The organism is Saccharothrix espanaensis DSM 44229 (assembly GCF_000328705.1).
GTDB classification, from domain to species: domain Bacteria; phylum Actinomycetota; class Actinomycetes; order Mycobacteriales; family Pseudonocardiaceae; genus Actinosynnema; species Actinosynnema espanaense.
The window spans coordinates 5,330,852-5,388,522 of sequence record NC_019673.1; the positions used below are offsets into that span (position 1 = coordinate 5,330,852).

The following is a 57,671-nucleotide window of genomic DNA, read 5'->3' on the forward strand; positions in this document are numbered from 1 at the left end:
CCCGTCGGCGAACCGCACCGGCCGGCGGGTGTGGGTGACCCAGTACTCCGGGTCCACGGCCTGCTCGTCGGTGATCCACGTGCCGGTCACGTTCGACGCGAACGGCAGCCGGGGCTTGGCCAGGACCGCCGCGCGCAGCGCCCGGCCCAGCTCGGGCAGCGCGGGGTCGACCATGGCGGTGTGGAAGGCGTGCGAGGTCGGCACGTCCTTGACGATCAACCCCTTGGCTTCCAACAGCTCCCGGGCGTCGGCGACGGCGTTCTCGGGGCCCGCGACCACGCACCCGCCGGGCGCGTTGACCGCGGCGACGGTGACCGGTCCGGCCAGGCCCGCGAGCGCGGCGGTCGCGGCGGCCTCGTCCAGCGGGACGGCCAGCATCCGGCCGGGCGGCAGGTCCTGCATCAGCGCCGCCCTGGTCGCCACCACGCGCAGCGCGTCGGGCAGCTCGAACACCCCGGCCAGGCAGGCGGCGACCAGCTCACCGAGGCTGTGCCCGATCATCGCGCCCGGCCGCACGCCCCACGACTCCAGCAGCTTGGCCACCGCGTAGTCGACGCTGAACACGGTGGGCTGGGTGCGCAGCGTGGACCGCAGGTCGGCACCGCGGAACGCCACCTCGCGCACGTCCCAGCCCAGGTGCGGGCGCAGCAGCTCGGCGCACTCGTCCAAGGCGTCGCGGAACACCGGCTCGGCGCGGTAGAGCTGCTCGCCCATGCCGGTGTACTGGCTGCCCTGGCCGGGCAGCAGGAACACCACGGACGGCTCGCCGGCCTCCGTCCGGTGTGGACTCCCCAGCGCCTCGACGGCGCTCTCCGCGCTGTCGGCCACCACGGCGCGGCGGTGCGCGAACGCCGCCCGCCCCACTTGCAGGGTGTACGCGGCGTCGGCCAGGTCCACCGCCGGCAGGTGCCCGGCCAGCCGCCGCGACGCCTCGTCCAACGCCGTCGCGGTGCGCGCGGACAGCGGCAGCACGTGCAGGCCCCGACGGGTCGGCTCGGTGCGCCTGGCCGGCGCGGCCTGCACGACCACGTGGGCGTTCGTGCCGCCGATGCCGAACGAGCTGACGCCGGCCCGCCTCGGGTGCGCGGCCTCGGGCCACGGCACCGGTTCGGCGGTGACCCGGAACGGCAGCGCGTCCAGCTCCGGGTTGGGCCGGCGGAAGTGCGCGGTGGGCGGGATGACCCCGTTCTCCAGCGCCAGCGCGACCTTGATCAGGCCGGTGACGCCGGCGGCGGCGTCCAGGTGGCCGACGTTGCCCTTCACCGACCCGAGCACCCCGGGTTCGGCCCGCGTCCCGAACACCTCGGCCAGCGCACGGGCCTCGATCGGGTCGCCCAGCGGGGTCGCGGTGCCGTGCGCCTCGACGTACTGCACGGTGTCGCGGTCCACGCCCGCCACGGCCAGCGCCTCGTCCAGGACGGCGACCTGCCCGGTCGTGGACGGCGCGGTGAAGCCGATCTTGTCCGAGCCGTCGTTGTTGACCGCCGAGCCCAGGATGACCGCGTGCACGTGGTCGCCGTCGCGCACCGCGTCGGCCAGCCGCTTGAGCACCACGACCGCCACGCCGTCGCCGGAGGCGGTGCCGGTGGCGTCGGCGTCGAACGGCCGGCAGTGGCCGTCGGTGGAGTGGATGCCGCCCTCCTCGTGGAGGTGGCCGCGCGGCCCGAGCAGCCGGACCGCCGCGCCGCCCGCGACCGCGAGGTCGCACTCCAGGGTGAGCAGGCTCTGGCACGCCAGGTGCACCGCGACCAGCGACGACGAGCACGCCGTCTGCACGGTCAGGCTCGGCCCGGACAGGTTGAGCTTGTAGGACACCCGCAGCGCGGCCATGCCCGGGTCGTTGCCGATCCGGACCTGCATCGGGTGGGCGAACCCGTTGTCCGCCAGGCGTTCGGTGAGGTACGTGCTCTGCGATACGCCCGCGAACACGCCGGTCCGCCCGGTCGGCACGGGGTGCCCGGCGCGTTCCAGGGCCTCCCAGGAGCACTCCAGCAGCAGCCGCTGCTGGGGGTCGGTGACCTCCGCCTCGCTCCGGGTCAGGCCGAAGAACTCGGCGTCGAACAGCCCGAAGTCCGCGAGGGTGTGCGCGCTGCGCGTGTAGGACGGGTCGTCCACGAGTTCGCGCGGGACGCCCGCGGCGAGCAGTTCGTCGGCGGTGTAGTGGCTCAGGCCCTCCTCACCGGCCACCAGCATCGACCAGAACCGGTCGAGGTCCGGCGCGCCGGGGAAGCGCCCGCTCATCCCGACGATGGCGACGCCGTCGAGTTCGTCGTTCATGACCTGCGCTCCAAAGCCTTGGCGCACGAGCGGATCGTGGTCTCGTCCATCAGCAGCCGCAGCGACGCGGCCACCCCGAGCCGCTCGCGCATGGTCGCGGCGACCTGGGTGGCCAGCAGCGACTGCCCGCCCAGGTCGAAGAAGTCGTCGTCCAGCCCGATGTCGTCCACCCACAGGGCTTCCGCCCAGATCTCGGCGATCGCCTTCTCCAGCGGGGTGCTCGGCGCGGCGAACGGCTCGGCCAGGTCGGGGCGCACCCCGTCGGGTTCGGGCAGGGCGGCGCGGTCGACCTTCCCGTTGGCGGTCAGCGGGAAGGCGTCGAGTTCCACGAACACCGCCGGCACCATGTACTCGGGCAGCGTCCGCCGCAGGTGCTCGCGCAGGTCGGGCGCGGGCTCGCCGAGCAGGTAGGCCACCAGCCGCCGGTCGCCGGACTGGTCGGGCAGCGCGGTGACCACGGCGTCCTTGACCCCGTCGTGCGCGCGCAGCGCGGCCTCGACCTCGCCCAGCTCGATCCGGTGGCCGCGGATCTTCACCTGGTGGTCCAGCCGCCCGGTGTACTGGAGGTCATCCCCCACCGCGCGGGCGGTGTCGCCGGAGCGGTAGACGCGCCGGCCGGGCCGGTCCGGGTCGGGCAGGTAGCGCTGCGCGGTGAGCCCGGGACGACCCAGGTAGCCGCGCGTCACGCCGGTGCCGCCGACGTGGATCTCGTGCTCGACCAGCGTGATCGACTGGGTGGGCAGCGCACCGCCGATCATGCTGCCGGGCGCGGTGCCCAGGTCCTGCGCGGTGACCACCCGGAAGGTGGAGTGCACGGTCGTCTCGGTGATGCCGTACATGTTGACCAGCAACGGTTTGCGGTCGCCGTGCCGGTCGAACCACGGCCGCAGCGACGCGAACTTCAGCTCCTCGCCCGCGAACACCACGACCCGCACGGCCAGGCCCGAGGTGTCGAGGTCGACCAGCCGGTGGAACGCCGCCGGGGTCTGGTTGAGGACGGTGACGCGCTCGGCGCGCAGCAGGTCGCGGAACTCCTCGGGCGAGCGCTTCACCTCGTCCGGGACGATCACCAGCGTGCAGCCGTGCAGCAGCGCGCCCCACATCTCCCACACCGAGACGTCGAACGCGGCGGAGGCGAACAGCGTCCACACGTCCCGGGGGACGAAGCCGAACAGGTCGCGGGTCGCGGCGAGCAGGCCCAGGACGTTGCGGTGCTCCACCATCACGCCCTTGGGGCGGCCGGTGGACCCGCTGGTGTACATGACGTAGGCGAGGTTGTCGCCGGCCAGGCCCGCGACCTCGGGCGGCGTGCCCGGCCCGTCGGCCACGTCGGGCGCCACCACGTGCTCGACGTCGAGGTCCGCGGACCCGTCGCCGACCAGCACCCGCACGCCGGCGTCGGCGGCCATCGCGGCCAGCCGCTCGGCCGGGTGCGCCGGGTCCAGCGGCAGGTAGCAGCCGCCCGCCTTGAGGGTCGCGAGCAGGGCCACCACCAGCCAGGTCGAGCGGCGCACGCACACCGCGACCGGCACTTCCGGCCCCACGCCCAGCGCCCGCAGGCGGTGGGCCAGCCGGTTGGCCCGCAGCTCCAGCTCCCGGTAGGTCAACCGGTCCGCGCCGGAGACCACCGCGACGGCGTCGCCACGCGGTCCCACCTGCCGTTCGAACAATCGGTGGATGCAGTCGCTGTCGACGGACAAGGTGCATCCTTTCTGCGCTGTCGCGCCAGGAGAACACGGCCGGAATCCGGCGCGGACGAATTGGTCCACACCTTGCCGGGTACCGCGGGAATGTCACTGGTTGCGCGTTGAACAACAATCACGAACGCACGCGGAATTGTCCGACGCGGCGCGCGGCGGACCGGTCCTGATGAGTTCCGCGGTGCTACCCGGCGAGCCGGGCACGCACTCCGGCCGGGCGCAGGTCGACCCAGACGCGGTCGATGCGGGCCAGGCAGTCGTCTTGCGAGCCGGTCATCCCGGCGTCGGCCCAACCAGGCGGGAGATCCGCGCCGGCGGGCCAGATCGAGTACTGCTCCGCGTCGTTGACCACGACGCGATACGTGGACGCCCCCATTTTTGCCCCCTTCGCGGCCGTCACCCGGATGTCACCGTCAAGCCCCCGCTTGACGCAGCCGAGTGATTTGCCCCGCACATCGGACTGTGCCCCACGCACACGGCGCAAGTCAACCCACCGACAGGACGCGGTCGACTGCGTACGGGAATACGAATACACAGGTGGATGAATCTCGTTCACACATTCCGCATCCCATGTCCTGATGATCGGACGCGCACCCGGCAGCACCCGGAGCAGGCCATTCGCCGAGGCACCCGGGCACCGGTCGAGACGGGGCCGGCCCCGTTCGACGCAGTCCGGACCAGCCGGATGGAGGTCGCGCGGGTTCCCAGGACGTGGGAGCCCCGGCGGCACGGCACAGCGGTGGCCCGGGGATCGTACGGGTCCGGTCGGGCGCGGCTCAGTGCCGGCCGAGCAGGAGGTCCGGGAGGCGGGTGAGGGCGCGCCGGAACGGGCCGCTGTCGCCGAACAGGCGGCCGTGCACCAGGCCGCCCTCCATCAAGGCGAACGCGTCCTCGGCGGCGGTCCGCGCGTCCTCGCCGGAGCGGCCGCCCCGGCGCGCCGCGTCGGCCATCGCGCCGATCCACAGCTCGGCGACCCCGGCCGCCCGCCGCCGCACGGCCTCCGGGACGCCGCCGAGCGTCATGCTGTCCATCACGCAGGACAGCAGGCCGCCGCCGTACAGCCCGCCGATCAGCCGTGCCGACCGGGTGATCCCGGCGCGCGGGTCCGGGTCGTCCCGCAGGGGTGCCAGGGCCTCGACGAACAGCCGTTCCACCCGTTCCAGCACCGCCTCGGCCATCTGCGCCTTGCCGTCCGGGAAGCGGTGGTAGAGGCTCGCCCGCCGCAGGCCCGCGGCCTCGGACAGGGCGCCCAGGGACGCGCCCTCGTAGCCGGCCGTGCGGAACACCTCGGCCAGCCGGTCGCTCAGGTCGTCGTCGCGCACGGACGGGGGACGCGCCATCCCCCATGGATACCGAACGTACGGTCAACGCGCAAGAGAACGTCCCGTCCGGGTGCTGTCTGCCGTCTCACGTTGCTTTACCGATCGTTCGGTAATAGCTTGGCGGTTGTCGCCACCCGACGACCACCGGAGAGGACACCGAGATGCCGTACATCACCGTGGGACGCGAGAACAGCGCCGACATCGCCCTGCACTACACCGACCGGGGCACCGGCCGGCCTGTCGTGCTCATCCACGGCTACCCGCTGTCCGGCGCCTCGTGGGAGAAGCAGGAGCAGGCCCTGCTGGACGCCGGCCACCGGGTGATCACCTACGACCGCCGGGGCTTCGGCAAGTCCGACCAGCCGAGCACCGGCTACGACTACGACACCTTCGCCGACGACCTGGCCGCCGTGCTCACCGCGCTGGACCTGACCGACGTCACGCTGGTCGGCTTCTCCATGGGCACCGGCGAGGTCGGCCGCTACCTCGCCCGCCACGGCGCGGGCCGGGTCGCCAAGGCGGCGTTCCTGGCGTCGCTGGAGCCCTTCCTGCTCAAGACCGACGACAACCCCACCGGCGTCGACGGCAGCGTCTTCGACGGCATCCGGGCCGCTGCCAAGGCCGACCGCTACGCCTGGTTCGACCAGTTCTACCGAGACTTCTACAACCTCGACGAGAACCTGGGCAGCCGGATCAGCGAAGCCGCCGTGCGCACCAGCTACGCCGTGGCCGCCGGTGCCGGGGCCAAGGCGTCCTGGGCCGTGGTGTCGACGTGGCTGACCGACTTCCGCGACGACGTCGCCAAGGTCGCCGAGACCGGCGTGCCCGTGCTGATCGCGCACGGCACGGCCGACCGCATCCTCCCGATCGACGCGAGCGGGCGCGAGTTCGCCAAGCGCCTGCCGGCGGCCCGGTACGTCGAGATCGAGGGCGCGCCGCACGGGTTCCTGTGGACCCACGGCGACGAGATCTCCGACCTGCTGGTGAGCTTCCTCGCCGACTGACCCGCCGCCGGCTGGACGCCCTCGGTCCCCTGGCGACCCAGGGGACCGAGGGCGTCCAACGCCGTCCGCGCTAGCGGGGCGGGGTGGCGAAGACCAGGCCCTGGCCGGGGCTCGACGCGAAGCCGCGGTCGTCACGGGTCACGATCTTCACCCGGTGCTGGCTGTCGGGGGCCAGGCCGGTGAGGGTCGTCTGCTTCTCCGGTACGAACGCGACCTTGACCCCGTCGAGGTACACGTCGTGGCCCCTGGTCTCGAACCACCACGGGACCGACTGCCAGGCCAGGGTGACCGTGGTCGGCGTCGACGCCGTCACGTGCAGCCCGGTCGGCCGCACCGGTCGTTCGATGATGATGCCCTCCACCCACAGGGTGCCCAGCACGTCGCCCTGGCCCGGCGCGAGCGTGCACGTCGTGGTGATCGTGCCCAGCGGCCTGCCGTCGGCCAGTTCCGGGCGCAGGCTCAGCTCCAGGTCGCCCAGGCGGATCACGTGGTCGCCCGCTCGCCGGAAGAACATCAGCGCCGGGAAACCGCCGGCGGCGCGCAGCGAGAAGCCGCTCCCGCCGACCCTGGTCGGGGCGAAGGTCAGGCCCGCCTCGGCGGTGTGCGTCCCGCTCGGCCCGTCGAAGGTCGCGCCGAGCGTCGCGGTGCTGTCGCCGTCGATCCGCAGCCCGCCGCCCAACCCGTTGCCCGGCCCGCCGCTCAACCCGTTGCCCAGCACCGCCGGGTCGCCGCCGAGCGACACATCGACGTCGATGTAGGTGTAGTCGCCGTACGCGGTGCTGTTGGGCTTCCAGGTGTCGTCGGGCAGCCCGCCCTTCACCTGGGCCCGGACGGGCAGGCTGTGCCCGTTGGGCAAGGCGCACCGGTAGTCGAAGCCCGCCTCGACCGGTCCGGCCGCCGCCGGGCCCGCCACCGCGACGACCGCGCCGGAGCAGAACAGCCCCAGCACCAGCGACCTGATCGCGAAACGCCGTGCTCTGCTGGTAGATCGCACGAGATTCCCCTCTTCCCGCCGAAGTACAAGCCCGATGGTCCGTGCGCCCGCTGCCCAGGATGCCACCGGCGCGCCGCCGGCCGGGGGGCGTTCGCGCGATCCGGTGCGAGCCCGCGAATCCCCGACGACAGGGCGCGGCGTGAACCCGAAGTCTCGCGTGGCGGCCCCGCCACGAGGGGTCTGCCGTCTGCTAACGGCGTCATCGCCGCACCACGCGCTCCCGCCGCCGCCGGCGCACCGCCCGGCCCGCTTCGGGGTGCCGCCATTCGCGCTAACACCTGCGAGGGAACGTTGTCACCTCGATCTTGACCAGGCCCGACGGGCGTGGTGAGGATCTGCCCGTGCCGCCGCACGCCGAGGAACGGATTTGCCGATGTCACGCAGACACCTGGGTGCCGTGCTCGCCGCGGTGCTCGCCGCCGGGTTGGTCACCGCCGGTGCCCACGCCTCCCCGACGCAGCCGGCGGTGGGCGAGCCGCGCACCGAGGACGGGTGCGCCCGGATCGAGAAGTCGTTGCCGGTGCTGTCCGACTGGCCGGCGGTGGACAGCCGCGTCGGGTCCGGCGCGGGCGACGAGCGGAGGATCCGCAAGCTCCTCGGGTCGATGACCCTGGCCGAGAAGGTCGGCCAGATGGCACAGGCCGAGATCGGGACCATCACGCCGGACGAGGTGCGCGAGTACGGCATCGGCTCGGTCCTCAACAGCGCGGGCTCGTGGCCGGGGCTGGACAAGCACGCCGCTCCCGGCGCGTGGCTCGCCCTCGCCGATTCGTACTGGAACGCCTCGACCACCTCGCGCACCCGCGTGCCGGTGATCTGGGGTACCAGCGCGGTGCACGGCCACAACAACGTCTACGGTGCGACGGTCTTCCCGCACAACATCGGTCTGGGCGCGGCGCACGACCCGTGCCTGGTCCGCGAGATCGGCGAGGCGACGGCGGAGCAGCTGCGCGCCACGGGCCAGGACTGGGCGTACGCGCCGGGGCTGGCCGTGCCGCAGGACGACCGCTGGGGCCGCACCTACGAGGGGTACTCCGAGGACCCGAGGATCACCCGCGCGTACGGCTACGAGGCCGTGAAGGGCCTTCAGGGTGCGGACCGGCGGCGGGTCGGCGTGCTGGCCACGGCCAAGAACTTCGTCGGCGACGGCGGCACGCTGCGCGGCCGAGACCAGGGCGTGACCCCGTCCTCCGCCGCCGAGATGATCAACCTGCACGGGCAGGGCTACTACGGCGCGCTGGCGGCCGGGGCGCAGACCGTGATGGTGTCCTACAGCAGTTGGGCCAACGCCGAGGTCGGGATCGACGAGGGCAAGCTGCACGGCAGCAAGACGACCATCACCGACGTGCTCAAGGGCAAGATGGGCTTCGACGGCCTCGTCATGACCGACTGGAACGGCATCGGCCAGGTCCCCGGCTGCTCGAACTACTCGTGCCCGCAGGCGATCAACGCCGGCATCGACGTGGTGATGGTGCCTACCGACTGGAAGGCGTTCATCGCCGACACCGTCGCCCAGGTCGAGAGCGGGCAGATCCCGTTGTCCCGCATCGATGACGCGGTGACCCGGATCCTGCGCGTCAAGCTGCGCGCGGGCGTGCTGGACGGTGTGCAGCCCTCGGCTCGCGCGGGTGCCGGGTCCGCGAAAGCCTTGGCAGCGCGCAAGGTGGCCCGTGAAGCGGTGCGCGAGTCCCAGGTGTTGTTGAAGAACAACGGCGGCGTGCTGCCGCTCAAGCCGCGCTCCAAGGTGTTGGTGGTCGGCAAGAGCGCGGACAGCCTCCAGAACCAGACCGGCGGCTGGACGTTGTCCTGGCAGGGCACCGGGAACGCCAACGCGGACTTCCCCAACGGCACCACGATCCTCGGCGGCCTGCGCGAAGCGCTGGGAGCGCAGAACGTCGTGTTCTCCGAAACCGGTGACGTGGACCCGGCCGGGTTCGACGCGGTGATCGCGGTGATCGGCGAAACCCCGTACGCCGAAGGCACCGGCGACCTGGGCCGGCGCAGTCTGGAGGCGGCGAAGCTGTACCCGCGTGACCTGGCCGTGCTGGACAAGGTCCGGGGTCGTGGCGCGCCGGTCGTCACCGTCTACGTGTCCGGCCGGCCGTTGCACGTCAACAAGGAGCTGAACCGCTCGGACGCGTTCGTGGCGTCGTGGCTGCCCGGCACCGAGGGCGGCGGCGTCGCGGACCTGTTGGTGCGCGGACGTCACACGTACCCGGGCTTCACCGGCACCCTGTCCTACTCGTGGCCGCGCAGCGCGTGCCAGACCTCGCTCAACCCCGGCCAAGCGGGCTACGACCCGCTGTTCAAGCCGCGCTACGGCCTGAAGTCGTGGCAGCGCACCACCATCGGGCAGTTGGACGAGTCGTCGCCGGCGGCCGGGTGCGACGACGACGGTGGCGGCGGCACGGCGACCGAGGACCGGCGGCTGTACGTGGCCGGGGACGTCGCGCCCTACCGGGGCTACATCGCGTCGCCGGACAACTGGGACGGCACCGAGATCGGACCGGACGGCACGGCCGCGCACAGCTCGATCGCCATCACGCCGGCCGACGTGAACGCGACCGGTGACGGGCTGCGGGGGACGTGGCCGGGCACCGGGCCGGGGCAGGTCTTCCTGGCCGACCCGGCCGGTGGCACGGACCTGCGCGGCTACCTCAACGCGAACGCCGCCGTGGTGTTCGACGTGGTGGTGCACCGGCCGCCGGCCAACCGGACGGCGTTGGGCGCGCACTGCGGGTGGCCGTGCCTGGCCGAGGTCGACGTCACCAAGGTGCTCACCGACCTGCCGGTGGGCACGCGGTCGACGGTGAAGATCCCGGTCTCGTGCCTGGCGGCGGCCGGGCTGGACCTGGAGAAGGTCAACATCCCGTTCCTGGTGTTCACCGACGGCCCGTTCGAGGCGTCCTTCGCGAACGTCCGCTGGGTGCCGAAGGCCGCCCAGGACCCGGACGCGAAGACCTGCGCGGACGTGGGCTGACGTGCTGAGGGCGGGGCGCGGACACCACCGCGCCCCGCCCCCGGGCCACCGCAGGAGCGGCGGGCCGTGATCACCGCGCAGCCGCGGCGGGGCTCACGCCCGCCCGTCGGCGAGGTCTTCCAGGCCGCGCCGGTCGAGCACGTCGAGCCGCTGCCCGTCCGCCGACTCGGTGCGCTTGACCAGGCCCTTGCGCTCCAGGTGACCCATCGTCTTGCGGAGCTTCTCGGTCGCCAGCGAACCCTTGCCCTTGGCCGCGAACTCGGTCTTCTGCTCGACCGCCAGGGTCGGCGCGACGGCCTTCTTCCACGCGCTGAGCAGGGCGGAGCGCGGCACGGACGGCGCGCCGCCGGCCACGTCGAGGATGATCCCGGCCAGCACCCGCCCGAGGTCGTCCTGGGTCGCCGAGCGGCGCTTGACCAGTTCCTCCACCGACGCGCGCGGCTCGCCCTCGGACGTGCCGGGCACGTCCAGCCCCGCCAGTCGCGCCCACAGCGCCTCGTCGGCCGCGGTGGGCTTGTACCCGGCGTCGAGCACGGCGGCGCGGTGGGTGTCGATGGCCGTGCCCAGGGCGAGCACCAGGTCGGTCAGCTCGTCGCGGACGTCGTCGCCGCGCAGCCGGCGGGCGGCCTGCGCGATCTGGCGGTGGTGCTCGCGCAGCAACGTCTCGAAGTGGGCGGTCTTGCTCGCCTTGGTGGCGTCCTCGGCCGCGTCGAGCTGGTACTCGGCCTGGGTGATCTCCCCCGACGCCGCCCGCGCCCGTGCCTTGGCGCGCACGGCCGTGCGGTGCGTGCGGGCCACCGCGATCCGGTCGAGCATCGCCCGCATCACCCGGTCGGTCTGCTCGACGTGGGTTTCGGCGGCGAGCAACCGCCACGCGTCGTCGTCGCGGTTGCGCAGCACGTCGTTGATGTAGTGGTAGGCGGCCGAGTCGTCGTCGGGCGGGTAGGGCAGTGTCACGTGTCGATCCTCGGTAGTGGGGTGCGCGGGACCCCAGCGGGGACGACAGGGCCGGTGACAAGGGTGCCTGGCCTGGTCGGCGAGCGCGGTCGCGGGGTGGTGTGCACGGAGCTGCGCACCGGGTGGTACGGCCCCGGCGAGGCCGGACGGGTCAGTGCCGGCTGAGGTCGAGGCCGTTGACCGGGCGCACGCCGTCGGCGAAGCGGAACTCAACGGTGGGCGCGAGGCCCTACAGGTTCCGGAAGTGCTCCCGTGCGAAGTCGGAGAGTCGTTGCGCCGCGACGGAGAAGTAGGCGTCGGCGCGCCAGACGAGGGTGAGGCTGCGGTAGCAGTCCGGGGCGTCGAGGTGCAGCCAGACGCCCCGGGCGTGGGCCTCGGGCCGGCGGGAGAACTCGGGCACCAGGCCGACGCCGAGGCCGGCGACGATCAGCTCGCCGGTGGCGCCGGGTTCGTCGGTCTCGCAGGTGTAGTCGGGGTGCAGGCCGGCCGCCGCGAACACCCGGTCGGCCAGCTCGCGCGGCCAGTAGCCGGGGCGGGTGGTGACGAACGGCTCGCCGGCGACGTCCGCCAGCCGGACCCGGCCGCGTTCGGCGAGCCGGTGGCCGGGCGGCACGGCGAGCAGCACCTCCTCGCGCAGCAGTTCCGCCGTGCGCAGGTCCGGGCCGGGCAGCGGCTGGGAGGCGAAGCACAGGTCGACCTCGCCGGCGCGCAGCTGCTCGGCCATGGCCGGGGCGGAGGACTGGTACAGCCGGATGTCCACGCCGGGGTGCTCGGCGCGGAACCCGGTGAGCAGGCCGGTGAGGGTGAGCAGGGTTTCGGCCGCGACGGCGACGTGGCCGCGGTCGGGTTTCCACCTGGTGCGCCACGACGAGGAGGACGCGCTGCCGCTGCCCCGCGACGAGCGCGAACTGCCGTTGCTGATCGCCGACCGGGCCTTCGCGGCGGACGGTTCGCTGCGCTACCCGTCGCTGGACCGGTCGCTGACCACCGTGCCCGGCGTCGAGGAGGACTACGTCGAGGGCGTGCTCGGCGACGTGATCCTGGTCAACGGCGCGCCGTGGCCGGTCGCCGAGGTGCCCGCGACCAGGCACCGGCTGCGGCTGCTCAACGGCTCCAACGCCCGCCGCTACGACCTGGCGCTGGACCCCCGCCACCCGGCGGCGGCGCGTTCACCCAGATCGGTTCCGACCAGGGCCTGCTCGACGCACCCCAGGTGCACGACCACGTGCCGATCGCCCCGGCCAAGCGGTACGACGTGGTGGTCGACTTCGGCCGCTACCCGGTCGGCACCGAGGTGACCCTGGTCAACCGCCTGGGCGCTGGCCCGGCCGCGCACGTGATGCGGTTCCGCGTCGCCCGCCGCGCCACCGACGACACCCACGTCCCGGACCGGCTGGCCGACCTCGACCCGCTCACCCGCGACAGGCGGGCGTGACCAGGGACTTCTCCTTCCGCGGCGGCCTGGTCGGCGGCCGGCACGGCTGGACGATCGGCGGTGAGCCCGACGCGCCGTCCCGGATCGACGCCCGCCCCCGCCTGGGGGACGTGGAGATCTGGCGCTTCGTGGTCGACCTGCACCACCCGGTGCACCTGCACCTGGTGGACTTCCGGGTCCTCTCCCGGGGCGGCCGCGCGCCGGCACCGCACGACGTGGGCCGCAAGGACACCGTCGACCTGCGCCCCGGCGAGGCGGTGGAGGTGATCGCGCGCTTCGACGGCTACCGAGGCCGGTACATGTTCCACTGCCACAACGCCGAGCACGAGGACATGGTCATGATGGCCAACTTCGAGACGATCTGACCACGCTGCCCCGTCCACGAGGACGCGACGGCCGGCGGGCGGGGTATCCGCCGGCCGGCCGTCGCTTCCGTGTCACGCGGTCCGCGCCGCGCGGATCAGCCTTCGAACGCGGTGGCGGCCCCGTAGTTGCACATGCTCGGTGCCATCACCTCCTGCGGGCTGCCCCAGCCCGCGCACCGGTACGAGGAGTGGCCGTACCAGTCGTGGCCGAACTCGTGGGCGGCCAGCAGGGCGTCGTCGTTCACACCGCCCATGTAGAGCGCGATCCGCTGGCCCTGTCCCCAGTTGCAGCCCACGACCCGGCTGCCGCCGCCGCAGTCGGCGATGTAACCGTTGCGGCACTCCACCGGGGTGCCGCTGGCGCTCTCGGTCAGCCCGTTCCAGGCCCGCGCGCCGGTGCGGATGGCGGACGCGTAAGCCGAGCAGGAGCTGAGGATCCGGTAGGTCCGCGCGCGCGGCACGGGCCACCCGGCCGCCGGGGCGGCGGAGAGCAGGTTCGCGGGCGCTCCCGCGACGTCGACGACGCTGGTCGCGTGGCCTTCGACGGTGAACGAGCCGTGCGAGTTCGGCGCGACGAGCACGGCGACGACCAGGGCCAGCAGGGCAGGTGCCAAGAACAACTTCTTCACGTTGCTCTTCCTTTCATTGCAGGGACCCGACGCGTTGCAGGGCACATCGGGCGTATTCGAAGCTAGCGAATTGACCGGACCACCCTCAACCCCTCGGCAGAGTTCCGCCCACTCCGCGCAAGATCTCCACCACATGCCCGTGAACAGCTGTTACGTGAGATTGAGGCCCCACCCGGGATAGCCGGTGTGAATTTAACAAGTCAACCCGACAATGCCACGCCACCACGAATAGGGCACATATCGGCCCTTTGCGACCCGTAGCTCCGCCGTTATCTCCGGGTAGTGCCGGTCGTTGCGGTAGGTATACCCGGTCAGGTCGGGCGGATCCACTCCTGCGGGTGGCGGTCGGCCCGGCTCGCCTCGTCGGCCTGCGCCGCGTTGTAGAGGGCCCACCCGGTCGCCGTGACGGGGTCGTGCTCCGCGCTCGCCGCGACGGCCGCCAGCGCGTGGGCACGGGCCGCCGCCGCGCGTTCCTCGCCGGTGTCGGCGTCCCGGCGACGCATCTCGGCGTGCAACCGCTCGATCACGTCCATCGACTCGGGCAGCGGCAGGCATCGCCGCCACCGCAGGTGCAGGGCAGCACGGTACTCGGCGTGCGCACGGGCCAGCGGCTCGTCGCCGGGCACCACGCCGTGCGCCCGGCAGGCCCGCTCGGCGACCGCGCGCGCCGGCTCGTGCGACGGTTCGTCACCGGGCCGCAGCCACGCCCGGGGGTTCGCGGGCCGGAACCGCTCCGGGCCGACGACCACCGCGGCGGGCAGCTCCCGCGTCGGCCAGTCGCCCGGGAGTCGAACGCCGGAAAACCGTTCCAGGAAAGCCAACCCGGCGGCGCGGGGCCGCTCCCCGAACGGCAACCCGTCCAGGTACGGTCGCGCCGCGTCCGGCCGGTCGCCACCGCGTGCCGCGCCGCCGAACTCCAGCGCCGAGAGCACCCGGCCGTCGCACGCCACCATCAGGAGGCTGTCGTACTCGACGTTCCAGTACACGCTCGCCGCGACCGTCCCGACCGACAGCGCGGCGAGGACGTCCCGGCCCGCGCCGTGATAACCGTTCTCCTCCCCCAACAGCGCCCACCCGTCGACGTGGTCCGCGACGACAAGCGGCAACTCATCCGGAAACGCCGTGGTCGCCGCCCTGGCCACGTCGACCAGCGTCGCGGCGTGGCCCATGAGCGGGGCGTCGAACCGGTCCGACGCCTCGGCCACGGACAACCCGCGCACCACCGTCAGGCACATCGCCTCCGACGGCCACGCTCCCCCGGCAGCCGCCAGGGCGGCGTAGTACCCGACCGCGTCGGGACGCACCACAGGCTCAGGCAACATCCCGCCACCCTAGGCGCGTGGCCCTCTACCGAGTGCGGACCTGGCCCAGGGCCGCGAGGACGGCGTCCACCCGCCCGTCGAGCGGTCCGTCGAGTTCCAGCACGGCAGGTCGGTCCACGCGTCCAGCGGATCGGCGTGCACCAGGTCCAGCAGCGCCTCGTTCATCGCCGACCGGAGACCTGGCACCGCCTCGGCCGCCCGGATCACCACGGCCGACCGGCGATCAGTCCCACCAGAACGTCCACGAGTGGTCGCCGACGAGACGTTCGGCGTACCTCGCGAGCGTGTGCGGCTCGTCGTCCTGCCAGATGTTGTCCGGGCACAGCGCGAAGTGCTCGGCGGCGACCGCCAACGCCTCATCACGGGTGGTGGGCGGCGCGGCGACGGAGAGCAGCAGGGTCGCGAACCCGACCGCGACGACCCGCGCGCCGAACCGCTCCTCCCAGCTGCGCAACACCGCCGACAGTTCCGCGGTGTCGTCGGTGTAGTTGGTCGGCCCCTGCCACCCGACCACCGTCACGGCGTCGGCCGCGCGGCCGACGGCGACCAGGCCCAGCCGCACCGACGGGTGGCCGGCCAGGATCTCCTCGGCCAGGCCGTCGGCGATCCGGCCGGCATCGGCGCTCACCGGCCGGCCGGGCGCGAGCCCCGGCCACCGGCTGCCGTACGGGGCCGTCACCGCGTCCCGCTCGGCGGGCGTCGCCGTGTCGTCGAGCGCGTCCTCGACGTGCTCGCCCCACCACCGTTCCAACAACCGCGCGGGGTCGTGGCCGGCGGGCGACGACATCCGGCCGGGCGTCACCTCCCCGTTGCCCCACGGCCGGTAGTCGGCGTCCTCGTCGTCCAAGGCGTCCAGCAGCAACGGCCACAGCCCCGACCGGTCGTGCTCGGCACGCAGCCGGGCCCACAGGCCTGCGGGTGCGGGCCCGTCGCTCAGCCAGAACCCGGGCCGGCCGCCCGCGTCGTCCGCAGCGGCGACCGAACGGCCCGGCGGCAGCGGGACCGACAACGTCCGACCCACGTCGACGCCCCCGGCGAACAGCGCCCGGAGATCGTCGGGCAACGGCGGTTCAGAGATCATGCCGCGGATCGTAGGCGGCGAGCACGACCCGCGGACCCACCTTCAGCGTGATCCTGCGGTCCCCTGGACCTCCGGGTAGTGCTCGACGTGAACGGCCCGGGTGAACTCGTCGCCGTCTTGGCGGTGACAGCGGTAGTACACGTAGTACTGGCCGTGCGGCGCGGCGCGCGTTCCCGCCGGGTAGGGCTTCTTGTACTCCTCCACGACGTACGGGGTGAGCTGCGCCGTCCTGGCCGAGAGGTAGAACTCGGGCGGCGTGAAGTGGTCCCACGCGGCAGCGAACCCGCCGGCCTCGGGTGCGTGCGGGTCGAACTCCCCCTGGCCGTCGAGGACGACGACGAACATCGCCCGCACCTCGCGGGCGATCGGACGGCAGGCGACCACCAGCTCGTCGAACAACCGGAACCCGTCCTCGACGGCCGTCGCCTCCACGTAGTCGTCGCCGACGAGATCGTCCACGTGCACCGAGTCGAAGCCGAGCTCCCGGTAGTGCCGCCCCGCCAAGGCATCGCGAGCCCACTCACCGATCACGGTTCCTCCCCCGCCGACATGTCGATCACCGCCCACGCTGCCACACGCCCGTCCGACGACCACCACGATTTTCCGGGCGGCCTCCAGCCGGAGCGCGCCGGGAATCCGCTCCTGAACCGGGCCTGCCGGCCAGGCGACCACCGCCACCGGGACCTTGCCGAAACCGCACGGATCGGTGCCGGCACGGGACACCTCTGGTGAGACTGGCGGCAACCCGACAGCGAAGAGCCCTCGATGAGCACCGCCGACTCGGTCACGTCCTGCTGGTCCGCCGCACCGCCTGACCCCCGACGGAAGGAAACCGCCATGCCCACCCGACGACACGACACCCCGCCGCCCCGGACCGGCGGCAGCGAGACCGAGGTCCTGCGCGGCTTTCTCGACTACCTCCGGACCTCGATCGCCACCAAGGTCGACGGCGCACCCGAACCGCACGTCCGCACGGCGGGGGTGCCCTCCGGCACCACGCTGCTCGGCCTGCTGACCCACCTGACCGCCGTCGAACGCTCGATGTTCCTCGGCGACCAGGTCACCGACTGGCAGGCGACCTTCCACGCCCCGCCGGACGACAGAGCCGCCGACGTCCTCACCCGCTACCGGACGGCGGTCCGACGCGCGAACGAGGTGCTCGACACCTGCGCCGACCTCGACGCGCCGGTCCCCCGACCGGGCCGGCCCGCACCCAGCGTGCGCTGGGCCCTCGTCCACCTGATCGAGGAGACCGGCCGGCACGCCGGCCACGCCGACATCCTCCGCGAACTCATCGACGGCTCCACCGGACGCTGACCCGCGGGTGGCCCGCCCAGGACGACGGCGAGCCACCCGCCGGACACCTCAGACCAGATCGGCCAACAACCGCGCGAAGACCTCCGGCCGGCTGAAGTAACCGACGTGCGAGGCCGCCACGGTGCGCACCTCGAACGGGTTGCCCGGGGTCACCTCGTCCGCCTTGCGGATCATGAAGTCCTGGACGGCCGGCGTGATCGCCCGGTCCTCGGACAACCGCACGTAGGTGTGCGGGACGCGCCCCCACCCGTCCGCGCGGACCACCGCCGCCGGCTCCAGCACCGAGTGGTTCTCGTCCGGGTCCAACGAGTCCAGCAGCACCCGGAACAGATGGTCGTCGGCATCGGCCATGATCGCCGCCTTCAACTCGGCGAACAGCCCAGCATCGGCGTGCGCGGCACGCCAGTTCAACCGCGTCACACCGGGATCACGCACACCCGGCACGGCGATCCGCGCCGCCGCCGCGTCCAGCAGGTTGTCGTCGACGACGTCCCACGGCCCGGTGAGCATCGCCGGATCGGCCAGGCACAGCGCGGACAGGTACACCACGCGGTCCAGCAGGTCCGGCACGGCGTTCGCGACGGCGCTGATCGTCAGACCGCCGAGGCTGTTGCCGACCAGCACCACCGGACCCAGCTCGGCGAGCCGCCGCACAACACCCGCCACGTGCCGCACGTTGTCCTGCAACGTGACGCCACGCACCGGGGACGGCGCGGCGGCCAGCGCCGCCACGTCCTGGGGCTGCCGGAAGTAGGCGGCCGGACCGCCGGCGCGGTCACCGTGGCCGGGCAGGTCCACAGCGTGCGAACGATGCCCGAGCAGGGCCAACTCGTTCTGCAACGGACCCCAGGCCCGAGCGTTGCTGGAACCGCCGTGAACGAACACGAAAGTGGGGCGCGATTCTGCGCGCATGGTGAAGATCCTCGTCATCCGGAGGCGAACGGTGGACACGGGACCGGGCATCGGCGAGCGCCGACACCGCGGTCAGGACACCGACCGGGTCCGAACGGCCTGCCAGTTGTGGATGACGGAACACATGCCGGCGATCATATCCGCCGACCCCGGCCACGCCACGTGATTTTGACGGAACTGCCGGCAGCCGGCCGGCGTCCGACACCACGAGCAGCCACGCCACGGGGAGGCAGGAGTGCCGGCATTCACCGACGCGGTCACCGCAGCCGACGAGTGCACGAGGAGCGACACCGGGAAGCTCCTGTGCGCCGGCTCGTGGGACGACGCCTTGATCACCGTACTGATCATCGCGGCCCTCACCACGCTCCTCCTCCTCGCCGCGCACCGGCACTCCCGCCGCCGACGCCGAGACCACTCCCCCACCGTGAACACCGCCGACCGCACCGGGAACACCGCCGAGAGCACCGACGACCGCACCGCTTCGACCGAGAAGCCCGGTGCTCCACCGACCGGGTGGTAGGCAGCCCGCTCGGCTAACGGCCGCGCGGGCGCGGCGAACTCACCGGGTACCGCGTCGTTTCCGCCGGTCACCGAGGAGGACGAACCATGACGTCGTCACGCCTGTTCCGCTGCGCCGCAACACTCCTGCTGCTCGTCACCTGCACCCTGACCGCCGCTCCCGCCCAGGCGGCGGGGGTCGACCAGGTGTGCGTGGGCACCGAAGTCACCACCTTCGACCCGCCGCTCACCCTCACCGCGCGGCCGACCACCATCACGGTCAGCGGCCTCTACCCGACCTGCACGAGCCCCGCCGCCGTCACCGCCGGCTACGCCGAGACGTTCCCCCTCACCGCGTCCTGCCTGGTCCTGTTCGACTCCGGCTCGGCCTCGCGCACGTTCACCTGGGGCGGGACCACCGCGCCGAGCACGTTCGAGTACAACGTCACCTCCAGCGCGGTGGCCGGCCAGGTGGTCGTGACCAACACCGGCGTGATCACCGCGGGCGGTTTCGCCCCGGCCGGCGCGAAGCAGGTCATCACCCTGGTGACCCCGAACCTCCTCCAGTGCCTCACCGGTGGCGTCCCGAGCGTGACGGGCCCGACCACCCTCACCGTCCACAGCGCTTGACAACGCCCGTCTTGCCGCTGGATGCCGACCGATTCGCCGAACGTCAACTTTATTCCACACTGAAGGAATAGTACTTCTTGAGTATGGGTGCCGTCCGCGCTGCGGCGGGTGGTCGGTGGCTAGGGGCCGGTGTGGACGTGGGCCGCCCAGATCTCGGGGTGGTCGGGCAGGCGGTCGCGGAGTCGGCGGGTCGCCTGGTGGACGGCGAGCGCCGCGCTCCCCGCGCCGTGTTCGGCCACCACGCGGTAGAAGTCCCGGGCGAAACCGACCGCGAAGACGTCGCGCACCGGCCACAGGGTCGCCACCACGTGCCGGTAGCCGGCGAGTTGGAACGCCGACGCCAGGTGGATCGCCTCGTCCGGCAGCACCGGCCCCACCGTCGCCGTCGAACACGCCGACAGGTGCGCGAGATCGCCCTCCAGCCGCAACCGCGCGATGTCGAGCACGGTCAGCGGGGCATCGCCCGCCAGCAGCAGCCGGCTGTCCGACGGGTGGGCGGTGTCGGTGACGGCGTGGCACGCGAAGTGCGCCCGACCGTGCCGGCCGATCTGGTCGAGCACCTCGGCCCGGCGGGCGTCGCGCAACACCGTCGTCGTCGGCAGGACGTCCTCCAGCAGCCGCACTTCCCGCTCCACGCCCGGCAGCGCGGGCACGCCCTCGGCCTCGGGCACCGCCACCACCAGGGTGTCGGTCCCGGCCGGGACGCCCGCTCGACGGGCGTGGAGCAGGGCGCGCAGCGTGGGCGTGCCGGAGGACACGACCCGGTCCAGCACGCCGTGCCCGGCACGGCCGGCGGCGTGCAGGGGCAGGAACGCGAGCGAACCCGTGGGACACCACCAGACCCGCTGCGACGGGTCGTCCGGCAGGCGGTCCAGCACCGGCCCGGCCACCGCGTCCCACAGCCACCCGAGGATCCCGCTCACGTCCTCGCCGTCCGCGACGGCGGCGAGGAACTCCCGCGCGTTGCGCTCCACGACCTCCGGCGTCACACCGGGCAGCGGCACGACCTCGATGCCGTCCGGCCGCACGATCAAGGCGTCCGAACGGATCGCGCTGACCGAGAACACCACCACCGGCCCGCGCTCGGCGGCCGAGAGCAGCTCGCCGACCCGCACCCGGCCCAGGAACCCCTGCCGGCCGGGGAGTTCGCGGACCCGGGCGACCAGTTCCTCCCAGCGGCGGGCCAGCCGGTGGTGGTCGTCGCCCGCTCCCGCGCCCTCGGCGGTCCAGGTGGCCAGGGTGTCGCGCAGCGACAGCAGTTCCGCTGCCAAGTCGGGGTGATCGGCGCGCAGGTCGTCGAAGTCGTCACGGTTTTCCAGCGACTGCGCGAAGAGCGTGCCGCGCCCGTGCTCGATCAACGTCAACGCCCGCTCCGGGTCGCCCGCCTGCAACGCGACCGCGCCCGCGTCCCGGACGGTCACGGCGCGTTCGGCGAGCCGCTTCTCCTGGTCGGCGCGGGTCAGCCGGCGCGACACCAGCAGCGGGAACAGGCCGATCGCCTGGTCGTAGGCGTCGGCGGCCTCGGCCCAGCGCTGCTGCGCCACCTGCGCGCCCGCGACCAGGACCAGCATCCCGGCCCGGTCCAGCGGCGACTGGGCCGGAACCGAAGCGGCCTCGGCCATCAGCCGCCGGGACTCGGCCAGCGCCGCCGCCTCGCCCGTGTGGTGGTGCACCCGGCTCAGCACGTGCGACAGCGCGAACAGCAGCATCGGGCGGTGCGGGTGGCCGGTGCCGGCCGCGCGCAGCGCTTCCCGCGCCGCTGCCGCCGCCTCCCCGGCGACCGCCGCGTCCCCGGTGGCGTCGTAGTACGTCGACAGGATCAGGGACGCCTTGCCCAGCAGGAAGGGCCGGTCCGGATCCTGGCGCGGGCCGTCCGCGACGAACACCCGGATCAGCTCGACGGCCTCCGCCAGGCTCGCCAGGTCCGCCGACCGCTCGGAACGCAGGCTCAGCCCGGCGGCGAGGGCCAGCGCGAGCGCGAACCGCTGGCGCGGCGGGGTGTTCGCGGCGGCGTAAGCCCGGCGGGACAGGTCGATGGACCGGTCCACGGCAGCGGGGTCCTCCGCCGCCGAGAACCGTACCTTCACCAGGTCGGACAGGTTGTGCAGGCGGGTCGCGTACTGCGGGTCGGCCGGGTCGGTCATCGCGATGGCCCGCTCGTGCAGCTCGATCGCCTCGTCCGCGGCGCGGGTGTCGCCGGTCTCGACGAAGCGCGCCACCAGCCCCGCGGCCAGGTTGTTGAGCCGGCGCATCTCGGCCACCCCTTCGCCGCGGACCGACCTGGCGAGCTGGAAGGATTCTTCCCGCACCGCTTCGTCGCGCTCCAGGTCGAACAGGTGGTGCAGCGCGCCGGCGAGGTTCGCGACGAGTTGGACGCGGCCGTTGCCCGGCGGGGTGTGCGCCAGGGCCCGCCGCCACGCCGAGATCGCCGCCCGCAGATCACCGGGGTCGGCGTGCAGCTGGTAGCGCAGGACGAGCGCCAACCCCAGGCTGCCCAACGGGTGGCGCCGGTCGGGTTCGTCGGCGATGCGCAGGACGACCGCCCGGAACCGCGCGATGGCCTCGTCCAGCGCCGCCTCGTCCTCGGTGGCCTCGAACCGGTCGAGCAACGCCCTGGCCTCGGCGGTCATCCGGTCGTGCGTCGACTCGCGGCGGCGAGCCCCGACCGAGGCGAGCATCCCGGTGAGCCGGGCGCGCGCCGGGTCGTCGTCCGGCAGGCGTTCGGCCTCGAACCGCACCACGGTCTGGAACTCGGTGTAGGCGGCTTCGTCGTCGTGGTGCTGCGCCGTGTCGACCAGCGCGACGGCGAGCAGCCGCACGCACTGCTCGCGCAGCGGGTGCCGGGGTGAGATCTCGGAGAGCGTGAACCGCATCAGTGCGGCGACCGCGCCGAGAACCGTCCTGTCCGCGGCGGACTCGCCGAGTGCCTTGTCCGCCAACGCCATCCAACCCGCCGGGTCGTCACCGATGGCCCGCAAGAACTCGTCCGGCGCGCCCTCGACGCGCCCGACAACCGCCTCCCGCGCACGTTCTGCTCGCACCGCCCCGTTCTACCGCAGCCGCCGCCGTCCGCGAACTGGAACGCCGACACCGAGTGCAGTGCGTCGTCCGGCAGCACCAGGCCCCGTCGCCGTCACCATGCCGGCAGGTGCGCGAGATCGCCCTCACGGATACCTCGCGCGGTGCGACCGCGCCACCCCCTGCCGGTGATCACAGCCCGCACCGGCGCGCGCCTGCGGCCTGGGTCGACGGCGGGCCGGTCGGGCATCGCCGCCGTTCAGCACGCATTGCCGCAGCTTCGCCAACGCCCGCATCCTATTGCGCTGCGCGGTACCTCGGTGCACGCCCAGCAGTGCGGCGGCTTCGTCCAGCGTGTGGCCGTCCAAGTCCACCAGCACGACGACCGCGGCTTCCTTCACGGTCAGCTCGTGCAGCAGGCGCGCCGCCTCGTGCTCGGCCTCGGCGCGGCGCAGTCCTCCGTCGTGGGACGGGTGCGGGGCCGCGTCGAGCGGCACCAGCCGCCGTTGCGAACGCCAGTGAGCACGCGCCATGTTGACCGCCGTGGCCAACGCGTACCCGTACGGGTTGGCGTGTTCCACGAACCGCCGCGCCCTCCGCTCGGTCGAGCGCAACCGCACGTAGACGTCCTGGACCAGGTCGTCGGCCAGGGCCCGGCTGCCTACCAGCGAGGCCACCCGCGAGTACAGCCGCCCCGACACCCCCGTGAAGACCGCGTCGAACCCGGTGACCTCGTCCACCGTTCCCCCATGGTGCTCCCCCTCGCGAGGAACCCCCGCTCCTCGTACGGCGCACCGTACTGGCTGCGCGGCCGAGCGCCATCCCCCGATCAGGTAAGAAATTTTCCACCAAACACTCATACCTGGCGGCATCGCCGCGCATTGATCCCACAGGCAGGGTCCCTTTGGCGGGACCGCAAACCGATCAGCAGAGAAGGACACCTGACGTGGAATCCTTGGACAGAACCCGGACACCGCTCCGCCCCGCCGTGCGCGGCAACGGCTTGCGAAAGCTCGCGGCCGTCGTGCTCTCGCTGGCACTGCTGGGTTTCACCGCCCCCCAGGCGTCGGCGGCCACGCACGACGACTTCACGCCCGTGACCGTGCTGGGGCCGGGGGTGCCGCCGGACGGCTCCAGCGACCAGAACGTGGTCGCGCTCGGCACGGTCACGCTCTCGATGTCGAGCACCCAGACCGCCTACGTGGTCTCGGTGATGCGGGTCAACAGCGCGACCTTGCGCACCTTGGTGGACAACGAGGTCGTGTGCAAGTGGGCAGGCGGCAGCAAGAACATGGTGGTGGGCCAGAACGTCTACAAGCAGGGCGGCGGGAACGCCCAGTGGGAGGACATCTCGCTGACCACGCGGTACCTGCTGCACCCCGGCGTCGCCACCAACGTCACGTGCACCACCTACATCAGGACAGCGTCATTGGGCTTCGACGACTCCACGGTCCGAGTCGTGAGCGGGTACTTGCGCTTCGCCGACACGTCGGTCGCCAACAACACGGCCGGCACGGCGATCCAGAACAGCGTCCCGCCGGGCCTGCGGCGCGTCGACGCCACGACGCCGATCGTGCGCGAGCCGTCGCTGCCGATGTTCGACACGGCACCGGGTTTCACCGGGCTGAGCGTGTTCGGCGACACCGAGTACATGGTCTGCCACACCAGCAGCACCTGCGACAAGTCCGGATCGTCCCAGGCGCGGTTCACCCTGTTCGTGAACCAGTGGAAGGCCGATGGCACGCTCTGCCACAGCGACTCCTCCGCGACCGTGACCAAGTCCGTGCCGTACTCGGTCCACCACGTCTACGTGCCGCTCCACCAGCCGGACTTCCGGGTCCGGGCCGACGCCGGCTGCATCCCCCGGTTCAACGCCTACGTCCTCGTGCAGTGGCTGTCCGGCGAAACCGGTGCCGTGCAGGGAACCGCGGTGGGGCTCACCGACTCCCGCGGCTCGACCTCGAAGCACAACTCGGACATGAGCCACGCCTACGCCGTCCCCTACACCTCCTGACGTCGGAGCGGCACGCCGGCGGACCCGGGCGACCACGGGGCACGCGACACCCTGCGGATGACGTCACAAGCAGCCGGTGGGGCCACCACGGAAGTGGCGGCCCCACCGGGGTTCGCACGTCGGGCCGGCCGCGTTCCGGGTCGCTACCCGACCGGTCGGGCGCGTAGCCAGCGGCAGCCGTACGGTTCCAGCGTGATCTTCGGCGAGGTGGGTTGGCCGGACAGCACGTCGATCAGTTCACCGTCCACATCGGACAGGTCGAGCCCGGCCTCCGCGTCGGCGAAGTTGTGCACGGCGATCACCGTGCCGCCGTCGATGTCGCAGCGGTGGGCGAACAGCGAGGGCTCCGGGGTGTCGATCACCTGGAACCGGCCCCACGCCAGTTCCGGGCACTCCCGGTAGCGCTCGACCAGCAGCCGGACCCACGTCAGCAGCGACTCCGGGTCGTACTTCTGCTCGTCCGCCGCGTCCCACCACATCGGCGTGCGCACGGCCAGCCGGTCGTCCTGCGAGAGGTCCTCGGTCATGCCGACCTCCTCGCCGTAGAACAGCACCGGCGTGCCGGGCAGCGAGAACAGCAGGCTGTAGACCATCTTCGTGCGCTGCGGGTCGTCCATCATGGACGGCAGGCGACGGCGCAGGCCCCGGCCGTAGAGCTGCATGTCCTCGTCCGGGCCGAAGGCGGCGAACACCTCCTGCCGCTCCGGCTCGGTCAGCTTGTCGAGGATCAGCTCGTCGTGGTTGCGCACGAAGGTCGCCCAGTGGCAGTCGCGCGGCGGCTGCGGACGCTCCCGCAGGGCGTGGATCAACGGCCCGGCGTCCTTGCGGGCCAGCGAGAGGTACATCTGCTGCATGCCGATGAAGTCGAAGCACATGTGCAGCTCGTCGCCCACGCCGTCGGAGCCGCCGAAGAACTTCATCGCGTCGACGTAGGGCAGGTTCACCTCGCCCAGCAGCACGCCCTCGCCGTTGCGGCGGGACAGGAACGCGCGCAGGTCGCACAGGTAGTCGTGCGGGTCGGGCAGGTCCTGCACCGGCGCTTCGAGCAGGAACGGCACCGCGTCCACCCGGAACCCGGACAGGCCCAGCTCCATCCAGAACCCCATCACCCGGGCGATCTCGTCGCGCACCTTCGGGTTCGCCACGTTCAGGTCCGGCTGGTGCTTGTAGAAGCGGTGCAGGAAGTACTGGCCCGACTGCTCGTCCCGTTCCCACAGCGAGGTTTCCTGGTCCGGGAACACCACGCCCTGCTCGGCGTCGGCGGGCGGCTCGTCCCGCCACACGTACCAGTCGCGCCGGGGGTTGTCCCGTGAGCTGCGCGACTGCTCGAACCACGGGTGCTTGTCCGAGGTGTGGTTGACCACCAGGTCGGCGATCACCCGCATCCCCCGGTCGCGGGCGGTGCGGACCAGCTCCACGAAGTCGCCCAGCGTGCCCAGGCGCGGGTCGACGCCGTAGAAGTCGGTGATGTCGTAGCCGTCGTCGCGGTCCGGGGTGGGGTAGAACGGCATCAGCCACAGGCACGTCACGCCCAGCTCGTGCAGGTGGTCGATCTTGTCGATCAGGCCGCGGAAATCGCCGTACCCGTCCCCGTCGGAGTCGTGGAAGGTCTCCACGTCCAGGCAGTAGACGACGGCGTTCTTCCACCACAGGTCGGCGGTCCGGGTGAGCTTCACGACCGCACCTCCGCCAGCACGTGCTCGCCGAACGCGTCGAGGAACTCGTCCTGCTCCTGGCCGACGTGGTGCAGGTACAGCTCGTCGAAGCCCAGGTCGGCGTACCCGCGCAGGATCTCGGCGTGCCGGCCCAGGTCGGCGGACACGTTCACGGTGCCGCGCACGCGCTCGGCCGTGACGTGCTCGGACAGCACGTCGAAGTGCTCGGCGGTCTCCAGGTCCCAGCACACCGGCGGGCCGAACACGTTGCTGCGCCACTGGTCGTGGGCCAGCGCCTCGGCACGGGCCTGGTCGGGCGCCCAGCTCAGGTGCACCTGGAGCGCGAGCTTGCCGATGCCGCCCGCCTCCCGGTAGGCGTCCACCAGCGCGCGCAGGTGGTCCGCCGGGGCGTTCACGGTGACCAGCCCGTCGGCCCACTGCGCGCACCACCCGGCGGTGGCGGGGCTGACGGCGGCGCCGATCAGCGCCGGCGGCTCGTCGGGCCTGGTCCAGAGCTTCGCCCGGTCCACGGTGACCAGGCCGTCGTGGCTGACCTCCTCGCCGGCGAGCAGGGCCCGGATCACGTCCACGCACTCCCGCAGCCGGGCGGCCCGCAGGTCCTTGCGCGGCCACCGCCCGCCGGTGATGTGCTCGTTGCTGGCCTCCCCGGTGCCCAGGGCGGCCCAGAACCGCCCGGGGTACATCGCCCCGAGGGTGCCGATCGCCTGCGCGACGATCGCCGGGTGGTAGCGCTGGCCGGGGGCGTTGACCACGCCGAACGGCAGTGAGGTGGCCTGCATCGCGGCTCCGAGCCACGACCAGGCGAACCCCGACTGCCCCTGCCGCGCGCTCCACGGCGAGAAGTGGTCGGAGCTCATCGCCGCGTCGAACCCGACCTCCTCGGCCCGGCGGACGGCGTCCAGCAGGCGTGACGGGTGTATCTGCTCGTGCGAGGCGTGCACACCGATGACGGTCATGCAGTGACACGTACCCCCGGCACGACCGGGTGACACCGATCGGAGGCGATCTCCGCACGTCACCCGAGGCGAGCGCCGCTGTTCACCCGAACGGGACGGCATCGGCGCGTGGATCTCCCGGGCACGGGGTATACCGGGCTTCGACCCGATCCCCGGACGGAGCAGGAGCAGAACCGTGGTGCAGCCGAACCCGCCCAAGCCCACCCCACCACCGGTCCCGAAGCCGGGCCCGCCGCCGAAACCGGCGCCGGGGCCCTCACCGGCCACGGAGCCGCCTGTTCCGCCGACGCCCGAGCCGCCCTCGCCGACCCTGCCCGACCCGCCGCCGCCGAACCGCTGAGCCCGGCGGGCGGGCCGGGACGCCGGGTGGTGGGGTGTCCCGGCCCGCCCCGGGGCGACGTACCACACACCGACGAACCGAAGGGGCTGGTCGTGGACGGTGAGGTCGAACTGCGGGTGGACGGGGAGGTCCGGCGGTTGCGGGTGGACAACCGGACCACGTTGCTGGACGCGCTGCGCGAGGGACTCGGGGTGACCTCGCCGAAGAAGGGCTGCGACCACGGCCAGTGCGGGGCCTGCACGGTGCTGCTGGACGGCCGGCGGGCGGTGACGTGCCTGTCGTTCGCCGTCGCGCACGACGGCGCGGAGGTCGTCACGGCGGCGGGCCTGGCGCGGGACGGTGAGCGGCACCCCGTCCAGGAGGCGTTCCTGGAGCGCGACGCCCTCCAGTGCGGCTTCTGCACCCCTGGCCAGGTGTGCTCGGCGGTGGGCGTGCTGGACGAGGTCCGGGCCGGCCACCCCAGCGTGGTCACGGCCGACCTGACCGGGCCCGTCGACCTGTCGGCGGAGGAGGTCCGGGAGCGGATGAGCGGGAACCTGTGCCGCTGCGGGGCGTACGTGCACATCGTGGAGGCGGTCCGGGACGGTGCCCGGTGATCCCGTTCGACTACCGCCGGGCGGCCGACGTCGAGGGCGCGGTCGCCGAGGCGGCGGGCCGCACCGCGGTGGCGTTCCTCGCGGGCGGGACGAACCTGGTCGACCGGATGAAGCTGGGGGTCGCCGCGCCCGAGGTGCTGGTCGACATCGGCCGGTTGCCGCTGGACGGCGTCGAGGAACTTCCCGGCGGCGGGCTGCGGGTGGGCGCGACGGTCCGCAACAGCGACCTGGCCGCGCACCCGGTGGTGCGCCGGGACTACCCGGTGCTGTCGCGGGCGCTGCTGTCCGGGGCGTCCGGCCAGTTGCGCACCCTGGCGACGACCGGCGGCAACCTGCTGCAACGCACTCGGTGCCCGTACTTCCAGGACGTGACCACGCCATGCAACAAGCGCACGCCGGGCAGCGGGTGCTCCGCGATCGGCGGTCACACCCGTCAGCACGCGATCCTCGGTGCGTCGGAGCGTTGCGTGGCGGTGCACCCGTCGGACATGGCGGTGGCGCTGGCCGCGCTCGACGCCGAAGTGCGCGTGCACGGGCCGGCCGGGCAGCGCACGATCCCCGTCCTCGACCTGCACCGGTTGCCGGGCGAGGAACCGCACCGCGACACCGTGCTTTCTCCGGCCGACCTGATCACGGCGGTGGACCTGCCGCCGCTGCCCGCCGGTGCGCGGTCGCTGTACCGGAAGGTGCGCGACCGGGCGTCGTTCGCGTTCGCGCTGGTGTCGGTGGCGGTGGTGGCGCAGATCGCCGACGGGACCGTGCGCGAGGTGCGCATCGCGCTCGGCGGGGTGGCGCACAAGCCGTGGCGCGCGCGGCGGGCCGAAGAGGTGCTGCGCGGCCGTGCGCCGGACCCGGATGTGTTCCGCGAGGCGGCGGACGCCGAACTCGCCGACGCCGAACCCTTGCCCGGCAACGCCTTCAAGATCCCGCTGGCCCGGAACACGATCGTGTCCGCGCTGCGCGACCTGGCGATGGAGGAACGATGACCGACCTGCTGCGCTCCCGCGTGCAGGGCAGCGCGCCGCGCCGGGTCGACGGGCCCGCCAAGGTCACCGGCACCGCGCCCTACGCCAACGACCAGCCGGTGCCCTCGCCCGCGTACGCGTGGCTGGTGCAGGCGGAGGTCGCCCGGGGGGTGCTGACCCGCGTCGACGTGGCGTCCGCCCTCGCGCTCGACGGTGTGTCGCTGGTGCTCACGCCCGACAACGCGCCGCGCCTAGCCGACACCGACGATACCGACACCGACGCCGAGTTGGCCGCCCTCCAGTCGCCCGAGGTGAGTTTCCGGGGGCAGGTGGTGGCCGTGGTCGTCGCCGACTCGCCCGAGACCGCCCGTCACGCGGCCTCGCTCGTCCACGTCGAGATCGACCAACGGCCGCACGACGTGCACCTGGACGCCGACCGCGACGACCTCTACGCGCCGGAGCAGGTCAACGGCGGCTTCGAGACCGACACCGCGCAGGGAGACGTGCCGGCGGCGCTGGAGCAGGCGGCGCACGTGGTCGACCAGACGTACACAACGGCTTGGTACAACAACAATCCGATGGAGCCGCACGCCACCACCGCGTTGTGGTCGGACGGTGAACTGCTGCTCTACGAGTCCACCCAGGGCGTGCACACCACGAGGGAGGCCGTGGCCAAGACGCTCGGGCTGCCCCTGGAGCAGGTGCACGTCGTCTCGCCGCACGTCGGCGGCGGCTTCGGCGCCAAGGGCACCCCGCACGTGCACACGATCCTCGCCGCGATGGCCGCGCGGGCCGTCCCCGGCACCCCGGTCAAGCTGGCGCTCACCCGGCAGCAGATGTTCTCCCTGGTCGGCTACCGCACCCCGACGATCCAACGGGTGCGGCTGGGCTGCGCCGCCGACGGCCGGCTGACCGCCATCGCGGTGGACGCCGTGAGCCAGACCTCGCGCATCAAGGAGTTCGCCGAGCAGACCGCCGTGCCCAGCCGCACCATGTACGCCGCGCCCCACCGCCGCAGCACCCACCGCCTGGCCGCCTTGGACGTGCCGGTGCCGTCGTGGATGCGCGCCCCCGGCGAGTGCCCCGGCATGTTCGGCCCCGAGGTCGCGCTGGACGAACTGGCCGTCGCCTGCGGCGTCGACCCGGTCGAGTTCCGGGTCCGCAACGAGCCCGTGGTCGAACCGGACAGCGGCAAGCCGTTCTCCAGCCGCAACCTGATCGCCTGCCTGCACGAGGGCGCGCGCCGGTTCGGCTGGGCGGGCCGCGACCCCTCCCCCGGTGTCCGGGAGGAGGCGGGCTGGCTGGTCGGCACCGGCGTGGCCGCGTCGACGTACCCGGTCAACGTCATGCCGGGCTCGGCGGCGACGGTCCGGCACACCGGGGCGGGCCGCTACCGCGTCGAGATCGGCGCCGCCGACCTCGGCACCGGCACGTGGACCGCGCTCGCCCAGATCGCCGCCGACGCGCTGGGGGTCGACTTCGCCGACGTCGACCTGCGGATCGGCGACACGGCGCTGCCCAAGGCGACCGTGGCGGGCGGGTCGTCCGGCATCGGGTCCTGGGGATCGACGGTGGTGGCCGCCGCGCGGGCGTTCCGCGAGAAGTTCGGCGACCACCCCGCCGACGGCGACCAGACCGGTGCCGCCACCCCGGAGCCCTCGGCCGCCGACGAGTACGCCATGCACGCGTTCGGCGCCCAGTTCGCCGAAGTCCGGGTGCACGCCGACACCGGCGAGGTGCGGGTGCCGCGCCTGCTCGGCGTGTTCGCCGTCGGCCGGGTCGTCAACCCCCGCCTGGCCCGCTCGCAGCTCATCGGCGGCATGACCATGGGCCTGTCCATGGCCCTGCACGAGCAGAGCCTGCTCGACGAGCGGTTCGGGCACGTGCTCAACCACGACTTCGCCGAGTACCACATCGCCACCAACAGCGACGTCCCGGACGTGGAAGCGCACTGGGTGGATGAGCACGACCCGCACACCAACCCCATGGGCACCAAGGGGATCGGCGAGATCGGCATCGTCGGCACCGCCGCCGCCATCGTCAACGCGGCCTACCACGCCACCGGTGTCCGGGTCCGCGACCTCCCGCTGACCCTCGACCACTTCCTGCGGTGACGGTGCGGCGGCCGGCGGTCCGGGCGAGTCGCGAGCCGGAACCCGGTGTGTGAGGCTCGGGTGATGTTCGAAGGATTCCAGGAGGAACTGGTCCCGGTCGGCGAGGCGACGATCTTCGTGCGGCACGGGGGCGAAGGCCCGCCGGTGTTGTTGCTGCACGGCCACCCGCGCACGTCCGCGACCTGGCACCGGGTCGCGCCGCTGCTGGTGGAGCAGGGGTTCACGGTGGTCTGCCCGGACCTGCGCGGGTACGGTCGCTCGCGCGGGCCCGCGCCCACCCCCGATCACCGCGCCCACTCCAAGCGGGCCGTCGCGGGCGACCTGGTGGCCGTGATGGAGGCGTTGGGGCACAACCGGTTCCGGCTCGCCGGGCACGACCGGGGCGGGGCGGTCGCGCTCCGGCTGGCACTGGACCACCCCGAGGCCGTCGAGCGGGTCGCCCTGCTGGACTGCATGCCGATCAGCGAGCACCTGGCCCGCGCCGGCGCGGAGTTCGCCACCCGGTGGTGGCACTGGTTCTTCTTCGCCCAGCCGGGCACGCCGGAACGGGTGATCAACGCGGATCCGGTGAGCTGGTACGCGGGCGACCCCGACCACATGGGACCGGAGAACCACGAGGAGTTCCGCGCCGCCACGGGGAACCCGGACGTGGTGCGGGCGATGCTGGAGGACTACCGCGCCGGTCTCACCGTCGACCGCGCGGACGAGGAAGCCGACCGGGCCGCCGGTGTCCGGCTGCGCTGCCCCACCCTCGTCCTGTGGTCGCTGCGCGACGACCTGGAGATCCTCTACGGCGACCCGCTCGTGATCTGGCGCGACTGGGCCGACGACGTGCGCGGCCACGGGATCGACTCGGGGCACCACGTCGCGGAGGAGGCGCCCGGGGTGCTGGCCGCCGACCTGGCCGGGTTCTTCCGGCCCTGACGGCGGTCGGCGCGCTCGCACGGGCGGCGCAATCCTTGTCGTGTTGCGGGTTCCGGTCGGCTGGGTAGGGTGGTTTCCGCACGGTTCAGCCAGTAGCCGCTGCCTTTTCCGCTCCTCGGAGGAAGGTGCGCGCATGCGGATCGCCATGGTCACCTCGGTCGAGTCGGACCTGCCGGTGGTCGACCTGTCCGGCGCGCTCACCGGGTCGGGCCACCACGTCGTCGTGCACAGCACGCGGGCGGCGGAGGAAAGCGGGCCACAGCGGCAGTTGGAGTCGTTCGTCGCGGCGCTGCGGGAGAGCTGGGCGGCCGAGCCGCCGGACGTCGTCCACGCCCACCGCTGGACCTCCGGGCTGGCGGCGATGGTCGCCGCGCGCCCGCTGGACATCCCGATCGTGCACACCTACCAGGACACCACCCGTGCGCCCGCCGAGCGGGTCGACGTGGAACGCGCCGTCTGCCGGAGTGCCGCACGGGTGGTCGCCACCTCGGACGACGACCTGCCCGCGTTGCTGCGCCTGGGTGTCCGGCGGGCCAGCATCGCGGTCGTGCCCTACGGCGTGGACTGGAACCGCTTCACCCCGGACGGGCCGCGCGTGCCCCGGGGGTCGGCCCACCGCATCCTCACGGCGGCCTCCCACGGCGTCCCGCGCGAACTCGTCGCCGCGGTGCACGCCCTGCCGGACGCCGAGCTGGTGGTGTTCGACGGCCCGCCCCCGGCTGCCGGCCCGGCCGCGGCGGACGGCCGGGTGGTGCGGGTGCAGGCCGGCCCCGGCGACCTGCCGGCGCTGGTGAGGTCGGCCGACATCGTGGTGTGCGGCCCGTGGTGCGACCGGCCGTCGATCCTGGCGATGCAGGCGATGGCCTGCGGGGTCGCGGTGGTCTCCACCACGAGCGTCGGCGGCATGTCCGACGTCGTCGTGCACCGGGTCGCCGGGATGGTCCCGGCGCAGGGCGGGCCCGGTGGCCTGGTCCGCGTCCTGAGCGGCCTGCTCGCCGACCACGCCCGCCGCGAGGCCTACGCCATCGCCGGCATCGACCGCGTCCTGGCCCGCTACGGCCTCGACCGCGTCGCGGAGGACATCGCCGACGTGTACGCCTCCGCCGTCCGCCGTGAAGGCTCCTGAACGACCCTGACGGCGGTCGGGGAGCCGGCGGCCGGCCCGTTCCGGCCACAGTGGACGGATAGACCCCACGCCGCCCGAAATCCGGGGCGGACCGCCGGGCGCGGGGACGAGCGTGCCCGCAGAGCCCCGCGCACGACGACACCGTCCCTTTTCGCCCGTTTCGGCACACAGTGGACCGTTCGCTTGCCATCATGGGTCCGTTCATCCGGCACCGCGCGTGCCACCGAGCCGCAACTCCCCGGAGGTCTTGTCGTGTCGGCCGAGTTCGACCAGCTCGTCGCCCAGTTCGAGCAGTTCCAGGCCAAGCTGCACCGGGTCGACGACCAGGCCGCCGGGATCGGCGAACTGCAGCGCGAACTGGCCGCCATGGAGGTGGTGGCGACCTCGCCGGACCGGGCGGTGACCGTCGTGGCGGGCCCGTCCGGGGCGATCAAGGACATCCGGCTGGCCGACCACGCGATGCGCCGCCCACCGCACGCGCTGGCGGCGGCGCTGATGGCGACCCTGCGCCAGGCCGTCGCCGAGGCCGCGCGCCGGCAGGCCGGGATCGTGGAGCACGCGCTCGGGGACGACATGCACCTCACCGACCAGGTCCTGGAGACCCAGGCCCAGCTGTTCGGCGTCACGCCGCAGGAGCTGCGCGCGATGACCGAGCAGGCGCCCGACCACGTGCCACCGCCGGTCGGACCACCGCCGGCCGGCGCCCGTCGAGGAACCGGACGACTTCTCGCAGCGCCGGTTCCTGCGCGACGACGACCGACCCGCGCCGCCACCGGGCCCGCAGCGCAACCAGGACGGCCGGTTCCTCAACCTCTACGACGACGAGGACCGGTGATCGTGCTCCCCGTCGTCCTCGACCACCCAAGGAGTGCACCGTGAGCGGCGGTTTCGACGTCAGCCCCCAGGAGCTGCGGACGTTCGCCGGAATGCTCGACGGCCACCACGGCACCGCCGGCCAGATCGCCGGGCTGGTGGCCAGGGCGGACGTGTCGAACAAGTCGTGGGGCGTGGTCGGCCTGTTCGTCAAGGACAACTACACCCAGCTGCTGGACGACCTGAACGACCTGTTCACCGCCATGCAGGAGGGCCTGCAGTCCGGCTCGGACAAGTTCCGGGGCGCGGCGCAGGACTACGACGACCAGGAGGAAGCGGTCAAGCAGCTGCTCAACGGCCTCCAGGTCGAGCTGGACAAGCCGTAGGAGCGGGGGAAGACCACGATGGCGGAAGAGAAGACCAAGGCCGGCGGCGTCGAGATCACCGTCGGCGAGAAGGCCACCGGCCAGAAGGTGGCCGAGGCCGTCCCCTTCTACGGCAACTACCTCAAGACCAAGGAAGCGCTCGGCAAGGCCCAGAAGGACGGCGGCGCGGAGGTGACCGGCCTGGCCTCCGAGGCCACCGGGCTGATCGGCGCGCTCGGCACGTCGGCCTACGGGATCGCGACCGACCCGATCGGCTGGCTGGTCGGGCAGGGGCTCAACTTCCTGATCAGCGTCGTGCAGCCGCTGGAGGACGCGATCCACTTCGTCAGCGGTGACGGTCCGGCGCTCAACCAGGCGGCCGAGAACTTCGGCAACATCGCCAAGGGCGTGGCCGAGCTGCGCAAGAAGTTCGACGAAGACCTGCAGAGCTCCGTCACGGCCTGGGGCGGCCCGGCGTCGGAGGCGGCCGGCACCAAGCTCGGCGAGTTCGCCAACGGCATCGACGGCGTCGCGGGCCAGGCCGGCGAGCTGGCCCAGATGCTCCAGATCTCCAGCATGATCATGACGATCGTCGAGGACTTCATCAAGGCGATCCTGACCGAGCTGATCACCTGGCTGATCATGATCTGGATCCCCGCGCTGGCCGCCGCCGTGCCCAGCTTCGGCGCCTCGACCGCCGCCGCCGGCGCCGCGACGGGCGTGCGGGTCGCCTCGACCGGCAGCCGGGTCGCCCGGATCGTGGCCAGGCTGAAGCAGTTCCTGACCAAGATCCTCGACTTCCTGCGCAACCTGGGCAAGCGGGTCGGCAACGTGAAGACCGCCTTCCAGCGCTCGATGGCCAACAAGCAGATCGGCCACACCGCCGCCGTCGGCATGAGGGAGGCGAAGCTGCCCGGCAGCAACTCGCCGCTGGTCAAGCTCTGGGGCGAGAAGGGCATGATCGGCTCCCGGATGGCGGACGGGTTCGGCAAGTCCCTGGGGACCGCCGCGGTCGACGCCGGGCGCGCGCAACTGGGCCTGGGTGGCGGCGCGAACGCCGGTATCGACAAGCCGCTGCGCAACTACGGTTCCGGTCAGAAGGCGGCGGGCTACGACGACACCGGCTCCGACCAGTCCAAGCAGGAGACCGAGGGGTACCTGGACATCTGATGGACTACCTCCTCGATCTCGCCCTGCTCGTCGCCCTCCTGCTGGCCCTGTTCGGCCTGCTGGTCTGGGCGAGGTGGCGCAAGGAACGGAAGGTGCGGCGCGAGCACGCCGCCGCGCTCGCCGCACTCGCGCACCCGCTCGGCGGACGGGTGGTCGGCCCCGCCGAGGCCCGCGCGTGGTCGGCCGACCTCCTCCCGCCGCTGGCCAACGAGACCGGGGGCTTCACCGGCCGGCTCGGCACGGTCCGCCGGCCCCGGTTCGAGACGGCGGTGGACTTCCGGCGGGGCGACTGGTCGGTGCGGCTGAGCGAGGCGTCGATGAGGAAGGCCACCGCGACCAGCACGACCACGCTGCACCAGCACCGGGTGGAGGTGGCCGTGTCGGGGCTGCCGGAGCTGAAGCTGTGCCGGCGGATCCACGTGGACTTCCGGGGTCGGCCGCTGGCCGAGAAGCACCTCCGGGAGGTCGGGCCGGCGGGCGACGCGCCGCTCACGGTGGCGCGCGAGCAGCGGCCGTGGTCGCAGGTCCGGCTGCCGGCCGAGGTGGACCGGGAGTTCACCGCGTTCAGCACCGACCCGGCCACCGTGACGCGGGCGTTCACGCCCCAGGTGGCCGACTGGCTGCTCGGACACGCCGACTCCGACCCGCTGCTCAGCGCCATGCCCATCCTGCTGACCGCCGAGGCGGGCTTCGTCTACACCACCGGGCCCGGCCGGATCGACCCGGAGCAGGTGCTGCGGACGGTGGACCTGGTCCTCGGGCTGCTCGACCGGCTGCGCGCGACACCGGCCCACCCGCCCATCACGCCCTGAGACCCCGGGTTGCCACGTGGGTTGCCAGTTCGGCAACAGGATTTGCCGCCCGGCCCCGCCGGGGTCACCATCACGAGGACTGGCGGCGAGCGGGAAGGCGTGGCGATGACCCACGGGTTCGACAAGGAGTACTGGGAGCGGCACTGGCAGCAGGCGGGAGCGGCGGATCCCGGTCGCGCCGGCGGGGGTCCGCCGAACCCGCACCTCGTCCGGGAGACCGGTGACCTCGTGCCGGGCACGGCGCTGGACGCGGGGTGCGGCGAAGGTGCCGAGGCGATCTGGCTCGCCGCGCACGGCTGGCAGGTGACGGCGGCCGACATCTCGGCCGAGGTGCTCGCCCGAGCCGCCGCACGCGCGTCGGCGAGCGGGGCGGCCGAGCGCGTGCGGTGGGTCGAGGCGGACCTGGGCACCTGGCAGCCGGGAACGCCGTTCGACCTGGTCACCACCCACTACGCCCACCCGACGATCCCGCAGCTGGACTTCTACGACCGCATCGCCGACTGGGTCGCACCCGGCGGCACCCTGCTGATCGTCGGCCACCTCCACACCGCCCACCTCCACACCGGCCACCTCCACACCGGCCACGGGCACGGGGCCGACCACCGGCCGCCCGCCGAGGCGTCGGCCACCGCCGAGACGATCACCGCGCGCCTGGACGGGGCGGCGTGGGACGTCGCCACCGCCGAGGAGTGCCACCGGACCGCCGTCACCCGCGAGGGCGGCGAGATCCCCCTCCACGACGTCGTCGTGCGCGCCACCCGACGCCGGTAGCCACCGGTCGGGGACCGGTCACAACATCCCGGCCGCGCGGAACAGGCGGTCGTAGATCTCCCGGATCACGTCCTCCTTGCGCTGGTTGTAGTCCACGACCGTGCCACCGCCGGGGATCGCGGACCGCTTGGCGTCCTCGTAGAGCGCGCGGTCCTCGGGGTGGGTCCGCAGCCAGTCGCGGAACATCCGGTGGCGGATCGCCTCGGGGCAGTCCGGCCCGAACACGTGCAGGTTGACCCGCGGCACGCCCAGGCGCAGGGCCCGGTGCTCGTGGAACGACGGTTCGCGGATCACCAGCACGTAGCCGAGTCGTTCGAGCGCGGGCACGTAGGCGTCCTCGTCCCGCGAGTCGGCCACGGTCAGGTCGATGTCGATGACGTCCTTGGCCGCCAACCCCTCGACCGACGTCGACCCGACGTGCTCGACGTCCAGGGCGGCAGCGCCGAGCGCCGCCCTGATGTCCGTGGCCAAGGCCTGGTAGCGCAGGGGCCACTCCGGGTCGTACGGGGTGATGACCACGTTCTCGGGAGCGGGCGGACCCAGCACCCACGGGTCTTCGTCGGGGTCGGGGTCGTGGTGACGGGTGATCTCGTCGAAAGCAGGCACCCGGCGCAAGATAGCGAGCCGCACCGGACCCGTCGACTCCATTCCCCCCGGCCAGGTCGGACGCGGTCATCTCCGTGCAAGTGCGGATGTTTCGAGGGGGCGGCCGGGTGGAGGGTGACGGGGTGCGACAGCCGGGTGCGGCGCGGTAGGCGTCGTGGCGGTTCGCCGTCAGCGGCCGCCTGGCGGGGCGGCGGAGGGGATGTTCGATGGCCGAGGTGCTCACCGACCGTGTCGCTCGGATCCGGCGACGGTTGGTCTGCCGCTGGCGTCTCGACGACGCGGGTGCGTTGCAGTGCTGGTGGTCGACCGACGATCGCGCGCCCCGCTCCCGCCATGTCCGGCCGGCGGAACCGGACGGGCTGGTCGTCGCGGGTCATGACGTCGGTGACGGTGGCGCGAACCTGACCAGGCGGACGGGTCTTCCGACGGCAGGATGAGAAGTGCGACCGACTCGTCGCGGCCGAAATGGGCATCTCGCGGCAGTGCGCGTCGCAGTGCGACAACGGCCACCGCCGCCGGCGGTCCAACTCCACCTGAGCGTCCCCCACCTCATGCCCTCATACAGCTAGCCGAGGACCACGCACCCTTGGCGGGTCAGGGTGTCGAGGAGGTGCGGGGGCGGGTCGACGTCGTTCCAGCGCAGGTCCAGCTTTTCCAGGGCGGGCATCCCGGCGACCCAGTCGGGCAGTTCGGTGAGGTGGTTGGACCGCACGTCGAGGTGGCGCAGGAGCGGGAGTTCGGCCAGGGACTCCGGGATCGCGGTCAGCGCGTTCTCGCGGAGGTCGAGGTGGCGCAGCTGGGTCAGGTCGGCGACCGAGGCCGGCAGGCGGTCGAGGGCGTTCCCGCGCAGCCACAGTTCCCGCAGCCGGGACAGTCGGCCGATCGTCTCGGGCAGAACGCGCAGGTCGTTGTGCTGGGCCCGCAACTCCACCAACCCCCGCAGGTCGCCGATGGACTCCGGCAGTGCGGTCAGGCTGTTCTCCCCCACGTTGAGGTAGCGCAGGCCGGTCAGCCCGCCCACCGAGCCGGGCAGCGCGGTCAGCTTGTTGTCGTGCAGGTAGAGGAAGTCGGTGAGGGCCGGGAGGCCGCCGATCTCGTCGGGCACCTCGGTGAGCGCGTTGTGCCCCAGGTCGAGCGTGCGCAGGTGGCGCAGCCGGCCGATCTCCGGCGGGATCGCCGTGAGCCCGTTGTCCGCCAGGATCAGGACCTCCAGGTCCGTCCGCCGCCAGATCTCCGCCGGCACCTCGCCCAGACCGTGCCGCCACAGGTTCAACGCCCGTTCCACGTCGCTCTTCCCGGTTCTGGTCGGCGATCATGCCGGTCGGTGGCGGGGCCGGGAGCACCGGCCCCGCCACCGGGGTCAGCGGGCGGGGTGCGGGAAGTAGCCCCGCCCGGTGAAGAAGTCCACGTGCCGGCCGAACAGGTCGAGGGTGGTGGGCGGGCAGGTGATGGTGGTGCCGGCCAGGGCGGCGGTGGTCTCCGCGTCGTCGATCGGCGGGTAGAACGCGGCCGGCGCGGCCGACATCACGTCGAAGGCGTCCAGCAGCGGGACCAGCGCGTTGGTGCGGTCGGCCAGGATCCGGGCCCGGAACTCCGCGTCGTCCAGCGGGTCCAGGCGGTGGCCCCGGCGGCGCAGCTCGGCGATCATCTCGGCCATCGGCAGCGTGGTGTGGCCGCTGACGTGGAACGTCCGGGAGTGCGTGGTCCGGGAGATGTGCAGGATCGCCGCACTGGCGTAGTCGACGGGCATCAGGCGCAGGTCCACGCCGGGGTCGGCCGGGGCCGCGCCAGCGTCCAGCATTCCCTTCAGGCTCAGCCAGACGAAGTCGCGGGTCTGGCACGCCCCGGTCTGCCGGTCGCCCGCGATGAGGTCGATCCGGTACACCGAGACCGGCAGACCGCGCTCCCGGGCCAGGTCCACCACCTGCTCGGCGACCCACTTGCTCTGGGTGTACCCGGTGGGCAGGGCCGCGCCGGGGCCGGACGGGTCGGTCACCGCGATGCCCGTGCCGCCGTCGGCCGACGCGGTCAGGAACACGCCCAGCGTCGACACGTGGTGCAGCGGCACGGTGCGGTGTCGGGCGGCCAGGCGCAGGAGTTCCTTCACCGCCAGCACGTTCGCGCCGCGCACCGCCGCGTACGGCCGCACCCAGTTGACCTCGGCCGCCGGGTGGTAGACCGCGTCGACCGAGCGGGCCAGGGCGTCGAACCGCTCCGGGTCCAGTCCCAGCGCCGGCGCGGCCAGGTCGCCGGGCAGCACGGTGATCCGGGACCGGTCCAGGTCGAGCCCGTACCAGTCCAGGGTCGCGTCGAGCCGGGCGCGGGCGGCGGTCTCGTCCGCGGCGCGCACCAGGCAGTGCACGTGGGCGCGGGTGCCGGCCAGCAGGTCGCGCAGCAGGTACGCGCCCAGGAACCCGGTCGCCCCGGTGAGCAGCACCTCGGCCGGGTCGGCGGCGACGGTCACCACCTCGTCGGCGGGCACGATGTCGGGGTCCAGCCCGATGTCGGCGGCCAGCGCCGCGGCCAGGTCGCCGCCCTCCGGCGCGGGGTCGCCGAGCAGCGCTGCGGTCAGGTGGCCGGCCAGCGCGTCGAGCGTCGGGTGGTCGAACACCAGCGTCGTGGGCAGCCGCAGCCCGGTCAGCCCGGCCAGCCGGTTGCGCAGCTCGACCCCGGTCAGCGAGTCGAACCCGAGGTCGGCGAACCGCTCCCGCTCGCCGATCACGGCCGGGTCGGCGTGCCCGAGCACACCGCCCACCTCCTCGCGCAGCAGCCCGAGCAGCCGCTCCCGCCGGCCCGCCGCGTCCAGCCCGGCGAGGTCGGCGGCCAGCGAGTCGGTGGTGACCTCGCTGTTGCGGGCGGTCGGCCGGGACGGCACGCGGACCAGGCCGGCCAGCACCGGCGGCACCTGGCGGGGCTGGGCGCGCAGCGCGGCGGTGTCCAGCGGCGCGGCGGTGAGCGCGGGCAGCCCGGTGGCCACGGCCAGGTCCAGCAGGGCCGGGCCGGTGTCCGACGGGATCGGCGGGTAGCCGGCGCGGGCGATGCGCTCGACGTCGGCCGCGCCCAGTTCGCCGCCGGCGGCGGTCGCCGCCCACAGCCCCCACGCGACCGACGTCGCCGGCAGGTCGAGGGCCGCCCGGTACTCGGCCAGGCCGTCGAGGAACGTGTTGGCGGCGGCGTAGCTGGACTGGCCCGCGCCGCCGATCACCCCGGCCAGCGAGGAGAACAGCACGAACGCGGTCAGGTCGTGCTCGCGGGTCAGCTCGTGCAGGTGCCAGGCGGCGTCCGCCTTCGGCCGCAGGACGCCCGCCAGCCGCGCGTGGTCCGTGCCGACCACCAGGCCGTCGTCGATCACGCCCGCCGCGTGCAGGACGGCGCGCAGCGGCCGGTCGGCCGGGATGCCCGCGATCAGCTCGGCGACGGCGGCGCGGTCGGCCAGGTCGCACCCGACGACGGACACCTCCGCGCCGAGCGCGGCCAATTCGGCGCGCAGTTCCGCCGCGCCGGGCGCGGACGGCCCGCGCCGGCCGGCGAGCAGCAGGTGCCGCACGCCGTGCGCGGTGACCAGGTGCCGGGCGAACAGCGCGCCGAGCGTGCCGGTGCCGCCGGTGATCAGGACCGTGCCCGCCGGGTCGAACCGGTGGGCCGGGCCGCGCGGGACGCGCCGCAGCCGGGGGGTGAACGCCCGGTCGCCGCGCACGACGACCTGGGCCTCCCCGGACGCCACGACCGCCGCGACGGCCGCGTCACCGTCGGCTTCGAGCAGCACGAACCGGCCGGGGTTCTCCGACTGGGCGGAGCGCACCTGGCCCCACACGGCGGCGGCGGCCGGGTCGGTGACCGGCTCGCCCGCGACCGACATCGCGCCCGTCGTGCGGAACACCAGCGGCACGTCGGCGCGGCTGTCGTCGTTGAGCCAGGCGTGCGCGAAGGTCAGGACGGTGCCGGTGAGCCGGTGCAGCGCGGCGGGCACGTCCTCGCCGGGCTCGGTGGCCAGCGGGACGACCACGGCCTCCCCGCCGAGCCCGCCGGCGGTGTCCGGCAGCACCACGGGCGCCCACTCGGTCCACAGCAGGGATTCGTGCTCACGGCCGTGCGGGGCGTCGGCCGCGCCGAAGACCAGGTCGGCCGACGCGACGGGGTGGCCGGCGCGGTCCACGGCACGCAGGCGCAGCCCGTCGCCGTGCGGTGTCAGGGTCGCCCGCACGGCCGCCGCGCCCACGGCGTGCACCCTGGCGTCGCGCCAGGTCACGACGTGCCCGCCGGCGGTCCGCAGCACGCCGTCGAGCAGCGCCGGGTGCAGCAGGTAGCCGTCCGGGCGGTGCGGCTCGGCCAGGTCGACCTCGATCGGGGTCGCGTCGGCGGGCGGTCCGCCCGGATCGGGCCGCACGCCGCGCGGCACGAGCGCGCCGGTCGCGGCGACGGTCCACAACTGGTCGCCGTCCTCCGGCCGGGTGTGCACGGCCACCGGCCGCGCGCCGTCGGCGTCCGCCGGACCGACCCGGACCTGGAGGTGCAGCCCGCCGCGCGCGGGCAGGGCGAGCGGGCCGTCGACCCGCAGTTCCCGCACGGCCGGGCAGCCGACCTCGTCGCCCGCGCGCAGCACCACGTCCAGCAGCGCCGCCGACGGCAGCGCCACGACCCCATCGGCGTCGGCGGACGCCCACGGCACGGACCGCGCGGACACCCGGCTGGTGAACAGCACCTCGTCGGCGCCCGCGAGGTGCACGGCCGCGCCGAGCAGCGGGTGGCCGGCCGCGGTGAGGCCGAGCGCGGCGGTGTCCAGCGTCTCGGAGCCCGCGACGTGCCAGAACCGCTCGTGCTGGAAGGCGTAGGTGGGCAGCGGCACGGTCCGCGCGCCGGGGAACGCCCGCCGCCAGTCGACCGGCACGCCCCGGCTGTGCAGCACGGCCAGCGCCCGCAGGAACGTCTCGGGGCCACCCTCGTCGCGGCGCAGCGTCCCGGTGAGCACGACCTCGTCGCCCGCCGTCTCCTGCACCGACACCTGGAGCACCGGGTGCGGGCTGACCTCGACGAACACCCCGTAGCCGGCGTCGGCGAGCGCGGCCACCGAGCGGGCGAACTCGACCGTGCCGCGCAGGTTGCGGTACCAGTAGCCGGCGTCGAGGCCGGCGGTGTCCTGCCAGTCGGCGGTGACGGTGGAGAAGAACGGGATCGTCCCGGCGCGCGGCGCGATCGGCGCGAACGCCGCCAGCAGCTCGTCGCGCACCAGCTCGACCTGCGGCGAGTGCGACGCGAAGTCGGTGTCGAACCGCTTGACCCGCGCGCCGTCGGCCTTGCAGCCGGCGAGGAACTCGTCCAGCGCGTCCCGGTCGCCGCCGACGAGCACCGCGTTGGGCCCGTTCTCGACGGTGACCGACAGCCGCCCGGGCCACGCCGCGAGCCGGGCCGCGACCTCGGCGCGGGGCAGCGCGACCGCGCCCATCCCGCCGACACCTTGGAGCTTGAGCGCGATCCGGCTGCGCAGCGCGACGACCTGGGCGGCGTCCTCCAGCGACAGCGCGCCGGCGACGTGGGCGGCGGCCACCTCGCCCTGGGAGTGGCCGACCACGGCGTCCGGCCGCACGCCCCACGCCTGCCACAGCGCGGCCAGCGACACCATCACGGCGAACAGGACCGGCTGCACGACGTCGAGCCGGTCCAGCGCGGGCGCGCCCTCCCGGCCGCGCAGCACGTCCTCCAGCGAGAAGTCCCCGAACGGCTCCAACGCCTTGGCGCACAACGCGATCTGCGCGGCGAACTCGGGCGAGGCGTCCAGCAGCGGCACCGCCATGCCGGCCCACTGGCTGCCCTGGCCGGGGAACACGAACACGGTCCGGCCGACCTCGCCGGCCGTGCCGCGCACGACCGCGGGGACGTCCGCGCCCTCGGCGATCGCGGCGAGTCCGGCCAGCAGGTCGGCCCGGTCGGTGCCCACGACGACCGCGCGGTGCTCCAGCGCGGCCCGCGTGGTGGCCAGCGAGTGCGCCACGTCGTACGGGTCGGCGTCGGCGGGCAGGGCGGCGGCCAGCCGGGCGGCCTGGGCGCGCAGCGCCGCCGGGCCCCGGCCGGACAGCACCCACGGCACGGCGGCGGGCGCGGGGCGCGCGACGGGCTCGGCGTCCGGCTCCGGCGGGGCCTGCTCCAGCACGACGTGCGCGTTGGTGCCGCTCGCGCCGAACGCCGACACCGCGCCGCGCCGGGGCCCGTCGGTCGCGGGCCAGTCACGGGCCTCGGCCAGCAGCTCGATGTCACCGGAGGACCAGTCCACGAACGGGCTGGGCTCGTCCAGGTGCAGGGTGCGCGGGAGGTGACCGTGCCGGATGGCCTGGATCATCTTGACCAGTCCGGCGATGCCGGCGGCGGCCTGGGCGTGGCCGATGTTCGACTTGAGCGAGCCCAGCAGCAGCGGGCGGCCGGCCGGGCGGCCCTGGCCGTAGGTGGCCAGCAGGGCCTGCGCCTCGATCGGGTCGCCGAGCCGGGTGCCGGTGCCGTGCGCCTCCACCGCGTCCACGTCGGACGGTCGCAGTCCGGCGTCGGCGAGCGCGGCGCGGATCACCCGCTCCTGGGACGGGCCGTTGGGCGCGGTGAGCCCGTTGGACGCGCCGTCGGAGTTCACCGCGCTGCCGCGCACGACCGCGAGCACCCGGTGGCCGTTGCGGCGGGCGTCGGCCAGCCGCTCCACGACCAGCACTCCCCCGCCCTCCGACCAGCCGATGCCGTCGGCGGCGGCGGCGAACGGCTTGCAGCGGCCGTCGACGGCCAGGCCGCGCTGCCGGGCGCCGTCGATGTAGCCGCCGGGGTGCGCGGCCACGTAGACCGCGCCGGCCAGCGCCAGGTCGCACTCCCCCGCCCGCAGCGCCCCGGCCGCGAGGTGCAGCGCGACCAGCCCGGACGAGCAGGCGGTGTCGATCGACACCGCCGGGCCCTCCAGCCCCAGGGTGTAGGAGATCCGGCCGGAGGCCATCGAGCTGAGCTTGGAGGTCATCTGGTAGCCCTCGAACTCGGGCGGGCCGTCCAGGTCGAGGTAGCTCTGCTCGACCAGCCCGGCGAACACGCCCGTCCGGCTGCCGCGCAGGGTGGTGGCGTCGATGCCGGCGTGCTCGACCGCCTCCCACGCGGCTTCCAGCAGCACCCGCTGCTGCGGGTCCATGGCCAGCGCCTCGCGCGGCGAGATGCCGAAGAACGCGGCGTCGAACCCGCCGGCGGTCTCCAGGAACCCGGCTTCCCGGATGTAGAACCGGCCGGGCGCGGCGGGGTCGGGGTCGTAGAGGGCGTCGAGGTCCCAGCCCCGGTCGTCGGGGAACGGGCCGATGCTGTCGCGCTCCTCGACGGCGAGCCGCCACAGCTCGTCCGGGTCGGCCGCGCCGGGGTAGCGGGCGGACATGCCGACGATCGCGATCGGCTCGTCCCGGGTCGCTTCCAGCTCGGCCACGCGCTTGCGCGCCCGGCGCAGGTCGGTGGTGACCCGCTTGAGGTACTCGACCAGCTTGGCCTGGTCGTCCTGCGGTTCGGCCATGGCGGGCGCGTCTCCTTCTGCGGGGCGGTCGGGCTGGGCGGGGTGGTCAGGCACTGCCGAACTCGCTGTCGATCAGGTCGAAGATCTCGGTGACCGAGGCCGCCGAGATCTCCTCGTCCACGGCGGCGCGGTCGGGTTCCAGCACGGCGAGCAGGTCCCGCAGCCGCCGCGCCACCGCCTCCGCGCGGGGCCCGCCGGGCGGGTCGGCGGCGAGCGCGCTCTCCAGCCCGGCGAGGTGCGCGAGCGGACCGGACGCCGCGTCGAGCCGCTCCACGACGAACTTGGCGAGCGCGGCGGGCGTGGCGTGGTCGAACAGGGCGGTGGCGGGCAGCGCGACCCCGAGGGCCGCACCGAGCCGCTTGCCCAGCTCCACCGCCGTCATCGAGTCGAACCCGGCGTCGTGGAACGCCCGGTCGCGGCCGACGGCGGCCGGGTCGCCGTGCCCGAGGACGGCGGCGGCCTGGGTGCGGATCGCGTCCAGCACGGCGCGGTCACGGGCGTCGTCGTCCAGCTCGGACAGGTCCAGCCGGGCCGGGGGCGGCGCGGCGGCGGGCGGCACGAGGTCGCGGAACAGCGCCGGAACGCCCCGGTCGCGCACCACGTCGGTCCGGACCGGGCCCGCGACGAGCAGGGTCTCGTCCGCACCGAGGGCGGCGTCCACCAGCAGGGCCCCGGTGGCGGGGTCGACCGGGCCCACCACGTCGTCCGGACGTCCCCAGGCGATCACCCGCGCCCGGTGGTCCTCGGCGAAGGCGATCAGGGCCGCCGCCTCGGCGTTCGGCACGGGTGAGATCGCCGCGACGTCGGTGAACAGCACGAGCAGCGCGCCCGGCGCGGCCTCGGCCAGTTCGCGGGCCCGCTCGGCGGTCGCGTCGGCCAGGAACACCGCCGCCACGTCCTGCCCGGCGAGGGCTGCCGGGTCCGCGTCGAGGAGTCGGGTCGGGCCGTGGCGTTCGGCCAGGTGCCGGGTCAGCCAGTCCGGCCCGGACACCGCGATCCGGCCGTCGAGCGCCGGGGCCGGGGCGGGGCCGGCCGGGGTGAGCCGGGGCGCGGTGAGCACCCCGGCGAGCCACGAGACGACGGGTTCGTCCCCGTCGGGCAGTCCCGGCGGCGGGGTGGTGCTGTCGGTGCGCAGGGCGGTGATCCGGCCGGGGTGGCGCTCCTGCCACTCCCGCACCGCATCCGGCGGGGCCGCCACGACCAGCCGCGCGCCGCCCGGTCCGGCGAGCCGGTCGGCCAGCACGCGGTCCAGCTCGTCGGGTTCGGGCCGCAGCAGGACGGCGTCCGCACCGTCCCAGGCCACCGGTCGGCTGGGGATTTCCACCCAGCGCACGGCGAACAGGGCGTCACCGGGGTCGGGCGCGACCCGGTCGACCACGACCGAGGTGACCTCCTCGACGGCGAACACCACCGTGCCGTCGGCGTCGAGCAGCGCCACGGACGTCCCGGTCACGGCGGCACGTTCCGGGACACCGCCGGGGAACCTCCGCACCCCGCGCCAGTGCTTGCGCCACTGGGAATCGTCGGCACGCGGCAACACCGCGTCCACCACGGTTTCGGGCAGCTCGGCGGGTACTTCGACCGGCAGCGGCACGGCGGCTGCCACGGCCGGCGGGACGCTCGCCGCGGTGAGCACGCCGGACGCGGCTGCGGTCCACGGACCGTCAGCGCGGGTCCGGACGTGGGCGGTGACCGGCCGATCGCCGCTGTCGTCGGGAGAACCGACCCTGATCTGGTAGGCGACCGTGCCCCGGGTGGGCACTGCCACCGGGCCTTCCAGGTCCATTGTGGACAGCGTCGGCGTCCCGACCGATTCGCCGACACGAAGTGCCAAGGCGGCCACAACTGCCCCGGACAGCACCGGCACGCCGTGCACGGTGTGCCGGAGCGGCAACGCGTCGGCCGGGAGTTCCCCGGTGAGCAGCGCGCTGCCGTCGGCGAGGACCACGGGCGCGCCCTGCGGGTCCCGGCCGCGACCTGCGGTCAGCCAGTACGAGCGGTGCTCGAACGGGTAGGTGGGCAACGAGACCGTCCGGGCTCCCGTGCCCGCGAAGTACGCCGACCAGTCGACGTCCGCACCCACCGCGTGCGCGGTTCCGAGTGCCGAAACGAGAGTCGCCGGCTCGGAACGTTCCCGGCGCAGCAGCGCGACCGCCGGCACGTCGGCGGAGAGCCCCACCAACGGCGTGAGCACCGCGTCGGGCCCGAGTTCGACGAACCGCCCGACGCCGTTCGCGACGGCCGTGTGGACGGCGTCGCCGAACCGGACGGTCCGGCGCACCTGCGTCACCCAGTAGTCGGGGTCGGCGAGTTCGTCACCGGGCACGGCGCTGCCCGTCAGCGTCGAGACCATCGGGATGCGCGGCGGCCGGAACTCCAGTCGGGCCACCACGTCCCGGAACCCGTCCAGCATCGGGTCCATCCGCGCCGAGTGGAACGCGTGCGACACCGTCAACCGCGTCACCTTCACACCATCGGCAGCCAACCGATCCGCGACCCGCGACACCGCCTCTTCGACACCCGACAACACCACCGAGCGCGGCCCGTTCACCGCCGCGACCTCGACCTCCGGCTCCAGCAGCGGCAGCACGTCCTCTTCGCTCGCCCGTACCGCGACCATCGCCCCACCAGTCGGCAGAGCGGCCATCAAACGCGCCCGAGCCGACACCAAGGCCACCGCGTCATCCAGCGAGAGCACGCCCGCGACGTGCGCGGCGGCGACCTCGCCGACCGAGTGACCGACCACGAAGTCCGGTCGCACGCCCCACGATCCGACCAGCTCCGCCAACGCCACACCCAACGCGAACAGACCCGGCTGCGCGAAACCCGTCCCGTCGAGGCCATCCCCGGACTCCACGGCCTCCCGCAGGCCCGGGAACCGGTCCAGCAGGGCGAAGTACGGTTCAGCGAACGCCGGGAACGCCTGGGCCAGCTCGAACCCCATGCCCGCCCGCTGCGCGCCCTGACCCGGGAACAGGAACCCGGTGTCACCCGTGACCGGATCCGCGACCGGACCGTCCGCGAGTTCGCGCAAGCCGTCGAGCAGCGCGGCACGGTCGGCACCGACGACCACGGCCCGGTGCGGGAGAACGGCCCGCCCGGTGGCCAGCGTGGCGGCGACGTCCAGCGGTTCGACGGCCGGGTCCGCCACCTGGGCCACCAGCCGTGCGGCCCACTCGTGGACGGCCTGCGGAGTCGCACCGCGCACCACCAGCGGAAGCACAGCGGGAACGGCCCAATCGGGGGCCACGGCCGGTTCGGGTTCCTCGATGACGACGTGCGCGTTCGTCCCGCTGATCCCGAACGACGACACACCCGCCCGACGCGGACGACCACCCCGCGACCACGGCTGCTGTTCCGTCAACAACCGCACCGCGCCACTGTCCCAGTCCACATGCGGACTGGGCTCCTCCGCGTGCAGAGTGCGCGGCAACACACTGTGCCGCAACGCCTCCACCACCTTGATGATCCCACCAACACCCGCAGCAGCCTGCGAATGACCGATGTTCGACTTCAACGACCCCAACCAGAGAGGACGATCGCGATCACGGCCGTAGGTCGACAACAGGGCGTTGGCCTCGATCGGGTCACCCAGAGCGGTACCGGTGCCGTGCGCCTCCACCACGTCCACATCGGACGGAACCAGACCCGCGTCCGCGAGTGCGGCCAGGATCACCGCCTCCTGGGCAGGACCGTTGGGGGCGGTCAGGCCGTTGGACGCGCCATCGGAGTTCACGGCGGTGCCCCGGACGACGGCCAGCACGCGGTGCCCGTTGCGGCGGGCATCGGAGAGGCGTTCGACGACGAGCACGCCCACGCCCTCGGCCCACCCCGTGCCGTCCGCGCCGGCACCGAACGCCTTGCACCGGCCGTCCGGCGACAGCCCGCGCTGCCGCGAGAACTCCACGAACGCGGTCGGAGTCGCCATCACCGCCGCCCCGCCCGCCACGGCCAGGTCGCACTCACCGCGCCGCAACGCGTTGGCGGCCAGGTGCAACGCCACCAACGACGACGAGCACGCGGTGTCGACGGTCAGCGCGGGCCCGGTGAGCCCGAACGTGTAGGCGACCCGACCCGATGCCACGCTGCCCGCGCTGCCGGTCGCGAGGTAGCCCTCGATGCCGTCAGGCAGCCGGTCCACCCCCACGCCGTAGTCGTGGTACATCACACCGGTGAACACCCCGGTCCGGCTGCCGCGCACCGAATCCGGCGCGATACCGGCACTTTCGAACGCCTCCCAGGTGGTTTCGAGCAACAGCCGTTGCTGCGGGTCCGTGGCCAGCGCCTCACGCGGAGACATCCCGAACAACCCGGCATCGAACCCGGCCGGATCACTCAAGAACCCACCCGACCGCGTGTAACTGTGCCCCACCCGATCCGGATCAGGATCGTACAAACCCTCTACATCCCACCCACGATCAGAAGGAAACGGCCCAACCGCATCCGTACCGGCCGCCACCAACCGCCACAGATCAGCCGGCGACGCCACCCCACCCGGATAACGACACCCCATCCCGACGATCGCGATCGGCTCGGTGGTCGCCACGGCCACCACCGGCGCGGCGGGCCCGGTGCCCGCGAGCTCGCGGTCGAGGTGGGCGACGAACGCGGCCAGGTCGGGGTGGTCGAACACGACGGTGGCGGGCAGCCGGACACCGGTCGCGGCGGCCACCCGGTTGCGCAGCTCGACCGCCGTCAGCGAGTCGAAACCCTGGTCGCGGAACGGTTTCCGATCGGCGATGCCCGCCGGGTCGGCGTGCCCCAGGACGGCGGCGGCTTCCGCCCGCACCAGGTCGCGCAACGCCCGCACGCGGTCCTCCCCGCCGAGCCCGGCCAGCCGGTTCGACGGAGCCGGGGCCGCTGCGGCGGTTCGCAGCACACCCGGCGTGGCCGGGCCTGGTGCGCCGGCCGCCGCGAGGTCCAGCCGGGCGGCGGCCGGCGCGGGGTCCGTGCCGGCGACCGCCAGGTCGAACAGCGCCATACCGTCCGAAGTGGACAGCGCACGGACGCCGACGCGTTCCAGGCGGGCCAGGTCGGCGGTGCCGAGCCCGGCGGACAGTGCGCTGTCCGCCTCCCACAGGCCCCAGGCGATCGAGACGGCGGGCAACCCGGCCGCCGCCCGGTGCGCGGCGAGGGCGTCCAGCGCGGTGTTCGCGGCGGCGTAGTTCGCCTGGCCCGCCGTGCCGAGCACGCCGGCCAGCGAGGAGTAGAGGACGAACGCCGTCAGGTCGCGGTCGCGGGTCAGGTCGTGCAGGTGCCAGGCGGCGTCGGCCTTGGGCCCCAGGGCGGTGTCGAGGTGCTCCGGGGTGAGGTCGGTCAGCACCCGGTCGTCCGAGACGCCCGCCAGGTGCACGACGGCCCGCAGGTCCGGCAGGTCGGCGACCACCCGGGCCAGCGCGTCCCGGTCGGTCACGTCCACCGCCAGCAGCCGGACCCCGGGTCCGGCCAGGTCCGCCGCGCCGGGCGCGTCGGGTCCGCGCCGGCTGAGCAGGACGACGTCCCGCGCCCCGTGCCCGTCCACCAGGTGCCGCACCAGGGCCGCGCCGAGCGCGCCGGTGGCCCCGGTGACCAGGACCGTGCCGGCGGACCAGGACGGCGGGGTGTCGGGCGTGCCGGGCGCGCGGGTCAGCCGGGGCACGAGCAGCGCGCCGGCCCGGATCGCGACCTGGGGCCGGCCGGTGCCCGCCGCGAGCCGGGGGTCGCCGTCGCCGTCCACGAGCACGAACCGGTCCGGGTGCTCGGCCTGCGCCGACCGCACCAGACCCCACACCGGGGCCTGCGCCGGGTCGATGGGCGGGCCGCCGGCGGCGATCGCGCCCCGGGTGTGCACCACCAGCGGGCCGGGGCGGTCGTCGGCGAGCCACCGCTGGAGCCGGGCCAGGGTGGCGTGCACCGGGTTCCGGTCGGTCGGGCCGGCACCGGCCGGGACGGTGAACACCTCGGCACCGGCCGGGCGGTCCGGCACGGGCACCGGCCGCCAGTCCACGGTGTGCAGGCCGTCCGGGCCGGGGCGGGTCAGCGGGCGCAGGGTGAGCGCGTCCACGGTGGCGACCGGCCGGCCGCCGGCGTCGGCGAGCAGCAGCGCGACCGTGCCGTCCGGGCGCGGGGTGAGGCGGGCCCGCGCGGGCGTGGCCGCCGGGTCGAGCACCTCGACCCCGGCCCAGGCGAACGGGACGCGCGGGCGCGGGTCGTCCGGGATCAGCACGTGCAGCGCGGCGTCGAGCAGCGCCGGGTCCAGCACCGCGCCGGCCGGGCCGGCGGGCAACGCGATCTCGGCGTGCCGCACGTCCGACCGCCACCCGGCGACCAGGCCCCGGAAGGCGGGCCCGTACTCCAGCTCTGCGGCGGCGGCGACCCGGTAGACCTCGGCCACGTCGACGGGGTCACCGGCCGGCGGCCACACCGACAGCGCGTCGGCGGCGGCCCGGCCGGCGGGCGCGAGGGTGCCGGTGGCGTGGGTGGTCCACGGGCCGTCGTCCGCGCGGGCGTGCACGGCGACCACGCCGTCAGCGGACGCCTCGACCTGGACGTCCAGTCCGGCGGGTCCGACGACGAGCGGGGCGGTGAGGGCGAGATCGCGGACCCTGGGTGCCGCCACCTCCACGCCGGCGCGCAGCACCCAGTCCAGCACGGCCGCGCCGGGCACGACGACGTCCGCGCCCACCCGGTGGTCGGCCAGCCACGGGTGCGTCCGGAGGGACAGCCGGCCGGTCAGCAGCACACCGCCGGTCACCGTGTGCACGACCGCGCCGAGCACCGGGTGCCCGATCGCCGTCAACCCGAAGTCGTGGGCGTCGGCCGCGGTGCGCACGGGGTCGATCCAGTACCGCTCGGTCCGGAACGGGTAGGTGGGCAGCGGGACCGTGCGGGCACCGGCGAAGAACGCGGCCCAGTCCACGTCCGCGCCGCGTGCCCCGAGGGTGGCGATGGCGTTCACGGCGGTGGTGGCTTCGTCGTGTTCCGCGCGCAGCAACGGGATCGCGGCCACGTCACCCGGTAGTTCGGCGGTCTCCACCAGCGCCGACAGCGTCGTGGCGGGTCCGAGTTCGAGGAACCGGGTGACGTTGTTCGCGGCGGCGGTGCGGACCGCGTCGCCGAACCGGACGGTCCGGCGCACCTGTGTCACCCAGTAGTCGGGGTCGGCGAACTCGTCGCCGGACACGACCTCGCCCGTCACCGTGGACACCGCCGGGATCTGCGGTGGCCGGAAGTCGAGTCGTGCCACCACGCTCCGGAACTCGGCCAGCATCGGGTCCATCCGCGCCGAGTGGAACGCGTGCGACACCGTCAACCGGGTCACCTTCACACCATCGGCAGCCAACCGATCCGCGACCCGCGACACCGCCTCCTCGTCACCCGACAACACCACCGAGCGCGGCCCGTTCACCGCCGCGACCTCAACTCCCGTTTCCAGCAAAGGAAGAACGTCCTGCTCGCTCGCCCGTACCGCGACCATCGCCCCACCAGTCGGCAGAGCGGCCATCAGCCGGGCGCGAGCCGACACCAACGTCACGGCGTCGTCCAGCGAAAGCACACCCGCGATGTGAGCCGCAGCCATCTCGCCGACCGAGTGACCCGCCACGAAATCGGGCCGCACGCCCCACGAACCCACCAGCTCCGCCAACGCCACACCCAACGCGAACAGACCCGGCTGCGCGAAACCCGTCCCGTCCAGACCAACTCCGGACGCCACGGCCTCCCGCAGGCCCGGAAAGCGTTCCAGCAGCACGGAGTACTTCTCGCCGAACGCCGGGAACACCTCAGCCAGCGCCAAACCCATCCCGGCCCGTTGCGCGCCCTGACCGGGGAACAGGAACCCGGTGCGCCCGGGAACCCTGGTCACGACAGGGCCGCCCGCCGCGACGGCACGCAACCCGGCGACCAGTTCCGCACGGTCCCGGCCGGTGACGACGGCGGACGCGGCGAGCCGGGCACGGCCGGTGGCGAGAGTGCGGGCGACATCGGCCGGCTCGCGCACGTCGACCACGTCCAGCAGCCGAACGGCCTGGTCGCGCACGGCCGTAGGGTCGGCGGCGGACAACACCCACGGCAACACAGGCGGCACGACCGGGGCGGCGGCGGGTTCCGGTTGGTACTCCTCGACGATGACATGCGCGTTCGTGCCGCCGAAGCCGAACGAGGAGACACCCGCCCGACGCGGACGTTCGCCCACCGGCCACGGCTGCTGCTCAGTCAACAACCGCACCGCGCCGCTGTCCCAATCGACGCGCGGGCTGGGGTCGTCGGCGTGCAAGGTCCGGGGCAGCACCCCGTGCCGCAACGCCTCGACCACCTTGATGATCCCACCCACACCCGCAGCCGCCTGCGCGTGACCGATGTTCGACTTCAACGAACCCAACCACAGCGGACGATCGCGATCACGGCCGTAGGTCGACAACAAGGCGTTGGCCTCGATCGGGTCGCCCAACGCCGTGCCGGTGCCGTGCCCTTCGACAGCGTCCACATCGGACGGTGTGAGCCCCGAATCGGCCAGTGCCGCGAGGATCACCCGTTCCTGCGACGGCCCGTTGGGCGCGGTCAGCCCGTTGGACGCGCCATCGGAGTTCACGGCCGAACCGCGCAGCACGGCGAGCACGTGGTGACCGGACCGCACGGCGTCGGACAGGCGTTCCACGGCCAGCACGCCCACACCCTCGGCCCACCCGGTGCCGTCCGCGCCGGCACCGAACGCCTTGCACCGGCCGTCCGGCGACAACCCGCGCTGCCGCGAGAATTCGAGGAACGGCATGGGGGTCGCCATCACCGCCGCGCCGCCCGCCAGCGCCAGGTCGCACTCGCCGCGCCGCAGGGCGTTCATCGCCAGGTGCAGGGCGACCAGCGACGACGAACAGGCCGTGTCGACCGCGATCGACGGTCCGACCAGGCCGAACACGTAGGACAGCCGGCCCGCCGCGACGCTGCCCGCGCTGCCGCTGTAGAGGTAGCCCTCGAACTCGCCGGGTGACGGGCGGCTGCCGTAGTCGCTGTACATCAGCCCGGTGTAGACGCCGACGCGCCGGTCACGCAGCCCGTCCGGGCGGATTCCCGCGTGCTCCAAGGCTTCCCACGCGGTCTGCAACAGCAGCCGTTGCTGCGGGTCCGTGGCCAGCGCCTCACGCGGAGACATCCCGAACAGCCCGGCGTCGAACCCGGCCGGATCACTCAAGAACCCACCCGACCGCGTGTAACTGTGCCCCACCCGATCCGGATCAGGATCGTACAAACCCTCTACATCCCAACCACGATCAGAAGGAAACGGGCCGACCGCATCCACACCACCAGCCACCAACCGCCACAGATCAGCCGGCGACGCCACCCCACCCGGGTAACGACACCCCATCCCGACGATCGCGATCGGCTCGTGCCGGCGGTCCTCGGCCTCGCGCAACCGGTCCCGGGCGTCCTTGGCCTCGGCGACGGCGCGCTTCAGGTACTCGCGGAGCTTGTCCTCGTCTGCCACCGTTCCCGCTTTCCTCCGTGCCACAGGGTTTCCGTCGGTCATGCCGGGGTGCCGAACCCGTCGACCAGGGCGAACAGCTCGTCGTCGGACGCGGCGGCCAGCCCGGTGCCGGGCTCCGGCAGGTCGAGCAGGCCGCGCAGCCGGTCGCCCAGCTCTACCGGGTCGACGCCGTCGGCCAGGGCGGTCCGGACGGCCTCCTCCAGCCGGTCCAGCGCGACCTGGCCGGGCGCGGGCAGGCCGGCCGCCAGCAGGTCCGCGACCGCGCCCGCCGTGGGGTGGTCGAACACCAGCGACGTGGGCAGCCGCCGGCCGGTGGCCGCGCCGAGCCGGTTGCGCAGCTCGACCGCCGTCAGCGAGTCGAACCCGAGCCCGCCGAACGCCGCGTGCTCGCTGACGCCGGTCGGGTCGGGGTGCCCGAGCACGGCTGCCACCTCGGTGCGCACCAGGTCGACCAGCACCTGCCGGCGCCGGGCGGGCGGCAGCGCGGCCAGGCTCGCCGGGTCCGGGCCGGTCGCCGCCGGCCGCCCGGTGTCGCGGCGCGGCGGGGCCAGCGCGGCGAGCAGCGGGTGCGGGTCGGCGGCGGCCAGGTCGAACCGGGTCAGCACGGCCAGCGGGTCGGGGTCGGCGATCGCGGCGTCGAACAGCGCCATCGCCCGGTCCTCGGTCAGCGGCACCAGCCCGACCCGGCGCAGCCTGGTCCGGTCGGCGTCGGTGAGGTGCCCGGCCATCGCGCCCGCCTGGTCCCACACGCCCCACGCCAGCGAGGTCCCGGGCAGGCCGCGGCCGGCGCGGTGCGCGGCGAGCGCGTCCAGGAACGCGTTGCCGGCGGCGTAGTTCGCCTGGCCCGCCGTGCCGAGCAGGCCGGCGACCGAGGAGTAGAGCACGAACGCGGCGACGTCCCCGACCAGCTCGTGCAGGTGCCAGGCGGCGTCGGCCTTCGCCCGCAGCACGGTGGCGAGCCGGTCCGGGGTGAGGCCGGTGACCGGGACGTCGTCCAGCACGCCGGCGGTGTGCACGACGGCGTGCACCGGGTGCAGGTGCAGCAGGTCGGCCAGGGCGGCGCGGTCGGCGGCGTCGCACGCCTCGACCACGACGTGCGCGCCGAGCGCCGTCAGGTCGTCGCGCAACCGCTCCGCTCCCGGCGCGGCCAGCCCGCGCCGGCTGATCAGCAGCAGGTCGCGGGCACCGTGGACGGTCACCAGGTGGCGGGCGAGCACCGCGCCGAGCGCGCCGGTCCCGCCGGTGATCAGCACGGTGCCGCCGGTCCACGGGTTGTCCGGCGACGGGCCGGGCGGGGTGCCGCGCACCAGCACGGGTTCGAGCGCGACCCCGCCGCGCACGGCCACCGGCCCGCCGGCCGCGAGGCCCGCCACCTCGTCGTCGGTCCGCTCGCCGCCGGGTTCGAGGTCGACCAGCGCGAACCGGTCCGGGTGCTCGGTCCGCGCGCTGCGCAGCAGACCCCACACGGCGGCCTGCGCCGGGTCCGGCACGTCGCCCGGTCCGGCGGCGACCGCGCCGCGCGTCACCACGGCCAGCACCCCGGCGGGCGTGGCCAGCCAGTCCTGCACCACCTTCAGCACCTCGACGACCTGACCGCCCGGGGGCTCCTCGGCCGGCACGCGGAACACGGTGGTGGCGCGTTCGCCGGTCGCGGGGCCGGTGGGTCGCCAGGCCAGCCGGTGCAGGCCGGGCGCTGCGGCGGCTTTCGGGCGCAGCGCGAGCGTCGCCGAGACGACCGGCGCGCCGGTCCCGTCGGCCGCCAGCACGGCCACCGCGTCCGCGCCCACCGGGGTCAGCCGCACCCGCAGCGCGGTGGGCCGGGTGCCGGGGTGGACCGCCACGTCGGTCCAGGTGAACGGGATCCGGGCCGGCGCGTCCGGGTCGACGCCGGGCAGCAGCGGGTGCAGCGCGGCGTCGAGCAGCGCGGGCGGCAGGACGTGCGCGCCCGTCTCGTCGGCCGCCACCTCGGCGTAGCGGACCTCGCCGGCCCGCCACGCCCGGCGCAGCCCCCGGAACGCGGGCCCGTAGCCGTAACCGTGGTCGGCGAGCCGGTCGTAGGCCCCGGTCAGGTCGATCTCCTCGGCGGCGGGCGGCCACTCGGTCAGGCCGGGCACGGCGTCCGCGCCGGGAGCCACCCGCCCGCTCGCGACGGCCGTCCACGTCCCCAGGTGCGCGAACACCTCCACGGGCCGGGTGGCGTCCGCGTCGGGCGCGCCCACGACGACCTGCACCCGCACCGCGTCGGACTCGGGCAGCACCAGCGGCACGCCCAGGGTCAGCTCGGTCACGGCCGGGCAGTCCACGGCGGCCCCGGCGTGCAGCGCGAGGTCCAGCAGGGCGGTGCCGGGCACCAGCGCCTCGCCGTCGACCCGGTGGTCGGCCAGCCACGGGTGGCTGCGCGCGGACAGCGACCCGGTGAGCAGCACGCCGTCGCGGTCCGCCGGCCGCACGGCGACGCCGAGCAGCGCGTGTCCGGCGGGGTCGACGCCCAGGCCGGCCGCGTCGGGTGCGGCGGCCGGGGCGTCGAGCCAGTAGCGGGTCCGGCGGAACGCGGGGCCGGGGAGGTCGACCAGCCGGCCACCGGTGTTGAGCCCGGTGACGTCCGCGCCGCGCGCGGCCCGTGCGGCCAGGGCGGCGGTGAAGGCGTCCGGTTCGGGCCGGCCGGGGCGCAGCACCGGCACCACCAGGCCCGCGTCGGGCAGCGCCTCCTCGGCCAGGACGGCGAGCGAGGCGTCCGGTCCCACGGCCAGGAACTCGGTCACGCCCGCCCCGGCCAACGTGCGCAGGCCGTCGTGGAAGCGGACGGCGGCGCGGACGTGCCGGGCCCAGTAGTCCGGCGATCGCAGCTCGTCGGCGGTGGCGAGCCGGCCGGTCACGTTGGACACCACCGGGATGCGCGGCTCGTGGAAGGTCAGCGACGCGGCCACCTCCCGGATCTCGGCCAGCACGTGGTCCATGTGCGGGGAGTGGAACGCGTGGCTCACCGTCAGCGGCCGGGCCCGGTGA

Annotated in this window: 37 protein-coding genes and 2 pseudogenes (2 of these 39 running past the window's edge); 18 read left to right on the forward strand and 21 right to left on the reverse strand. The window is 74.0% G+C overall.

Annotated features, from left to right (window positions below):
* From BN6_RS23180 to BN6_RS23195, 4 genes are all read right to left on the reverse strand, one after another.
* Positions 1–2,277, reverse strand: the 5' portion of a protein-coding gene (locus tag BN6_RS23180) for a type I polyketide synthase (protein WP_015102180.1). The gene continues 1,908 nt to the left of window position 1, outside the view; only the first 2,277 of its 4,185 coding nucleotides appear in the window; the start codon lies at positions 2,275–2,277; its stop codon lies beyond the left edge, outside the window.
* A complete protein-coding gene (locus BN6_RS23185) occupies positions 2,274–3,977 on the reverse strand; it encodes an amino acid adenylation domain-containing protein (protein WP_015102181.1) in 1,704 nt (567 codons plus the stop codon). Before BN6_RS23185 ends, BN6_RS23180 begins: the two co-directional genes overlap by 4 nt.
* Before the next feature lie 184 nt (positions 3,978–4,161).
* Positions 4,162–4,353 (reverse strand): MbtH family protein, encoded by a 192-nt coding sequence (locus tag BN6_RS23190; RefSeq protein WP_015102182.1) that lies wholly within the window; start codon positions 4,351–4,353, stop codon positions 4,162–4,164.
* A 400-nt stretch (positions 4,354–4,753) separates the two neighbouring features.
* On the reverse strand, positions 4,754–5,317 hold the full coding sequence (locus BN6_RS23195) for a TetR/AcrR family transcriptional regulator (protein WP_015102183.1): 564 nt from the start codon (positions 5,315–5,317) through the stop codon (positions 4,754–4,756).
* 143 nt (positions 5,318–5,460) lie between these two features.
* Here BN6_RS23195 and BN6_RS23200 point away from each other — a divergent pair, with 143 nt between their 5' ends.
* Positions 5,461–6,303 carry an alpha/beta fold hydrolase gene (locus tag BN6_RS23200; protein WP_015102184.1) on the forward strand — a complete coding sequence of 281 codons (843 nt, stop codon included), beginning with the start codon at positions 5,461–5,463 and terminating at the stop codon, positions 6,301–6,303.
* Between the two features lie 70 nt (positions 6,304–6,373).
* Here the strand turns inward: BN6_RS23200 and BN6_RS23205 are convergent, their stop codons facing one another.
* Positions 6,374–7,297: a fibronectin type III domain-containing protein gene (locus tag BN6_RS23205; protein ID WP_015102185.1), complete on the reverse strand. Its 924-nt coding sequence runs from the start codon at positions 7,295–7,297 to the stop codon at positions 6,374–6,376.
* 373 nt (positions 7,298–7,670) lie between these two features.
* On the opposite strand from BN6_RS23205, the gene BN6_RS23210 reads away from it, so the two are divergent.
* Complete coding sequence (locus tag BN6_RS23210) at positions 7,671–10,277, forward strand: glycoside hydrolase family 3 protein (protein ID WP_015102186.1); 2,607 nt, start codon at positions 7,671–7,673, stop codon at positions 10,275–10,277.
* Positions 10,278–10,370: 93 nt separating this feature from the next.
* On the opposite strand, the gene BN6_RS23215 is transcribed toward BN6_RS23210, so the two are convergent.
* A complete protein-coding gene (locus BN6_RS23215; protein ID WP_015102187.1) occupies positions 10,371–11,234 on the reverse strand; it encodes a hypothetical protein in 864 nt (287 codons plus the stop codon).
* A gap of 229 nt (positions 11,235–11,463) precedes the next feature.
* On the reverse strand, positions 11,464–12,156 hold the full coding sequence (locus tag BN6_RS23220; RefSeq protein ID WP_084672735.1) for a LysR substrate-binding domain-containing protein: 693 nt from the start codon (positions 12,154–12,156) through the stop codon (positions 11,464–11,466).
* Between BN6_RS23220 and BN6_RS43020 the strand changes: the two are divergent.
* Positions 12,077–13,034, forward strand: a pseudogene (locus tag BN6_RS43020) (multicopper oxidase family protein); the annotation flags it as partial. The gene BN6_RS23220 and the pseudogene BN6_RS43020 sit on opposite strands and share 80 nt — an antisense overlap.
* Positions 13,035–13,129: 95 nt before the next feature.
* Here BN6_RS43020 and BN6_RS23235 read toward each other — a convergent pair.
* The 4 genes from BN6_RS23235 to BN6_RS23255 form a co-directional block, all read right to left on the reverse strand.
* The gene (locus tag BN6_RS23235; RefSeq protein WP_015102191.1) at positions 13,130–13,663 is read right to left on the reverse strand and encodes a hypothetical protein; all 534 of its coding nucleotides are present in this window, start codon (positions 13,661–13,663) and stop codon (positions 13,130–13,132) included.
* A 311-nt stretch (positions 13,664–13,974) separates the two neighbouring features.
* Positions 13,975–14,985, reverse strand: coding sequence for a DUF6461 domain-containing protein (locus tag BN6_RS23240; RefSeq protein WP_015102192.1), 1,011 nt, complete (start codon positions 14,983–14,985; stop codon positions 13,975–13,977).
* A 223-nt stretch (positions 14,986–15,208) separates the two neighbouring features.
* Positions 15,209–16,066 carry a DUF4253 domain-containing protein gene (locus BN6_RS23250; RefSeq protein WP_015102193.1) on the reverse strand — a complete coding sequence of 286 codons (858 nt, stop codon included), beginning with the start codon at positions 16,064–16,066 and terminating at the stop codon, positions 15,209–15,211.
* A gap of 42 nt (positions 16,067–16,108) precedes the next feature.
* A complete protein-coding gene (locus BN6_RS23255; protein ID WP_148302976.1) occupies positions 16,109–16,597 on the reverse strand; it encodes a hypothetical protein in 489 nt (162 codons plus the stop codon).
* Between the two features lie 306 nt (positions 16,598–16,903).
* Here BN6_RS23255 and BN6_RS23260 point away from each other — a divergent pair, with 306 nt between their 5' ends.
* The gene (locus tag BN6_RS23260) at positions 16,904–17,383 is read left to right on the forward strand and encodes a mycothiol transferase (protein ID WP_015102194.1); all 480 of its coding nucleotides are present in this window, start codon (positions 16,904–16,906) and stop codon (positions 17,381–17,383) included.
* Between the two features lie 48 nt (positions 17,384–17,431).
* Here BN6_RS23260 and BN6_RS23265 read toward each other — a convergent pair whose 3' ends face one another.
* Complete coding sequence (locus BN6_RS23265; RefSeq protein WP_015102195.1) at positions 17,432–18,295, reverse strand: alpha/beta hydrolase; 864 nt, start codon at positions 18,293–18,295, stop codon at positions 17,432–17,434.
* Here BN6_RS23265 and BN6_RS46835 point away from each other — a divergent pair.
* The 3 genes from BN6_RS46835 (at position 18,294) to BN6_RS23275 (ending at position 19,423) form a co-directional block, all read left to right on the forward strand.
* On the forward strand, positions 18,294–18,461 hold the full coding sequence (locus BN6_RS46835; RefSeq protein ID WP_158509416.1) for a hypothetical protein: 168 nt from the start codon (positions 18,294–18,296) through the stop codon (positions 18,459–18,461). The two genes, BN6_RS23265 and BN6_RS46835, sit on opposite strands and share 2 nt — an antisense overlap.
* A gap of 69 nt (positions 18,462–18,530) precedes the next feature.
* Positions 18,531–18,815 carry a hypothetical protein gene (locus BN6_RS23270; protein WP_015102196.1) on the forward strand — a complete coding sequence of 95 codons (285 nt, stop codon included), beginning with the start codon at positions 18,531–18,533 and terminating at the stop codon, positions 18,813–18,815.
* 86 nt (positions 18,816–18,901) lie between these two features.
* Entirely contained in the window at positions 18,902–19,423 is a 522-nt protein-coding gene (locus BN6_RS23275) for a hypothetical protein (protein ID WP_015102197.1), read from the forward strand.
* A 119-nt stretch (positions 19,424–19,542) separates the two neighbouring features.
* Here the strand turns inward: BN6_RS23275 and BN6_RS42290 are convergent, their stop codons facing one another.
* The gene (locus BN6_RS42290; RefSeq protein WP_015102198.1) at positions 19,543–22,464 is read right to left on the reverse strand and encodes a CHAT domain-containing protein; all 2,922 of its coding nucleotides are present in this window, start codon (positions 22,462–22,464) and stop codon (positions 19,543–19,545) included.
* Between the two features lie 123 nt (positions 22,465–22,587).
* Positions 22,588–23,181 (reverse strand): RNA polymerase sigma factor, encoded by a 594-nt coding sequence (locus BN6_RS23285; RefSeq protein WP_051075699.1) that lies wholly within the window; start codon positions 23,179–23,181, stop codon positions 22,588–22,590.
* 206 nt (positions 23,182–23,387) lie between these two features.
* Here BN6_RS23285 and BN6_RS23290 point away from each other — a divergent pair, with 206 nt between their 5' ends.
* Complete coding sequence (locus tag BN6_RS23290; RefSeq protein ID WP_015102200.1) at positions 23,388–24,455, forward strand: hypothetical protein; 1,068 nt, start codon at positions 23,388–23,390, stop codon at positions 24,453–24,455.
* A 143-nt stretch (positions 24,456–24,598) separates the two neighbouring features.
* Here the strand turns inward: BN6_RS23290 and BN6_RS23295 are convergent, their stop codons facing one another.
* Together BN6_RS23295 and BN6_RS23300 are read right to left on the reverse strand one after the other, a co-directional pair.
* Entirely contained in the window at positions 24,599–26,131 is a 1,533-nt protein-coding gene (locus BN6_RS23295; RefSeq protein WP_041313717.1) for an alpha-amylase family protein, read from the reverse strand.
* Positions 26,128–27,087 (reverse strand): TIGR03885 family FMN-dependent LLM class oxidoreductase, encoded by a 960-nt coding sequence (locus tag BN6_RS23300; RefSeq protein WP_015102202.1) that lies wholly within the window; start codon positions 27,085–27,087, stop codon positions 26,128–26,130. The genes BN6_RS23295 and BN6_RS23300 overlap by 4 nt, the downstream gene beginning before the upstream one ends.
* Before the next feature lie 432 nt (positions 27,088–27,519).
* Between BN6_RS23300 and BN6_RS23305 the strand changes: the two genes are divergently transcribed.
* The 10 genes from BN6_RS23305 to BN6_RS23350 all read left to right on the forward strand — a co-directional run bounded on the left by BN6_RS23305 (position 27,520) and on the right by BN6_RS23350 (position 37,083).
* Positions 27,520–28,023 (forward strand): 2Fe-2S iron-sulfur cluster-binding protein, encoded by a 504-nt coding sequence (locus BN6_RS23305; RefSeq protein WP_015102203.1) that lies wholly within the window; start codon positions 27,520–27,522, stop codon positions 28,021–28,023.
* A complete protein-coding gene (locus tag BN6_RS23310; protein WP_015102204.1) occupies positions 28,020–29,009 on the forward strand; it encodes an FAD binding domain-containing protein in 990 nt (329 codons plus the stop codon). The genes BN6_RS23305 and BN6_RS23310 overlap by 4 nt, the downstream gene beginning before the upstream one ends.
* Entirely contained in the window at positions 29,006–31,102 is a 2,097-nt protein-coding gene (locus tag BN6_RS23315) for a xanthine dehydrogenase family protein molybdopterin-binding subunit (protein WP_015102205.1), read from the forward strand. The genes BN6_RS23310 and BN6_RS23315 overlap by 4 nt, the downstream gene beginning before the upstream one ends.
* A 63-nt stretch (positions 31,103–31,165) precedes the next feature.
* Positions 31,166–32,026, forward strand: coding sequence for an alpha/beta fold hydrolase (locus BN6_RS23320; protein ID WP_015102206.1), 861 nt, complete (start codon positions 31,166–31,168; stop codon positions 32,024–32,026).
* Positions 32,027–32,159: 133 nt separating this feature from the next.
* Entirely contained in the window at positions 32,160–33,152 is a 993-nt protein-coding gene (locus BN6_RS23325) for a glycosyltransferase (RefSeq protein ID WP_015102207.1), read from the forward strand.
* A 252-nt stretch (positions 33,153–33,404) separates the two neighbouring features.
* Positions 33,405–34,031 (forward strand): YbaB/EbfC family nucleoid-associated protein, encoded by a 627-nt coding sequence (locus BN6_RS23330; protein ID WP_015102208.1) that lies wholly within the window; start codon positions 33,405–33,407, stop codon positions 34,029–34,031.
* Positions 34,028–34,351 (forward strand): WXG100 family type VII secretion target, encoded by a 324-nt coding sequence (locus tag BN6_RS23335; RefSeq protein ID WP_041313719.1) that lies wholly within the window; start codon positions 34,028–34,030, stop codon positions 34,349–34,351. The genes BN6_RS23330 and BN6_RS23335 overlap by 4 nt, the downstream gene beginning before the upstream one ends.
* An 18-nt stretch (positions 34,352–34,369) precedes the next feature.
* Positions 34,370–35,500 carry a hypothetical protein gene (locus BN6_RS23340; RefSeq protein WP_015102210.1) on the forward strand — a complete coding sequence of 377 codons (1,131 nt, stop codon included), beginning with the start codon at positions 34,370–34,372 and terminating at the stop codon, positions 35,498–35,500.
* Positions 35,500–36,312 (forward strand): hypothetical protein, encoded by an 813-nt coding sequence (locus BN6_RS23345; protein ID WP_015102211.1) that lies wholly within the window; start codon positions 35,500–35,502, stop codon positions 36,310–36,312. Before BN6_RS23340 ends, BN6_RS23345 begins: the two co-directional genes overlap by 1 nt.
* 105 nt (positions 36,313–36,417) lie before the next feature.
* Positions 36,418–37,083, forward strand: a complete 666-nt coding sequence (locus BN6_RS23350; RefSeq protein ID WP_041317826.1) for a class I SAM-dependent methyltransferase — start codon at positions 36,418–36,420, stop codon at positions 37,081–37,083.
* An 18-nt stretch (positions 37,084–37,101) separates the two neighbouring features.
* Here the strand turns inward: BN6_RS23350 and BN6_RS23355 are convergent, their stop codons facing one another.
* The 5 genes and pseudogenes from BN6_RS23355 to BN6_RS23375 form a co-directional block, all read right to left on the reverse strand.
* Positions 37,102–37,689 (reverse strand): GrpB family protein, encoded by a 588-nt coding sequence (locus BN6_RS23355; RefSeq protein ID WP_085983610.1) that lies wholly within the window; start codon positions 37,687–37,689, stop codon positions 37,102–37,104.
* A gap of 565 nt (positions 37,690–38,254) precedes the next feature.
* A complete protein-coding gene (locus BN6_RS23360) occupies positions 38,255–38,974 on the reverse strand; it encodes a leucine-rich repeat domain-containing protein (RefSeq protein ID WP_015102214.1) in 720 nt (239 codons plus the stop codon).
* 75 nt (positions 38,975–39,049) lie between these two features.
* A pseudogene (locus BN6_RS23365) lies at positions 39,050–45,175 on the reverse strand (thioester reductase domain-containing protein); the annotation flags it as partial.
* A 76-nt stretch (positions 45,176–45,251) separates the two neighbouring features.
* Positions 45,252–54,665, reverse strand: a complete 9,414-nt coding sequence (locus BN6_RS48030) for a type I polyketide synthase (RefSeq protein ID WP_041313731.1) — start codon at positions 54,663–54,665, stop codon at positions 45,252–45,254.
* A 38-nt stretch (positions 54,666–54,703) separates the two neighbouring features.
* On the reverse strand, positions 54,704–57,671 hold the end of the coding sequence (locus BN6_RS23375) for a type I polyketide synthase (RefSeq protein WP_015102217.1). It continues 9,779 nt past the right edge of the window; only the last 2,968 of its 12,747 coding nucleotides appear in the window; its start codon lies off the right edge, out of view — the gene reads right to left on this strand; the stop codon is at positions 54,704–54,706.

Coding starts and splice junctions, on each gene's coding strand:
- BN6_RS23190 (WP_015102182.1), bottom strand. CDS start 4,353: ATGGGGGCGTCCACGTATCGCGTCGTGGTCAACGACGCGGAGCAGTAC.
- BN6_RS23195 (WP_015102183.1), bottom strand. CDS start 5,317: ATGGCGCGTCCCCCGTCCGTGCGCGACGACGACCTGAGCGACCGGCTG.
- BN6_RS23200 (WP_015102184.1), top strand. CDS start 5,461: ATGCCGTACATCACCGTGGGACGCGAGAACAGCGCCGACATCGCCCTG.
- BN6_RS23210 (WP_015102186.1), top strand. CDS start 7,671: ATGTCACGCAGACACCTGGGTGCCGTGCTCGCCGCGGTGCTCGCCGCC.
- BN6_RS23240 (WP_015102192.1), bottom strand. CDS start 14,985: ATGTTGCCTGAGCCTGTGGTGCGTCCCGACGCGGTCGGGTACTACGCC.
- BN6_RS23250 (WP_015102193.1), bottom strand. CDS start 16,066: ATGATCTCTGAACCGCCGTTGCCCGACGATCTCCGGGCGCTGTTCGCC.
- BN6_RS23260 (WP_015102194.1), top strand. CDS start 16,904: ATGCCCACCCGACGACACGACACCCCGCCGCCCCGGACCGGCGGCAGC.
- BN6_RS46835 (WP_158509416.1), top strand. CDS start 18,294: ATGGTGAAGATCCTCGTCATCCGGAGGCGAACGGTGGACACGGGACCG.
- BN6_RS23265 (WP_015102195.1), bottom strand. CDS start 18,295: ATGCGCGCAGAATCGCGCCCCACTTTCGTGTTCGTTCACGGCGGTTCC.
- BN6_RS23275 (WP_015102197.1), top strand. CDS start 18,902: ATGACGTCGTCACGCCTGTTCCGCTGCGCCGCAACACTCCTGCTGCTC.
- BN6_RS23300 (WP_015102202.1), bottom strand. CDS start 27,087: ATGACCGTCATCGGTGTGCACGCCTCGCACGAGCAGATACACCCGTCA.
- BN6_RS23315 (WP_015102205.1), top strand. CDS start 29,006: ATGACCGACCTGCTGCGCTCCCGCGTGCAGGGCAGCGCGCCGCGCCGG.
- BN6_RS23320 (WP_015102206.1), top strand. CDS start 31,166: ATGTTCGAAGGATTCCAGGAGGAACTGGTCCCGGTCGGCGAGGCGACG.
- BN6_RS23325 (WP_015102207.1), top strand. CDS start 32,160: ATGCGGATCGCCATGGTCACCTCGGTCGAGTCGGACCTGCCGGTGGTC.
- BN6_RS23340 (WP_015102210.1), top strand. CDS start 34,370: ATGGCGGAAGAGAAGACCAAGGCCGGCGGCGTCGAGATCACCGTCGGC.
- BN6_RS23345 (WP_015102211.1), top strand. CDS start 35,500: ATGGACTACCTCCTCGATCTCGCCCTGCTCGTCGCCCTCCTGCTGGCC.
- BN6_RS23350 (WP_041317826.1), top strand. CDS start 36,418: ATGACCCACGGGTTCGACAAGGAGTACTGGGAGCGGCACTGGCAGCAG.